Origin of the sequence: Vibrio sp. qd031 (assembly GCF_002100145.1) — a bacterium.
Taxonomy (GTDB): Bacteria; Pseudomonadota; Gammaproteobacteria; order Enterobacterales; family Vibrionaceae; genus Vibrio.
In genome coordinates this window covers 1-57,671 of the sequence record NZ_JXQD01000008.1, presented here as the reverse complement: position 1 = coordinate 57,671, position 57,671 = coordinate 1, and the positions used below count along the sequence as shown (strand labels likewise).

The 57,671-nt window shown below is 47.1% G+C and carries 46 protein-coding genes (1 of these 46 running past the window's edge); 27 read left to right on the top strand and 19 right to left on the bottom strand.

Going from position 1 to position 57,671, the window contains the following annotated elements:
• Positions 1-2,434 carry the 3' portion of a DNA polymerase I gene (polA, locus tag ST37_RS04915; RefSeq protein ID WP_084884286.1) on the top strand. Its footprint begins 368 nt before the window's first position, so the window shows 2,434 of its 2,802 coding nt (coding positions 369-2,802); its start codon lies beyond the left edge, outside the window; the stop codon is at positions 2,432-2,434.
• A gap of 628 nt (positions 2,435-3,062) precedes the next feature.
• Here the strand turns inward: polA and yihA are convergent.
• Positions 3,063-3,755 carry a ribosome biogenesis GTP-binding protein YihA/YsxC gene (gene yihA / locus ST37_RS04910; RefSeq protein ID WP_084884284.1) on the bottom strand — a complete coding sequence of 231 codons (693 nt, stop codon included), beginning with the start codon at positions 3,753-3,755 and terminating at the stop codon, positions 3,063-3,065.
• A gap of 128 nt (positions 3,756-3,883) precedes the next feature.
• On the opposite strand from yihA, the gene ST37_RS04905 reads away from it, so the two are divergent.
• The 5 genes from ST37_RS04905 (at position 3,884) to hemN (ending at position 8,454) form a co-directional block, all read left to right on the top strand.
• A complete protein-coding gene (locus ST37_RS04905) occupies positions 3,884-4,516 on the top strand; it encodes a c-type cytochrome (protein ID WP_084884282.1) in 633 nt (210 codons plus the stop codon).
• Positions 4,517-5,222: 706 nt separating this feature from the next.
• Positions 5,223-5,870: a class I SAM-dependent methyltransferase gene (locus ST37_RS04900; protein WP_084884281.1), complete on the top strand. Its 648-nt coding sequence runs from the start codon at positions 5,223-5,225 to the stop codon at positions 5,868-5,870.
• The gene (yihI, locus tag ST37_RS04895) at positions 5,860-6,432 is read left to right on the top strand and encodes a Der GTPase-activating protein YihI (RefSeq protein ID WP_084884279.1); all 573 of its coding nucleotides are present in this window, start codon (positions 5,860-5,862) and stop codon (positions 6,430-6,432) included. Before ST37_RS04900 ends, yihI begins: the two co-directional genes overlap by 11 nt.
• Before the next feature lie 4 nt (positions 6,433-6,436).
• A complete protein-coding gene (locus ST37_RS04890) occupies positions 6,437-6,928 on the top strand; it encodes a DUF2489 domain-containing protein (protein ID WP_084884277.1) in 492 nt (163 codons plus the stop codon).
• Between the two features lie 152 nt (positions 6,929-7,080).
• Positions 7,081-8,454 (top strand): oxygen-independent coproporphyrinogen III oxidase, encoded by a 1,374-nt coding sequence (gene hemN / locus ST37_RS04885; RefSeq protein ID WP_084884429.1) that lies wholly within the window; start codon positions 7,081-7,083, stop codon positions 8,452-8,454.
• A gap of 61 nt (positions 8,455-8,515) precedes the next feature.
• Here the strand turns inward: hemN and add are convergent, their stop codons facing one another.
• The 4 genes from add to glnA all read right to left on the bottom strand — a co-directional run bounded on the left by add (position 8,516) and on the right by glnA (position 13,924).
• A complete protein-coding gene (gene add, locus ST37_RS04880) occupies positions 8,516-9,514 on the bottom strand; it encodes an adenosine deaminase (protein WP_084884276.1) in 999 nt (332 codons plus the stop codon).
• A gap of 212 nt (positions 9,515-9,726) precedes the next feature.
• The gene (glnG, locus tag ST37_RS04875; protein ID WP_084884274.1) at positions 9,727-11,136 is read right to left on the bottom strand and encodes a nitrogen regulation protein NR(I); all 1,410 of its coding nucleotides are present in this window, start codon (positions 11,134-11,136) and stop codon (positions 9,727-9,729) included.
• Between the two features lie 37 nt (positions 11,137-11,173).
• Positions 11,174-12,229, bottom strand: coding sequence for a nitrogen regulation protein NR(II) (gene glnL, locus ST37_RS04870; RefSeq protein ID WP_084884273.1), 1,056 nt, complete (start codon positions 12,227-12,229; stop codon positions 11,174-11,176).
• A gap of 285 nt (positions 12,230-12,514) precedes the next feature.
• Positions 12,515-13,924, bottom strand: a complete 1,410-nt coding sequence (gene glnA, locus ST37_RS04865) for a glutamate--ammonia ligase (protein ID WP_084884271.1) — start codon at positions 13,922-13,924, stop codon at positions 12,515-12,517.
• A 494-nt stretch (positions 13,925-14,418) separates the two neighbouring features.
• Between glnA and typA the strand changes: the two genes are divergently transcribed.
• From typA to ST37_RS04845, 4 genes are all read left to right on the top strand, one after another.
• On the top strand, positions 14,419-16,245 hold the full coding sequence (typA, locus tag ST37_RS04860; RefSeq protein ID WP_084884427.1) for a translational GTPase TypA: 1,827 nt from the start codon (positions 14,419-14,421) through the stop codon (positions 16,243-16,245).
• Positions 16,246-16,418: 173 nt separating this feature from the next.
• Entirely contained in the window at positions 16,419-17,345 is a 927-nt protein-coding gene (locus tag ST37_RS04855; protein WP_084884269.1) for a virulence factor BrkB family protein, read from the top strand.
• Positions 17,317-17,751: a D-aminoacyl-tRNA deacylase gene (gene dtd, locus ST37_RS04850; protein ID WP_084884268.1), complete on the top strand. Its 435-nt coding sequence runs from the start codon at positions 17,317-17,319 to the stop codon at positions 17,749-17,751. Before ST37_RS04855 ends, dtd begins: the two co-directional genes overlap by 29 nt.
• Positions 17,752-17,807: 56 nt before the next feature.
• Positions 17,808-18,704, top strand: a complete 897-nt coding sequence (locus ST37_RS04845) for a bifunctional GNAT family N-acetyltransferase/hotdog fold thioesterase (protein WP_084884266.1) — start codon at positions 17,808-17,810, stop codon at positions 18,702-18,704.
• Positions 18,705-19,173: 469 nt separating this feature from the next.
• On the opposite strand, the gene ST37_RS04840 is transcribed toward ST37_RS04845, so the two are convergent.
• The 8 genes from ST37_RS04840 to hslR form a co-directional block, all read right to left on the bottom strand.
• Positions 19,174-19,806, bottom strand: coding sequence for a transposase (locus tag ST37_RS04840; RefSeq protein WP_084884264.1), 633 nt, complete (start codon positions 19,804-19,806; stop codon positions 19,174-19,176).
• A gap of 156 nt (positions 19,807-19,962) precedes the next feature.
• Positions 19,963-22,410, bottom strand: coding sequence for a S8 family serine peptidase (locus ST37_RS04835; protein ID WP_172400931.1), 2,448 nt, complete (start codon positions 22,408-22,410; stop codon positions 19,963-19,965).
• 61 nt (positions 22,411-22,471) lie between these two features.
• Positions 22,472-24,406 (bottom strand): hypothetical protein, encoded by a 1,935-nt coding sequence (locus ST37_RS04830; RefSeq protein WP_143698128.1) that lies wholly within the window; start codon positions 24,404-24,406, stop codon positions 22,472-22,474.
• Positions 24,407-24,430: 24 nt separating this feature from the next.
• The gene (locus ST37_RS04825) at positions 24,431-27,616 is read right to left on the bottom strand and encodes a hypothetical protein (protein WP_084884258.1); all 3,186 of its coding nucleotides are present in this window, start codon (positions 27,614-27,616) and stop codon (positions 24,431-24,433) included.
• Positions 27,617-27,953: 337 nt separating this feature from the next.
• Complete coding sequence (locus ST37_RS04820; RefSeq protein WP_172400930.1) at positions 27,954-29,843, bottom strand: AsmA family protein; 1,890 nt, start codon at positions 29,841-29,843, stop codon at positions 27,954-27,956.
• 123 nt (positions 29,844-29,966) lie between these two features.
• Positions 29,967-31,595 (bottom strand): phosphoenolpyruvate carboxykinase (ATP), encoded by a 1,629-nt coding sequence (gene pckA / locus ST37_RS04815; protein ID WP_084884255.1) that lies wholly within the window; start codon positions 31,593-31,595, stop codon positions 29,967-29,969.
• A gap of 595 nt (positions 31,596-32,190) precedes the next feature.
• On the bottom strand, positions 32,191-33,063 hold the full coding sequence (gene hslO, locus ST37_RS04810) for an Hsp33 family molecular chaperone HslO (RefSeq protein WP_084884253.1): 873 nt from the start codon (positions 33,061-33,063) through the stop codon (positions 32,191-32,193).
• A gap of 13 nt (positions 33,064-33,076) precedes the next feature.
• The gene (gene hslR, locus ST37_RS04805) at positions 33,077-33,466 is read right to left on the bottom strand and encodes a ribosome-associated heat shock protein Hsp15 (protein WP_084884251.1); all 390 of its coding nucleotides are present in this window, start codon (positions 33,464-33,466) and stop codon (positions 33,077-33,079) included.
• A 203-nt stretch (positions 33,467-33,669) separates the two neighbouring features.
• Here hslR and gspC point away from each other — a divergent pair, with 203 nt between their 5' ends.
• The 14 genes from gspC (at position 33,670) to cysQ (ending at position 46,724) form a co-directional block, all read left to right on the top strand.
• The gene (gspC, locus tag ST37_RS04800) at positions 33,670-34,584 is read left to right on the top strand and encodes a type II secretion system protein GspC (protein WP_143698127.1); all 915 of its coding nucleotides are present in this window, start codon (positions 33,670-33,672) and stop codon (positions 34,582-34,584) included.
• A gap of 40 nt (positions 34,585-34,624) precedes the next feature.
• Positions 34,625-36,649 (top strand): type II secretion system secretin GspD, encoded by a 2,025-nt coding sequence (gspD, locus tag ST37_RS04795; protein ID WP_084884250.1) that lies wholly within the window; start codon positions 34,625-34,627, stop codon positions 36,647-36,649.
• Complete coding sequence (gspE, locus tag ST37_RS04790) at positions 36,649-38,163, top strand: type II secretion system ATPase GspE (RefSeq protein ID WP_084884248.1); 1,515 nt, start codon at positions 36,649-36,651, stop codon at positions 38,161-38,163. Before gspD ends, gspE begins: the two co-directional genes overlap by 1 nt.
• Before the next feature lie 2 nt (positions 38,164-38,165).
• Positions 38,166-39,386, top strand: coding sequence for a type II secretion system inner membrane protein GspF (gene gspF / locus ST37_RS04785; RefSeq protein WP_084884246.1), 1,221 nt, complete (start codon positions 38,166-38,168; stop codon positions 39,384-39,386).
• Between the two features lie 30 nt (positions 39,387-39,416).
• Positions 39,417-39,854 carry a type II secretion system major pseudopilin GspG gene (gene gspG, locus ST37_RS04780; protein WP_084884244.1) on the top strand — a complete coding sequence of 146 codons (438 nt, stop codon included), beginning with the start codon at positions 39,417-39,419 and terminating at the stop codon, positions 39,852-39,854.
• A 35-nt stretch (positions 39,855-39,889) separates the two neighbouring features.
• Positions 39,890-40,549 (top strand): GspH/FimT family pseudopilin, encoded by a 660-nt coding sequence (locus tag ST37_RS04775; RefSeq protein WP_084884242.1) that lies wholly within the window; start codon positions 39,890-39,892, stop codon positions 40,547-40,549.
• Between the two features lie 32 nt (positions 40,550-40,581).
• Positions 40,582-40,920, top strand: coding sequence for a type II secretion system minor pseudopilin GspI (gene gspI, locus ST37_RS04770; protein ID WP_084884240.1), 339 nt, complete (start codon positions 40,582-40,584; stop codon positions 40,918-40,920).
• Positions 40,907-41,572: a type II secretion system minor pseudopilin GspJ gene (gene gspJ, locus ST37_RS04765; RefSeq protein ID WP_084884239.1), complete on the top strand. Its 666-nt coding sequence runs from the start codon at positions 40,907-40,909 to the stop codon at positions 41,570-41,572. The genes gspI and gspJ overlap by 14 nt, the downstream gene beginning before the upstream one ends.
• Positions 41,572-42,600 (top strand): type II secretion system minor pseudopilin GspK, encoded by a 1,029-nt coding sequence (gspK, locus tag ST37_RS04760; protein WP_084884237.1) that lies wholly within the window; start codon positions 41,572-41,574, stop codon positions 42,598-42,600. The genes gspJ and gspK overlap by 1 nt, the downstream gene beginning before the upstream one ends.
• Entirely contained in the window at positions 42,569-43,822 is a 1,254-nt protein-coding gene (gspL, locus tag ST37_RS04755) for a type II secretion system protein GspL (protein ID WP_172400929.1), read from the top strand. The genes gspK and gspL overlap by 32 nt, the downstream gene beginning before the upstream one ends.
• Entirely contained in the window at positions 43,819-44,322 is a 504-nt protein-coding gene (locus ST37_RS04750) for a type II secretion system protein M (RefSeq protein ID WP_084884234.1), read from the top strand. The genes gspL and ST37_RS04750 overlap by 4 nt, the downstream gene beginning before the upstream one ends.
• Positions 44,323-44,365: 43 nt before the next feature.
• Positions 44,366-45,124 (top strand): type II secretion system protein N, encoded by a 759-nt coding sequence (locus ST37_RS04745; RefSeq protein ID WP_084884233.1) that lies wholly within the window; start codon positions 44,366-44,368, stop codon positions 45,122-45,124.
• Positions 45,125-45,299: 175 nt separating this feature from the next.
• Positions 45,300-45,848 (top strand): ADP compounds hydrolase NudE, encoded by a 549-nt coding sequence (gene nudE / locus ST37_RS04740; protein WP_084884232.1) that lies wholly within the window; start codon positions 45,300-45,302, stop codon positions 45,846-45,848.
• Positions 45,849-45,902: 54 nt separating this feature from the next.
• A complete protein-coding gene (gene cysQ, locus ST37_RS04735; protein WP_084884230.1) occupies positions 45,903-46,724 on the top strand; it encodes a 3'(2'),5'-bisphosphate nucleotidase CysQ in 822 nt (273 codons plus the stop codon).
• Positions 46,725-46,890: 166 nt separating this feature from the next.
• Here cysQ and envZ read toward each other — a convergent pair whose 3' ends face one another.
• The 4 genes from envZ to ST37_RS04715 form a co-directional block, all read right to left on the bottom strand.
• The gene (gene envZ / locus ST37_RS04730; protein ID WP_084884425.1) at positions 46,891-48,294 is read right to left on the bottom strand and encodes a two-component system sensor histidine kinase EnvZ; all 1,404 of its coding nucleotides are present in this window, start codon (positions 48,292-48,294) and stop codon (positions 46,891-46,893) included.
• A 12-nt stretch (positions 48,295-48,306) separates the two neighbouring features.
• Positions 48,307-49,026, bottom strand: coding sequence for a two-component system response regulator OmpR (ompR, locus tag ST37_RS04725; RefSeq protein ID WP_084884228.1), 720 nt, complete (start codon positions 49,024-49,026; stop codon positions 48,307-48,309).
• Between the two features lie 259 nt (positions 49,027-49,285).
• On the bottom strand, positions 49,286-49,771 hold the full coding sequence (greB, locus tag ST37_RS04720; RefSeq protein ID WP_084884227.1) for a transcription elongation factor GreB: 486 nt from the start codon (positions 49,769-49,771) through the stop codon (positions 49,286-49,288).
• Positions 49,761-51,665, bottom strand: coding sequence for a RimK/LysX family protein (locus ST37_RS04715; RefSeq protein WP_084884225.1), 1,905 nt, complete (start codon positions 51,663-51,665; stop codon positions 49,761-49,763). Before ST37_RS04715 ends, greB begins: the two co-directional genes overlap by 11 nt.
• A 216-nt stretch (positions 51,666-51,881) precedes the next feature.
• On the opposite strand from ST37_RS04715, the gene ST37_RS04710 reads away from it, so the two are divergent.
• Positions 51,882-54,203 carry a Tex family protein gene (locus ST37_RS04710; RefSeq protein WP_084884423.1) on the top strand — a complete coding sequence of 774 codons (2,322 nt, stop codon included), beginning with the start codon at positions 51,882-51,884 and terminating at the stop codon, positions 54,201-54,203.
• 144 nt (positions 54,204-54,347) lie between these two features.
• Here the strand turns inward: ST37_RS04710 and ST37_RS04705 are convergent, their stop codons facing one another.
• Both ST37_RS04705 and bioH read right to left on the bottom strand, forming a co-directional pair.
• On the bottom strand, positions 54,348-54,806 hold the full coding sequence (locus ST37_RS04705) for an ATP-dependent Lon protease (protein WP_084884224.1): 459 nt from the start codon (positions 54,804-54,806) through the stop codon (positions 54,348-54,350).
• Positions 54,807-54,913: 107 nt separating this feature from the next.
• Positions 54,914-55,708 carry a pimeloyl-ACP methyl ester esterase BioH gene (gene bioH, locus ST37_RS04700; protein ID WP_084884222.1) on the bottom strand — a complete coding sequence of 265 codons (795 nt, stop codon included), beginning with the start codon at positions 55,706-55,708 and terminating at the stop codon, positions 54,914-54,916.
• A gap of 313 nt (positions 55,709-56,021) precedes the next feature.
• Here bioH and ST37_RS04695 point away from each other — a divergent pair, with 313 nt between their 5' ends.
• Positions 56,022-56,813, top strand: a complete 792-nt coding sequence (locus ST37_RS04695) for a ComF family protein (protein WP_206780098.1) — start codon at positions 56,022-56,024, stop codon at positions 56,811-56,813.
• Positions 56,814-56,918: 105 nt separating this feature from the next.
• A complete protein-coding gene (nfuA, locus tag ST37_RS04690; RefSeq protein ID WP_084884421.1) occupies positions 56,919-57,509 on the top strand; it encodes a Fe-S biogenesis protein NfuA in 591 nt (196 codons plus the stop codon).
• Positions 57,510-57,671 lie beyond the last annotated feature (162 nt).

Sequence of the window (57,671 nt, the reverse complement as noted above, 5' to 3'; positions counted from 1 at the left end):
TCAAGCCTCTCAACAAGGCATGCCTGTCTTAATAAGTACTGGCGATAAAGATATGGCGCAGTTGGTTGATGAAAACGTCACTTTGATTAATACCATGACAAATGTGGTCATGGACCCTCAAGGCGTTGTGGATAAGTTTGGTATTGGGCCAGAGCTTATCATCGACTTTTTGGCCTTAATGGGCGACAAGGTCGATAACATTCCGGGAGTTCCGGGCGTAGGCGAAAAAACCGCGCTAGCACTGCTCCAAGGCATTGGTAGCATTGACGACATTTATACTCGTCTCGATGATATTGCCCCATTGGGGTTCCGTGGTTCGAAAACCATGGCCAAAAAGCTGATTGAACATGAAGGCAACGCTAGGCTGTCGTATGAACTGGCGACCATTAAACTGGATGTTGAGTTAGAGAATGCGCCTGATTCGCTGGTAAAACAAACCCCAAATAAAGATGAGTTGATTGCCCTTTACGGAAAGTACACCTTTAAGTCGTGGCTCAATGAGCTCCTTGAAGGAGGAACGGGTGAAGTTATTGCTGATGAGAAATCGGGCCGCACCAGTGTCGCTTCGGGTTCATCGGACGCCTCGTCTGGCCAGCCAGCTGGAGACGCAATCACAATTGATCGCAGCCAATACCAAACAATTCTGACTGAGGAAGTGTTTGCTCAGTGGTTATCTAAACTTGATGCTGCAGATTTGATTGCATTTGATACCGAAACAGACAGCCTGGATTATATGGAAGCGAACCTAGTGGGTTTGTCGTTTGCGGTTGCAGAAGGCGAAGCGGCTTATGTGCCAGTGGCACACGATTACCTAGATGCTCCCGCTCAACTCGACAGAAACTGGGTGCTTGAACAGCTAAAACCCTTATTAGAAGACGCCCACAAAGCGAAAGTTGGGCAGAACCTGAAATACGATGCCAGCGTACTAGCGCGTTATGACATAGAGATGCGAGGCATCGCTCACGATACCATGCTAGCGTCCTACGTGTTTAATAGCGTTGGTGGCAAGCACGATATGGATAGCTTGGCACTGCGCTTTTTGCAACACTCATGCATCTCGTTTGAGCAAATTGCAGGCAAAGGTAAAAAGCAACTCACGTTTAATCAGATTGATTTAGAGCAAGCGTCTCCGTATGCCGCTGAAGATGCTGACGTTACACTCCGACTGCATAACAGTATTCAAAAAGGTATCGCAGGAAACGAAGGTTTAGAACGAATCTATACTGATATCGAAGTGCCTTTAGTCCCTGTCTTATCCAAAATTGAGCGCACTGGTGTCTTGATCGATGCCATGAAGCTTAATACTCAATCGCAAGAAATTGCCCAGCGCTTAGATGAGTTGGAAAAGAAAGCGTATGAGTTGGCTGAGCAGGAATTTAATCTTAACTCCCCTAAGCAGTTACAAGCGATTTTGTTTGAGAAAATGGGCTTACCGGTTGTTAAGAAAACCGCGTCTGGCGCTCCATCGACCAATGAAGAAGTGCTGCAAGAACTGGCGCTGGACTACCCACTTCCTAAGTTAATTTTAGAATATCGAGGATTGGCAAAGTTAAAGTCGACCTATACTGATAAGCTGCCAAAAATGATTAAGCCTCAGACAGGACGAGTCCATACATCTTATCATCAAGCTGTTGCGGCGACAGGGCGTCTGTCATCTACCGATCCAAACTTGCAAAATATCCCTATCCGAAATGAAGAAGGGCGTCGTATTCGCCAAGCATTCATTGCGCCAACGGGCTACAAAATTCTAGCGGTGGATTATTCTCAAATTGAATTGCGAATTATGGCGCATCTCTCTGGCGATCCGGCGCTACTTGAAGCGTTCCGTGACGGCAAAGATATTCACGCTGCTACGGCGGCCGAGATCATGGGGACCACACTAGAATCAGTCACCAGTGAGCAGCGTCGACGTGCAAAAGCGGTTAACTTTGGACTCATTTACGGCATGAGTGCGTTTGGCTTAGCGAAGCAGCTTGGGATCGCGCGCGGTGAAGCACAGCATTACATGGACACCTACTTTGAGCGATACCCTGGTGTGTTGCAATACATGGAAGAGACTCGCAGTGCAGCAGCCGAGCAAGGGTATGTCGAAACTATTTATGGACGACGCCTATACCTTCCAGAGATAAAGTCTCCTAATGGTATGCGTCGTAAAGGCGCAGAGCGAGCTGCGATCAACGCACCAATGCAAGGTACCGCGGCCGACGTGATTAAGAAGGCGATGTTATTGGTGGATGCGTGGCTAGTAGAACGAGACTCTGATGATGTTCGAATGCTTATGCAAGTGCACGATGAACTGGTGTTTGAGGTGAAAGAAGAGTGCCTCAAAGAGGTTGAAGCTAAAATCTGTGAGCTAATGGAATCTGCAGCAGACTTATCGGTACCGCTAATCGCAGAAGCTGGATACGGCATCAACTGGGACGAAGCCCACTAACGAAACAAAAAGAAAGGATCTTTGGTTACTCGAAGATCCTTTTTTCTCCGCGCGAATGGCATTTAATCACCATTGGCACTCTCTGGCTTCAATTTTATCCCCACAACCCTAGCGTCTTTTACCAAGCCCATTACATTTTTTGAGCTTGCTCACTTTTTAAAATCCTCAATTGTTAAATCTTTCCTAATCAAAGCCTTACGCTGTACGGTAATTGTTTTTGAAAATAAACAACAAAAATGGTTTCTTTTTTAGTCGGAATTGGGTATATTTGAAGACGTAGGGTACAGAGGTAAGATGTTCTATCTTTCAGACCTTTTGTTTCACGTTATTGGAATTAGAATAATTCAGCAGCCTCAATCGATATGATTGGGGCTTTTTTTATGCCTAAAATTGAGAGGCTGAGCTATTATTCTGTTCTCATCCCCCTATCTACGCCCCCTAATTGTGATGGGGGTCGCAGTTGTTGATCTGTACTACTTAGGTATGACAATATAAAAACAGATCGAAAAAAAAGCCAAGATATTGAGTATTTTACTCATCTTGGCTCGATAATTTTATTTTGGGCCTTTTGTAATATAATTACATTTTAGACTGAAAATAAGAGGTCAACGTAAGAGAGGTAACTATCTTAAGTTGACTGTGGTGGTAATTGATTAACATCTTCGTTGCTAGTTTCTAAAGAGTCTGTTTCATCCATTTCGATGAGAGCTGGTGCAAACCAAGTGTCTAGCTTGGCGCGCAGTTGATCAACACCTATCCCCTTGAGCGACGAGAACATATCCACAGTAACATCACCACCAAACGCTAAAGAGGCGTCACGGATCTTTAGCAATTGTGCTTTTCGAGCTCCGCTTTTTAATTTATCGGCTTTGGTAAGCAAAACTTGAACGGGTATACCGCTATCCACAGCCCAGTAGATCATTTGTTGATCGAGGTCTTTCATTGGATGGCGAATGTCCATTAGTACGACTAATCCTTTTAAACATTCGCGTTTTTGCAAGTACTCGCCCAAAGACTTCTGCCACTTTTTCTTTAGCTCTAGCGGAACTTGTGCAAACCCATAGCCAGGTAAATCGACAATATGGCAATGCTCTCGTACTTTAAATAAGTTGATCAATTGGGTACGGCCAGGCGTTTTACTGGTTTTGGCCAAACTTCTTTGATTGGTCAAACGATTGAGTGCACTCGATTTACCCGCGTTAGAGCGACCCGCAAAAGCAACTTCGATGCCTTGGTCTTCAGGAAGGTGGCGAATATCGGGGGCACTAGTAATAAAGTGCGTGTTTTGGTAGAAAATTTTTTCGCTCACTGTTAACTCCATCGCGACTTTGTGTAGTCGATTGATTACTTTTTTGTGAATTTGTGTAAAATAGCCGTGCTCGGCATAGGGTCGTTGATTGTATCACGACTCTTACCCACTGGAAGCTCAATAATTATAAACGGATTGTCATGAAGAAATTAGCGCTACTATTCTCTCTATTGGCTGGCTGCTCAACTTGGGCGCTTGCAAACGACGCTCAAGGAAACATTGAGGCGGGTCTAGCCAAATCACAAACCTGTGTTGCCTGTCATGGTGCAGACGGTAATAGCCAGTTAACGAACTACCCGAAGATCGCTGGGCAGCATGCAAGGTACATCGAAAAACAGTTAAAAGAATTTAAGCTCGGTATGACCACCAATGGTAAACAAGGTCGTTACGATGCAGTGATGGGTGGGATGGCATTGCCATTATCCGATCAAGATATGTTAGACCTGGCGGCTTATTACTCTTCTTTGCCTATGTCGGAAAACAACACACCAGAAGACGTTGTCGACGTAGGTAAAGTGTTATACAACGCGGGCGATGCAGAGCGTGGTCTAGTCGCATGTATTGCCTGTCATGGTCCACGTGGTAATGGTACCGAGTTGTCAGGATTCCCGAAAATTTCTGGTCAGCATGCCGATTACAACAATCTACAACTCACCAAATTTAAAGCTGCTGAGCGCAACAATGATCTCAACGGCATGATGCAAGATATCGCGAGCAAATTGACCGACGCCGAAATTGACGCGCTGTCAAAATACGTAGGCGGCTTGCACTAGTTTATCGCTGATTGTATCAAGCGATAACAATAAGGCAGCTTTGCACAAAGCTGCCTTATTTGTATCCATTCCTGCAATATCAAAATAATCTCTCCTAGTTCGTTGCACACTATTGTTGATGTACAGCCATTATCCCTACTATGTGTAAGACATTGGCCATTCTTACCTAGCTATTTATGATGTATCAATACTGTTAATTACAATAAAAACAATGTATTGAGTGATTGCTTTCGTTTTTGAATTTCACTGTGTGAACCTCATCAGCACTAATGCTAAATAACACTGCTAAATTAGTTCCATCTTCTAGAGAGCAATCTCTAAAGGGCAAAATAGATAGAGCAGTGGAGGGCACTATTTATTTTCAATAGGAAAGCGCTGCAATGGATCGCAGCTAACAAGGATGGTTGAGTCGCAACTTCGCGCAAATGGAACATCACCGAGGACGGTGACCGTCTAGGATGGATTAGGGAAGCAAAAATCATCAGGACGATGAACTACAACGAATTTGGTACGGAAGCCGCAACAATAGATGGACTTTGAAGGCGACAGGTTTTTCCTGTCGCTTTTTTCTTTTTAGTCGCGGGTAATTCAACCCCAAGTCACGCCATTTCACTCACAGATTTTGTCGAATTTTCCTCCACTCTTGCCTCATAATCTGCTATGTTTCGCCTCCTCCTAGTCAAACCCTAGTTAATGGAGCATAGAAATGAATGCGTGTCCGCTCTGTCATCAGCCCGATAGCGAGTTTTATCACCAAGATAAACGCCGTATTTATCGCCAATGCCAGCGCTGCCAATTGGTGTTTGTAGAACCCCACTTTCGTTTAGATGCTGACGCTGAAAAAGCCTGTTATGACCATCATGAAAATGACCCTTATAATGATGGGTATCGACAATTCTTATCAAGAATGTCGACCCCACTCTGTGAGCGTATTAATACTGATGCTAAAGGGCTAGATTTTGGGTGTGGTCCCGGTCCTGCTCTGGCATATATGTTGAGAGAGCAAGGGTACAGCGTCAATCTGTACGATATTTACTATCATCCAGATCCGAAACCGCTATCACAGACGTATGACTTTGTGACGGCGACGGAAGTGATTGAGCATTTGTACCAGCCCGATATAATTTGGTCTCAATGGCTAAATTTGCTTAACCCAGGTGGTTGGCTTGGAGTGATGACCAAAATGGTCATTGATGTTGAGGCATTTGCCTCGTGGCACTACAAAAATGATGTTACGCACGTCTGTTTTTACAGTAGAGCTACCTTTGAATACTTGGCCAATAGAGACGGGCTGCAGCTAGACTTTATTGGCAACGATGTGATCCTGTTGAGGAAACCCGAACATGAGTCGTAATAAAAAATCGAGAAAACCAGGCGCCGGCGGCGAAGTGGATGTGATTGTCGTACGTAATCGTACAGAATCTGATGTAGAAGGGCGTCTACGTAAAAAAGCGAAAAAGCGCAAAGGATTAAAAACCGGCAGCCGACATTCAGACGGTAGCGATCACGCTACTCATGGAAACGGTATCGCGCGCGACCCTCGCCTTGGCAGTAAGAAGAAAATTCCTCTTGTGGTAGAAGCCAAGAAAAAGCCATCAAAAACTGAGAAAAAACGCTCAGCAAAACAAGAGTTAGAGCTACTCGAAAATGATGCTCAACTTTTGGTACTGCTTGACCGCTTAGACAATGGTGAATCGTTGGGGGCAGGCCTACAGCAGTACGTTGATCAGAAGCTTTCTCGTATTGAAGTGCTTATGAATCAGCTTGGCTTACTGGACGACAATGATTTTGAGGAAGACATCGAGCAACCAGAAGCGCCACAACCTCAAAAAACCAAAACTAAAGCAAAAAGCAAAACGGACGATGCACTGCTCAACGAGTTTGAAAACTTAGATTGGGACGAATTTAAGGAATAAAGGAATGAATTGGACGCTGCTTATCATTGTGGGTATCGGCATTGTGGTGGCGCTGGCCACCTATGCGGGTTACTTACTGCTGCAACTTAAGAAGCAAAAAGCTTTGATTGCTCAACAGCACAAATTGGCGGTTGAGCAGCGCAACGCCAAAATATTCGAAAGTGCCCACACGTTGTGTCTTGCCGGAATTCAAGGTCAGTGCGATCTGTCAGAAATCAGCATTCGCTTATGCAACGTATTGGATTATGTTCAAGGTGAACAGCGAGTGGATGTTAAACAGAGTCTTCCTGCAACCTATGAACTGTTTGATATTGTCAATGACATGGCACGTGGAGAGTCGCGACAAGAGCTTCCTAAAAAGCAGCGCATGCAGCAGACATTAGCAAGGCACAAAGCAGAGGCTCGACTCAACGACGCAATTATTGAAGAGTTGAAAGTGTTGATCAAACAGTTGCAGCCGTTGAATAACCATATTTCTATTCAAACTGTGCATTAGTTGCGTAACAGACTGCTAACAACTGTAGTGATCTGACCCGCAATAATGGGGTTTGATCTAGAGCAACTGATAACGTTTTAAGCGTATTCATGGCGTCTATGGCAAAATAGACGCCATCGTCGTATATGGGCCTTTTAAAGACAGACATTACCATGCAAAGCCAGCAAATAATTTGGGACCAAGAGATGCTAGAGAAGTATAACTACTCTGGCCCTCGTTACACCTCATACCCAACGGCCGTCGAATTTCACGAAGCCTACACCGTGGCAGAGTTTGATATGGCGTGTCTTGATTACCCTGAAAGACCTCTATCACTGTATATCCACATTCCATTTTGCCACAAGCTTTGTTACTACTGTGGCTGCAACAAGGTGATCACTCGTCACAACCACAAAGCCGATGAATACCTCGATGTGCTTGAGTGTGAGATCAGAACGCGTGCAGCACTTTTGCATGGCCGCACCGTAACCCAATTGCATTTTGGTGGCGGTACACCAACATTCCTAACAGAATCCCAAATCAGTCGCGTTATGGACATTGTCCGCGACGAGTTTTCATTCTCCGATGACGCCGAGATCAGCATTGAAGTTGACCCGCGTGAAATCCAATTGACGATGTTGGATCACTTGCGTGGTGAAGGCTTTAACCGTCTTAGCATTGGTGTACAGGACTTCAATAAAGACGTTCAAAAACTGGTTAACCGAGAGCAGGACGAGCAATTTATCTTCGATATGGTTGCACGAGCGAAAAAGCTCGGATTTCGTTCGACTAACCTCGATTTGATCTACGGCTTGCCTAAGCAAACGGCAGAGAGTTTTGCCGAAACGGTAAAACAGGTTCTAGAGATGCGCCCTGGCCGTTTATCGGTGTTTAATTACGCCCACATGCCTCAACTGTTTGCGGCGCAGCGTAAAATTAAAGATGAAGACTTGCCACAAGCGCAAGAAAAAATGGCGATTCTGCAGCAAACCATCTCAACTCTTACTGCAGAAGGCTATCAGTTTATTGGTATGGACCACTTTGCCTTACCCGATGATGAGTTAGCGATCGCTCAGCGTGAGGGCATTTTGCACCGCAACTTCCAAGGTTACACTACACAAGGTGATTGTGACTTGGTTGGCTTCGGGGTGTCGGCGATTTCGATGATCGGTGACAGCTACGCACAGAACCAAAAAGAGCTAAAAAAATACTACGCTCAGGTTGATGACCAAAGACATGCCTTATGGAAAGGGGTTTCATTAGATAGTGATGACTTACTTCGTCGAGAAGTGATCAAAGCGCTAATCTGTAACTTCAGCTTAGACAAGTCTGCTATTGAAAAACAGTTCTCTATCACCTTCAATGACTACTTTGCAGAAGACTTAGCGCTACTACAGACGTTTGTCGACGATAAACTGGTCGAAGTGACTGATACGGAGATTACCGTGAGTTTGCGTGGTCGATTGCTGATCCGCAATATCTGCATGTGTTTTGATAAGTATCTGCGTGACCGTGCTCGTCAACAGCAGTTCTCAAGAGTAATATAGCAATTCAATACGCAACCGGCCCAAACTCATGGGCCGGTTGCGAACTCATAACGCGGCGAATTTAGCGTTGTGCAGCCATCTGCTGAAGTGCTTTTTTGTCCCCGTCAGAAAGAAACGCGATCGCCAAACCATTGTGCTGAGCTTGCTCAATTTGCTGTTGAGTCAAAATTTGCGGCGCGGCCACTTGATACTCATACGGCAAATCAATCCCTTCTACCGCAGGATCGTCGGTGTTTAACGTTGCGAGAACGTCGCGTTCCAGAAAACGCTTAATTGGGTGAGACGCTAAAGATTCAACCGTACTGGTTTGAATGTTGGAGGTTAAGCACGACTCAATACCAATGCGGTGCTGCGCTAAGTAATCGACGAGGCTGTCATCTTCAAACGCTTTGACGCCATGGCCAATTCGAGTTGCACCTAACTCTTGGATGGCTTGCCACATGCTCGCCGCTCCTGCTGCTTCCCCTGCATGTACGGTCACATTGAGATACGCGTCGCGAACACGTTTAAAGTGTTCAACAAATTGCTCACCTGGCTGCCCAATTTCATCACCCGCTAGGTCAATTGCGATTAGGCGCTCTTTGCAGGCGAGCAGTGCATCTAGCTCTTGAGTACAGGCCTCGACACCGAATGTTCGGCTCATGATCCCAATGAGGTTAGTTTTAACCCCAAAATCACGGCTACCAGCGGCCACACCATCGATGACGGCTTCAACTACACCCTGAACAGGCAAATTGTGTTTCATCGCCATATAGTACGGAGAGAAGCGCAGTTCGGCGTAATCAATTTTCGCTTGCAGTGCATCTTCAACGTTTTCATAGGCAACGCGGTAAACCGCATCCAAATCACCCAGCACCGCAACGCCCCAGTCGAGCTTTTGTAGAAACGCGACTAATGACGGTTCATTTTCGACAATTTGAACGTGCGGGCGTAAGCCTTCAAGATCGTTAGCCGGAAGCTTGATGCCAAACTTTGATGCTAGGTCCAAGATGGTTTGTGGACGAATGTTGCCATCAAGGTGGCGATGTAAGTCTGTGACAGGCAATGTGAAATTTAGCATGCAATGGGCTCCATATTCTTTTTTGCCTAAGTATAACCAGTCGTAAGCAAAAAGTGAGGGGGATCAAAAATTTCTGCTAAGGGTAGCGATTACGTGATGTTTTGTTGTGCAGTATAAAGCGCGTTTGAAGAGGCAAAACGTTGCTTCGGCTGCGATTGACAGCAGAAGCAAACGTTACATTGGGTTGCTAGGCTGCAACCTATGTTGTTGGGTTAGCCGATATCCAGCTCTTTCAGTTTTCGTGTAAGCGTGTTTCGGCCCCAGCCCAACGCTTTTGCTGCATCTTGTTTGTGGCCATTGGTATGCTTAAGCGCAGTTTGTAGCAAAATTCGCTCAAACTCCGGTAAGGCATCCGCCAAGATATCGATCTTGCCTTGCGCAAATTGTTGGTCTGCCCAGTTTTTTAGCAGCATCTGCCAATTATGCGCTTCTGTACTGCCTGTAGCCGGTGATTCATCAAAAAGCTCTGGTGGTAAATCATCTGGCAAGACTTCATTGCCACTGGCCATCACCGTAAGCCAACGACAGATGTTTTCCAACTGACGCACGTTTCCGGGCCAAGATAACGACTCCAACGTTGAAATCGTATCTGAATGCAGCAATTTTACCTCAACACCCAACTCTTCGGCTGCAAGGGATAAGAAATGCTTAGTCAGTTTTTCGATGTCTTGTTTACGCTCTCGCAGTGCCGGGATCTGCACTCGAATCACATTAAGACGGTGGAATAAATCTTCCCTAAAGTCGCCCGCCTGAACCAATTTTTCTAAGTTTTGGTGGGTGGCTGCAATAATACGGACATCGACTTTGATCGCCTCTCGTCCACCAACTCGGTAAAACTGACCATCGGCCAGCACGCGAAGCAGTCGCGTTTGAATGTCGAGTGGCATATCGCCAATCTCATCCAAAAACAGGGTTCCGCCATTGGCTTGTTCAAAGCGTCCTTGACGCACATTCGCAGCGCCCGTAAACGCTCCTTTTTCGTGACCAAACAGCTCGGATTCGATTAAGTCTTTGGGAATAGCAGCCATGTTTAGAGCGATAAAAGGGTTTTTTGCACGAGGGGAGTGTTTATGCAGCGCATGCGCGACCAGCTCTTTACCTGTGCCTGATTCACCATTAATTAATACGGAGATTGAGGAGCGAGACAAGCGACCAATTGCTCTAAATACTTCCTGCATAGCAGGGGCCTCACCAATGATTTCTGGCGTGCTCTCGGGCTGCTCAGCTAAAGAGAGGCTTTCTTTTTTCTGCTCTTGGCTATGAGTAATAGCACGTTCGACCAAAGTCACGGTTTCATCGACGTCAAAAGGCTTTGGAAGGTATTCAAAAGCCCCTGTTTTGTAGGCTTTGACGGCCGCGTCTAAGTCGGAGTGCGCAGTCATAATAATGACCGGCAACTCAGGCAACTTTTGATGGACCTGCTTGAGCAAATCCAAGCCATCGATACCCGGCATGCGAATATCCGAAACCAGAACATCGGGTGTTTCACGCTCCAGTGATTGCAACACGCTTTCACCATCAGCAAATGTTTCACACTGAATGTTGGCGCTGGATAAAGTTTTCTCCATCACCCAGCGGATAGAACTGTCGTCATCAACAACCCAAACGTATCCTTTACTCATAACTGGTATCCTTGAACTTACGTGTGGTAGGGAAGCCCTAAGCCACTAAAATCGGTATAAAAATGGTAAATATGGTGCGCCCTGGCCAGCTTTCGACTTCAATTTTTCCTTGATGTTGATCCACCAGAGTTTGAGCTATCGATAGCCCTAGTCCTGTACCGCCTTCACGCCCACTGACCATGGGGTAAAACAAGGTATCCTGTAGCTCTTTTGGGATGCCGGGACCGTTGTCGGTAATTTCAATCATCGCAGCCAGTTTGTGGTGCTTGCCATGAATATTGGTCTGATGCACAGTGCGAGTTTTTAGAACAATTTTCCCATCATCACGCCCGCGTAAAATTTGTGCGGCATTGCTAATAATATTGAGCAGTGCTTGTTCAATCTGGTCGGTATCCATCAAAATGTCTGGTAGGCTCGGGTCATAGTCTCGCTGAAAGACTAAGCATCGCTCGCTTTCCAGCTCAACCAATTGCCGGACTTTCTCGAGCAACAAATGCAGATTTTCCTGCTTCTTGGTGCCAGGACGCTGCGGCCCAAGCAGTCGGTCAACGAGGCTTCGTAATCTGTCCGCCTGTTCAATAATGATTTGCGTGTATTCGTGCAAGGATGGGTCAGGAAGCATACGTTCGAGTAGCTGCGCTGCACCGCGTAATCCACCTAATGGATTTTTAATTTCATGAGCCAACGAACGAACTAATAACTTCGCCGCTTGTTGCTGTGCGTGCTGGTTTAATTCTTGGCTCAGTCGTCGCTGCTGATCGACTTTTTTGAGCTCTACCAGCAACATCAATGATTTGTTGAACGTTAACGGGCTAACGGTCATTTCAACCAACAGCGGCTTACCATCAACCACCAAGGTGACATCACTGTCGGTCATGCTTTGGCCGCTTTGCAATGGTTGAGTCAATAACGCTAAATCCAGTGAAGCATGTTGAACCACTTTGGATAATCCATTGTCGATGATGCGTTTTCGACTGTACGAGAAAAGTTGTTCCACTGCCGGGTTGGCGTAACGAATCACCAGTGCTTCATCTAAGAGCAGTGTTGCGGTGACCATATTATCGATAATGGTTGTCGTAACTGAGTTGTCCATGATCCGACGCCTACCTTATTTGAGCCTATTGCACCATTGTAAGTCCTTGCACAGATTTGGTGCAATAGCGTAAACCGCGATCTGACAAAGGGTTTTACGTTTTGCTTGAGCAAGCTGTGCGCTTTTTTGGTGCGAAAAGACGGATTTTCTAGCCTATTCACATAACAATGCAATTACCTTGCCGTAAATTGGTGCGAGAGGGTAAGTTATCTATTTGAAAAATAAGTTATTTAAAGCAAAAACGGCCTGCATAAGCAGGCCGTTGAATTTTGCGTAAAGTATCTATTACACAGAGTAGTAAAGTTCAAACTCAAGTGGGTGAGTTGTCATGTTTACTTTTTCTACGTCTTGAGACTTAAGATCGATGTAAGAATCGATGAAGTCGTCAGAGAATACGCCGCCAGCGGTTAGGAACTCACGGTCCGCGTCTAGACATTCTAGAGCTTCTTTTAGTGAGTAAGCCACTGTTGGGATTTCAGCTGCTTCTTCTGCTGGTAGGTCGTACAAATCTTTGTCCATTGCTTCACCTGGGTGGATCTTGTTCTTAATTCCGTCAAGACCAGCCATTAGCATTGCTGCAAAGCATAGGTATGGGTTAGCAGATGGGTCACCAAAACGTAGCTCGATACGACGTGCTTTAGGGCTTGGTACTACTGGGATACGGATAGATGCAGAACGGTTACGTGCAGAGTATGCAAGCATAACAGGTGCTTCGAACCCAGGTACAAGACGCTTGTATGAGTTAGTTGACGCGTTAGCAAATGCGTTGATTGCTTTAGCGTGCTTGATGATACCGCCGATGTAGTAGATAGCGAGGTCAGATAGACCGCCGTACTTGTCACCCGCAAACAAGTTCACACCGTCTTTTGCAAGAGATTGGTGAACGTGCATACCAGAACCGTTATCGCCTACTAGTGGCTTAGGCATAAAGGTAGCTGTTTTACCAAATGCGTGTGCAACGTTGTGTACTACGTACTTGTATACCTGAATCTCGTCCGCTTTCGCCGTTAGAGTGTTAAAGCGAGTTGCGATTTCGTTTTGACCCGCAGTTGCCACTTCGTGGTGATGCGCTTCAACAACTTGGCCCATTTCTTCAAGAACCAAACACATTGCAGAGCGGATATCTTGAGAAGAGTCAACTGGTGCAACTGGGAAGTAACCACCTTTAACGCCAGGACGGTGACCTTTGTTACCGCCTTCGAAGTCAGTACCTGTGTTCCATGCTGCTTCTACATCATCAATTTTGAAGAAAGAACCAGACATGTCAGTAGAGAACTTAACATCGTCAAATAGGAAGAACTCTGGCTCAGGACCGATTAGAACGTCATCAGCGATGCCTGTAGAGCGCATGAAGTCTTCAGCGCGCTTAGCGATAGAGCGTGGGTCACGGTCGTAGCCTTGCATAGTTGCAGGCTCTAGGATGTCACAGCGAAGGTTAAGTGTAGAGTCTTCTGTGAATGGGTCCAGTACCGCAGAGCTTGCGTCTGGCATCATTACCATGTCAGATTCGTTAATGCCTTTCCAGCCAGCAACTGAAGAGCCATCGAACATTTTGCCTTCTTCGAAAAAGTCAGCGTCAACTTGGTGAGCAGGAATCGAAACGTGCTGCTCTTTACCTTTTGTGTCTGTGAAGCGCAGGTCGACAAACTTCACTTCATTTTCTTGGATCAGTGATAGAACATTTTCTACTGACATTTCGGATAACCTCCAGTGTTTATAAATCGTTGTGTCTAGTGGCGTGTACTTCAAATGGTGCAGGCTCACTAAATATGTATTCGAAACTATTTCCATCTAAGCTAAAACTGTGCCAAATATTTTATTCTTTATAAAACAGCGCCTTAATGATTGCCGCATCCTAATGGTGCATTCTATTGCACCATAATGATTCAACCGCGCACCATATTGGTGCGCCATTTTGGTGCGAGAGCTACGGCTTGACTGTTTTCTGCACAGTGAATGTATTGAGCAGCTTTTTAATTTCGGTGTCAATTGTCGACGCATTGAAACTCCACGGTCGAGATCTCAGTCATGTTTTTCATGCAATGAATGCAACAGCGTGCTACAGATTTAATTCGCTCAAGATCACAATTCTCTGGGAATTTGAGCAAAATCTGGTACATTATGCGCCAATTAACACGCTTGACAGCAAGCCTAATCCGGCGTATCACGCCGCAACAAGAGTGAAACAGATGTCTACATCAATCGACAAACTCAGAAACATCGCCATTATTGCGCACGTTGACCACGGTAAAACAACGTTGGTAGATAAGCTGCTGCAGCAATCCGGCACTTTAGAGACCCGCGGCGAAGTGGAAGAGCGCGTGATGGACTCAAACGATATCGAAAAAGAACGTGGTATCACCATTTTGGCAAAAAACACCGCCATTAACTGGAATGATTACCGCATCAACATCGTAGATACTCCAGGACACGCCGATTTCGGTGGTGAAGTAGAGCGTATCATGTCGATGGTTGATTGTGTTCTACTGATCGTAGACGCGGTTGATGGCCCAATGCCTCAAACTCGCTTTGTAACGCAAAAAGCGTTTGCTCACGGCCTCAAGCCAATCGTTGTTATCAACAAAATTGACCGCCCAGGCGCACGCCCTGACTGGGTTATGGATCAAGTCTTTGACTTGTTTGATAACCTCGGCGCAAGCGACGAGCAGCTAGACTTCCAAACGGTATACGCATCAGCGCTTAACGGTTGGGCAACTATCGAAGAAGAGACTGAAGGCACCGATATGGAGCCTCTATTCCAAGCGATCGTAGATAACGTAGCAGCACCAGAGGTTGACCGTGAAGGTTCTCTTCAAATGCAGATCTCTCAGCTAGATTACAGCTCTTACGTCGGTGTAATTGGTGTGGGCCGTCTAACGCGCGGCACGATTAAAGCAAACCAAATGGTGACGGTTATCGGTGCCGATGGTAAAACACGTAACGGCAAGGTTGGTACAGTACTTGGCTACCTAGGTCTAGAGCGTCACGAGGTGGCAGATGCTGCTGCAGGCGACATCATCGCGGTGACTGGTCTTGGAGAGCTAAAAATCTCTGACACCATTTGTGCGCAAGGCGAAGTGGAAGCAATGACGCCACTTTCTGTTGATGAGCCAACGGTAACCATGACGTTCCAAGTAAACACCTCTCCGTTCGCGGGTAAAGAAGGTAAGTTTGTTACCTCACGTAACATCCTAGAGCGTCTTGAAAAAGAATTGGTTCATAACGTTGCATTACGTGTTGAGCAAACGGATGATCCAGACAAGTTCCGTGTTTCTGGTCGTGGTGAACTGCACCTTTCTATCCTTATCGAAAACATGCGTCGTGAAGGGTTTGAGCTAGCGGTATCTCGTCCTGAAGTTATCATCAAAGAAGAAAACGGCCAGTTGATGGAACCGTTTGAAACAGTGACCATCGATGTGCTTGAAGAGCACCAAGGTGGCATCATGGAGAACATTGGTCTTCGTAAAGGTGAACTAACAGACATGGCACCAGACGGCAAAGGCCGTGTGCGCATGGACTTCAACATGCCTTCTCGTGGCTTGATTGGTTTCCAAACTGAGTTTATGACTCTGACTTCGGGTTCTGGTCTTCTTTACCATACGTTTGATCACTACGGTCCACACAAAGGCGGCGACATCGGCCAACGTATTAACGGCGTGCTAATCTCTAACGCGACGGGTAAAGCACTGACTTACGCACTGTTTAACCTTCAAGAGCGTGGCCGCCTATTTAGCGAGCACGCAGATGAAGTTTACGAAGGTCAGGTTATCGGTATTCATAACCGTTCAAACGACTTAACAGTAAACTGCCTGAAAGGTAAGCAGCTGACTAACGTTCGTGCATCAGGTACCGATGAAGCGCAGGTTCTGACTCCAGCGATTAAGTACACGCTTGAGCAAGCTCTTGAGTTTATCGATGATGACGAACTGGTTGAAGTCACACCAGAAAGCATCCGTATTCGTAAGAAGTTCCTAACGGAGTCTGATCGTAAACGTGCAAGTCGCGGCGCGATCTAATAAAGACATCGTCTTTTGAGAAGGGTTCCAAGTAGTTGGAGCCCTTTTTTATTGCCCGCTGTTTTTTGCTAGACTAAGCACACTCATAATTTCTCATTGTATTAACGTTGGTTCTGTAGGCCACTGCATTTAAACGAAAAACGTTGATTCACATTTTACGCAGGAAGCGATACATGGATTGGTTCCCTCATCGGGTGCATCTGTTTTTGCACTATATTCATTACCTCGTAAAACGGGTAAATCACGATCGATTGACCGTCAATGCCGGGTATATGGCGTACATAACGTTACTGTCACTGGTTCCTTTGACCACCGTATTATTAACGGCACTGTCTCGCATACCTACCTTTGCTGATGCTGGCGATCAGATTCAAGATTTTATCTTTAGAAATTTTGTGCCCGCAGCGGGGGAAACGGTACAGTCGATGTTTACCGTGTTCATCGCTAACACTGCTAAGATGACTACGATAGGTCTTGCGTTTTTGTTCGTAGCTGCTCTGCTTCTCATTTCCAGTATCGATAGCAACTTAAATTATATTTGGCGGTCTAAAAAGAAAAGAGCGCGAGTGTATTCGTTTTCGTTGTACTGGACAGTACTGACTTTAGGTCCCATTTTTGTGGGAGCGAGCATTGTGGTGAGTTCTTATATCACTGGGTTGCGGATCATTAGTGATGACGCGATTAATTTTTTCTATCAAGCGTTGCCAATACTGTTTTCCTTTAGTGCGTTTTTTGGATTGTATATGTTCGTGCCCAATCTCAAAGTTCGTGTGACCCACGCACTGACAGGTGCATTGATCGCAGGTATCTTATTTGAGGTGTCCAAAAAAGGCTTTGCTATTTACATCACACAGTTTCCAACTTACGAACTGATTTACGGTGCACTTTCAGCAGTACCAATATTGTTTGTGTGGGTCTACTTGTGTTGGTTTATTGTGTTGGTGGGCGCAGAGATCACCGCCAGCCTTGGTGAAAAAGAGTTGTGGCACGAAGAGACCCCTTATCAAGCGAAGTGGTTTGTTAAAACGACAGATAAATTAAAAAAGACATCACCCAATAGAGGAGACAGCAGTGATAGCCCTGATACAAAGAGTGAGTGAAGCCAGCGTTAAAGTCGACGGAGAGATCGTCGGCAGTATTGATAAAGGGTTACTGGTGCTGTTAGGCGTTGAAAAAACCGATGATGAAGCAAAGACCAAGCGGATGTTAGAGCGGGTCACTCAATATCGAGTTTTTGAAGACGACGTCGGAAAAATGAATTTAAATGTGCAGGATGTCGACGGTAGCTTACTCGTTGTCTCTCAATTTACTCTACCCGCCGATACGAAAAAAGGGACTCGTGCAGGATTCTCGCGAGGTGCGCCTCCCGCGCAAGCAAAAGAGCTTTATGAGCGTTTTATCGAGATGAGCGCACAACAACTGCCAACGCAAAGCGGTATCTTTGCGGCAGACATGAAAGTCTCGCTGATCAATGATGGTCCAGTCACTTTTTGGCTAGAAGCATGATGAACATGCAGTCCAAAATCGTATAACTCCCAATTCCAGCCAATAGAAGACGCGCAATGTATAAATTGATTGTTCCCAAGACGGAAAACCAACTTAATAAATATTACCATTTTCGCTGGCAAATGCTGCGAGAACCATGGCAGCGCCCTCTTGGCTCGGAGCGAGATGAGTTTGATGAATTAAGCCATCACCGCATGATTGTAGACAGTCGCGGACGCCCAATAGCGATTGGCCGATTATACATTACCCCCCAGGATGAGGGCCAGATACGCTATATGGCGGTAAAGAACAATCGGCAGGGCAAAGGTTTGGGTTCGTTGATTCTGGTCGCTCTGGAGTCGTTAGCGCGCCAGGAGGGGGCGAAGCGAATTGTGTGTAACGCTCGTGAAGATGCCATTGCCTTTTATCGTGGTAACGGCTTTGAAGACCAAGGTGGCTTGCAAGATGAGCGCGGGTTTATCCGTCATCAACAGATGGTTAAAGCGCTCGACCCTATGGCCAACGTGATCCGAAAGCCAGAGTGGTGCCAAGAGTTACAAACTCGATGGGAACAGCAGATCCCCATCAGTGACAAAATGGGCATTAAAATCAGCCAATACACCGGCAACAAGTTTGAATGTGTAGCTCAGTTAAACCCCAATCTAAACCCTCACAACACAATGTTTGCAGGATCAGCCTTTACCCTCGCCACCTTAACTGGGTGGGGCATGACATGGCTGCTGATGAAAGAGCGAAACCTGCAAGCTGACATCGTACTGGCTGACAGTAAAATCCGCTATCGGCACCCTGTAGAGCAAAGCCCTGTGGCTGTGACTTCTCTCGATGGTATCAGTGGCGATCTCGATCGCCTAGCCGGCGGCCGTAGAGCCCGTGTTGTTATTGAGGTCACCATTTACAGTGGCAACACCCCAGCTGTAGAGTTCGTTGGCACATATATGTTACTTCCCAACTAACCCCTACCGTGAGGTACGCGTTTCGCGCCAACCGCCCGGTATTACCAAACAGCTACCGGGCCATTTGCGCGTCAGCGCTAATGTCCCGGTAGTGACCCGCACATTAAAAAACGAATATCCCACAGTCACTACCGTGAGGTAGACGCTTCGCGCCAACCGCACGGTATTACCAAACAACTACCGGGCCATTTGCGCGTCAGCGCTAATGTCCCGGTAGTGACCCGCACATTAAAAAACGAATATCCCTCAGTCACTACCGTGAGGTAGACGCTTCGCGCCAACCGCACGGTATTACCAAACAGCTACCGGGCCATTTGCGCGTCAGCGCTAATGTCCCGGTAGTAACCCGCGCATTAAAAACGAATATCCCAAAGTCACTATCGTAAGGTAGACGCTTCGCGCCAACCGCACGGTATTACCAAACAGCTACCGGGCCATTTGCGCGTCAGCGCTAATGTCCCGGTAGTGACTAGGTTATCTCTGTTATAAAGTCTGTTCCACCTATCGGTCTGCAAGCCTGCGTTTGTGCACGAATAAAATCCAGCGCCGGTTTATCCAATACGTCTTCAAACAATGAACGATACGCGACTAACCTCGATTCTTGATCGCTGCCTAATTCGTGATACACCGAATGTTCGGTTAGCAAGGTTGAGGGTTTGCCTAATGCATTGCCGCGATAACTGCTCCACACATACTTATCTGGTGAATCGACTATTTCTGCCCGCACTGGATTCATCTCGATATACCTAGACACCTCCAAAAAATAACGCTCACTCTCCACAGGAGCAGAAAAGTACCGCCCCTGCCAAAACTTACCCGTACGCTGGTATTTGTGATTAAAAAACGGCACATAAGATTGCGACAGCGAGCGCATCATGTCAGAAATGCCATTTTCTTTTAGAGGCGTGCAAAGCAAATGGAAGTGATTACTCATTAATACCCAGCTGTGGATCTGAGCATGGTATAGCTGCGAGTACTTTTGTAACCGAGAAAGAAAACCAATGCGATCTTCTCGGTCAAAAAAGCATGGCTCTTTATTGTTGCGCCGCTGAACAACATGTTGTGCGACGCCAACAGGAGAGTAACGAAGTCGACTGGTCATCGTTTTTCCAATGAAAAAGTAAAAACGACAGTGTTGGTGACATTGATTGTGTATGGAATGACTATGTTGAATTTTAGAAGGTATAACTCATTTTAAAAGCCAGGTTACATAGTTTGCATTTTTAATCGCAATATGTGCAGTCTTAGGCTAATCAAGTTACTGCCAGAGCTGATAAAAACCATCGAGCATACGAACGACAAAGCGTTTTAGGTTAGGATGTGAATCGATAAATGAGACCCAGACTGGCGAGTGTTTGTAATACTGTTTTACCATCAACTCCCCAAAAGGAAGACCCAGTATGACTTCATCTCTAAAATCTCGATAGAAATTTAATTTACTCGGTTGATCCACATATACAGAGGATGCCAAAAAGCAGCGAGAGTCTTGACTAGCGGAAGAAGCATGACTTTGAGTGGCATAGTTCAGTGTTATCGTGAAGTGGGCTGGGTCAGTGGATTCAACGGTAATTCGGGGAGCTACACCTGATGACAATACCGACACAGAAACATCAATAGGAGCGTCTAATAGATTTAGTATCAACCTTTGATTTAGCTCACTTACAGGTGAGAATTGAATGATGCCAAAATTGGATTGCAACTCCCCGGTGAGCATAAGACGGCTACCGTCGAGCTGCTGAACGGAAGTCAATTGAATATCACTTTCGATGAGTTCAAAGGCGTCGTTATCATTTAACCATTGCCAATAAGGTTGATCCTGTATGGCAATATCAAACCAATGCGAACTCATTGTTACGGGATCTTGCAACTGGATACTTGCGCTACTCGCTATTTGAGTATTGATTTCTAATGTTGTCCCTGTAATGGCGTTGACGAGATTGTTTTCATCGTTAAGCAGCTCTAACCTTTCAGCGTCAACCTGAATGGGAAAGCGCGCGGTTCGCCCTAAGGGAACACGAGCTAACGATTGTGTTGTCCACATATCGTCTTGATCGACACTAGCGCTGCTTTTGTCTGATTGATAGGTCAGAACCTCGTCACCTATATAGCTAAGATAACTTTGTCTAACTTGGTATATGGCATCCGATTCACCTTGTGTGTCTAGGTATTGATTAGTTGGAGCATCAATATTGGCTATCAGAGCATTGGATGTATATTGGTCTTGGCGGTAAAGCTGAAATTCTGTCGAGTAAGTTACCCCGCGCCAAGTGACAAGATTCCCTTGCTCGGTCCGGATCACCGATACGTCGGTCGGTGCTGAAAGTGTCGGCAAATAAGGGAGGCGGGTTTGTGACCCATAAGTATCGTGCACAACCCACCATCCGGCAGGCGTGCCCCAAGCATCGAAACCAAGTTCATTCTCACCGACAATGGCGTAATGAATATCAGTTCGATGATCGGCACTTACCTTGGTTGAAGATTCAAAATCTAATTGGGTGACTTGATCGATATCGGTCGTGAACAAAAACATTTCATTGTCGATGGTTGTGATATTTAATGGATGTGGTTTGGGAATGTGATTTGAGAGGCTTGAAACGTCAAGGCGCTGTCCTTGGTTTACTCCACCCACCAATGAATCTGATTTAATGCTGGTTTGCAGTAGTGCTGCTAATGCTTGCCCAGCATTGGCTTGTGAGTTGGCTTGTAAGTAACTTGCAACAGCAGCGGAAACCCAAGGTGCAGCCATGGATGAGCCACTATCTATACGAAACTGCCCATCTGGTGCAAGGCTTAAAATGTCTGTTCCAGGTGCGGCGATATCAACAAATGACCACTGGTAGTTGCTACTCGTGGCCAGTTTATCCGAAATAGCATCCCAATTTGCAACTGCGATTAAATAGCGAAGACTTGGCGCAAATTTAGCGGGATAGGCGTTAAAGTCGTCTAGATCTTTTCCTGAATTGCCAGCCGCGGTAATTTGTATTATCCCTGCTTGATCGGCTTCATACATGACGTCAAAAAGCGGGGTACTGAAGCGCGAGACCGTCCAAGAGTGGTTAATAATACGGGCATCGTTATCTATTGCCCATTGAATACCAGCAATCGCATCCGACAAACTTCCGCCACCACTTCGGTTTAAAAAACGAATCGGCATAATGGTGCTTGAACTGCATCCGCCCTCACCTTGGCCCAGTGAGCCATCAAATGCACTACTGGCAATGATTCCGGTAACGTGAGTGCCATGTCCAAATTGATCATTCGGATAATGGGTGTCATCAATAGCATTGTAAGGTGCTGATACTTGAACGGAACTTAAGCTTGGGTGCTCGGTATCGACACCGGAGTCCAAAACTGCGATGGGGACTAAGTCACACTCGCGCTCAAAAGAGGTAAGGCTCTCAAAGCCTGAAAGGGAAAAGCCGTTCTGATAGGACTCACTATTTGTTATGGAGTATGGGGATAAAGGGTCTTCATCCAACGTTAAATTGGGTTTAGCGTAGCGAACTTGGTCTGAAAGTAAAGCTTGCTTGACCGCCTGAGAGTCCAGCAAGAACAACTTATCTTGGTTGTTAAACTCAAACACCACAGATAGACCGGCGTGGTGGTCTTGGAAATAGTCATTACTGCTTCTTACTAGCCACTGATGTGCGAAAGCGCTGCAGGAACACAGTAGCAGTAGCAAAAAGAATTTTGGTCTTATTCTCATAGAATCCATAGTAAAAAAGGAGGGGCAGTTTTACCCCTCTTAACTATATCAAACGACGCGATTAATCGATGATGATTTCACCACCACTACCGTATTCGATGTTTAGGTTTGACGCCTTTAGAGTGAAAGGCTGTGCACACATGGTGACTTCGCTGCTCCACTGATAGCTTGGAACGTCGGTTTTCACGTCAAGACCAGTACACTCAACGTTGAACTCTTCAATGTTGCCATTATAACTGACGTTTAAAGAACAACTAACCTGCCACTGTTCGTCGATGAATGCGCCATCTTCAAATAAGTCGCTGCTGCCGTCACCATTTAAATCAGCCAATGCGTAAAACTCGCTCTCTGCATCTAGAAGATTCTCTAAACTTACAGGGTAGTCGACATTATCGGGCTCATTATTTATCAGGTAGTTTAGGTCTTCTTTACGCCATGAAATATCTAAAAGAATATTGCTGCCGTTATAGTTTCCGGTGATCAATGGGTTAATCATGCCTGCAACCCACTGTTGGTTATCTTCATCCCAGCGGTACTGGTTGCTAAACCAGAACTCAGCATTGTCAGAGGTTGTTGAGCAGTTGTTTGCATTGCTAGAGGTTGCTATTAAGCCAGCATTAGCGGCCATTTGTTCAAGGCTCTCACTCAGCAGGGCTGCAGGGATAGCGCGATCTTGCGTTTCTGCTCCTTCTTCAACGATCTCTATCAGATGACCCGTAATTGTACTGCCATCAATAAATGCATTGCTTTCACCACCCAGTGTGACAAAGAAAAGTTCCGCCATACTATCGGTTTCAACATCAGTGTATATGTCGGCAATGGTTAAATCGGTATAAACCATCGTGCCATTGACTGAGTCGTAGTATGAGTAGTTTTCTTGGAGATAGTACAAATCCCGATAAACATCTTCATCACCGTTGTATTCACCGCGAGGGGTACCGAGCAATAACTCGGCGTATTTACTGTTACCTGTCTCACCATCCCACTCGTTAAAATAGACAGAACGGCTGCCTAAAGAAATAAGACTATTGTTAGTATTATCGACATACTCTTGGAAATGACCGGCAAAACTCGTGCTAATCTCAAATTCAGACCAGAGGTTTTCGGTATCTTCCCATTCTAATTCAGAAACAGGGTAGCTATCACTTTTAGTTCCATTGTTGTCTAGGCGAAGTACAGGAACGAGAACAGATGCCATATTGGCATAATCTAGACCTGTGAGTACTTGAGATGAATACTCATCATGCCTCCAATTCCCATCATCACCGGAGAAATTACTAAAGCTAGGTAAGTGGACACCTTCAATCGCACCCGTAATGTTCATTGCTTCAGCTGGTGTTTGAATCCCCTCTTCGAGAGGGTTCCAGTCAGTATCAAGCTGGGCTTGATTGAGCAGTTGTAACTCAAGGGGTGAACCTTCGACAGTCCAAGTGGCTGATGCCCCACGCAGTGAGACGGTATGATTACCCGAATCTAAGGTCGCATAACTCACACTGGTTTCCAGTAAGTTACCACTATGATCGATGAAATGTGCTTCAATACGGTACTTGCCAGGCGCTAAGTCAACGCTGGTTCGCACCGTGCCGTCTTGAGCTTTTTCATCGGCATTGAGAGAAACTTGAGAACCAACAAGCTCTTTCTCACGAACGGAGCCGCCCCATATTTCATAGCAGTCGACCTCTTGGTCACCAATAAATGCAGTCTCACAACTGTAGTCTTCATCTTTGTCGTTGTAGATATCTACAGTATCTTCTGCTTCATCCAAACTCCCCACAAACTTGTTACGGAAGAACTTCACTTCCACGGTAGCAATATCACTGCCTATCCAAGCAGCCGACACATCGGGCTCCGGGAATTTAACACCCACATTAAGCGTTGCAGGCAGCAAATCGACTTCGCTATCCACAACTAATTTAGCGGTAGAATCATCGTTACATGCAGCGAGCGTAAGTGCTGCGACTATCGCAAGCGCAATAGGTTTTATTTTACTGTTCATAGTCATTACTTATCCTTGTAGACATTAATCAATAATGATGCCGGTGTTGCCATCTTTTTCAGTAACGGAGAAAGTTACGTCGGCGACATCGGTTTGATTGTTCAAATCGACCACAGTTAAAGTGGCGGTATAGGTTCCAATTTCTAATGAATTAGCGGCGATAGTTGCGCTTGCACCACTCTCAATAGCAGTAACGCCACTACTGAACGTCCACTGGTAATCCAAGTCATCCATCGCTTCATCGGTAACCGATGCAGATAACGTGATTGCAGTTTGGTTGCGCTCACCCTCTTTAACTAACTGGTCGCTAGGACTGGCGGATAGCACGTTGATTTGTGGCGCCTTATCTTCCTCAATCGTGACGGTGGCAATAGCTTCATTGCTTAAACCAAAGGCATCAGTGACTAACAGCTCGATACTGTAATTACCTTCACCCAATGTGCTGGCTGGAATCGTGGCAACCGTTCTGTCTTGATTTACAACCAACCCGCTTATAGCGGTTCCAGACTGGGTTAATTGCCAATCAATAGTCAAATCGCTTAATGCTGAATCATCTTCGATTGTGGCAGTTAGGGTGATGGGTAAACTAAACGTCTCTCCTTCAAGAACAACACCTATACCTTGGTGAGAGTTTTCTATGCTCACCATTGGTGCTTGGTTAGCAACAATTTCGAAAGTGGCAGAGTTAGCCTGCGAATAGTGAGTCCCATCAAAAGCGATGACCGACACGCTGTATTCGCCAACACTTAATGCGCCTTGTTCAATTTCTGCAATGGATAACGCACCAAGCTCTAGGCCGGTGATTTCCTCATCATCTAGCATCACTGACCATTGATAGGTCAACTCAGTTGTAAAGTCGTCACTGGCCTGAGCGAATAAAGTAATGGCTTGATCGTTGCTGCCGTTGTAGCCCGGAACCGTGGTTGGATTTATGCTGAGTGACGTAATTTCTGGAGCCATATCCTCAAGCAGCACGACGCCGATTTCGGCCGTAGCTTGTCCGCTTCGATCATCGGCAACGGTAACTACAACCGTACCAGATTCGCTCAAAGTACAGCGGTCATTAGTTGAGCTACAACCCTGCCAAACGTAACTTAATGGGTCGCCATTACGGTCTATTGCTTGAACTGCAATCGTAACGGCTTGTCCATCATCCACTTTAGATACAGAGCTGCCGGGATTGTAGAGCTGTCCATCAACCACAAACCCTATGATTTCTGGTGCGATATTGTCGTTTTCTTCAACCGATAGACTAAAGGATTTAGTCGACGATTTATCTCCGTCACTGGCGGTAATAACGATTTGATACTTTCCAACATCGCTAAAGCTTATCGCTGCGGTGTTGCTACCACTATTAATGGTGCATGGATAGCTTTCACCGGCATCATTCAAGCACTCTATAGATACAGCAATGGCATCGCCTTCGGGATCGGAAGTGCTCCAACGATAGCGAGATTGCTGGGCTAGTTTAATGCTGTTGCTCCCATCTTGAACCGCAGCAAGAACTGGCGCTTGATTCTCCTTCACAAAATTTAGTGTTGAAGAGTCAGTAACCGTCACAACATGGGTTTTACCTATAGATGAGACTGCTAACGGAGCATCACAAAGCACTTGGCGAGTGTAATAACCATTTTGGTCCGTGTAGGCAAACTCGATATTTGCCTCACTTGCAATTTTTACACGCTGATAAGCGATCGTGGTAGTGCCATCCGTTTTATAGGTGTAACCGTTCAAGGTACAGGCGTAAGGGTTAAGTAACTCTATTTGCTGCGCGTCAGGACACTGAGTGCTTTCTACAGTATTCAGCGTATGGGGTTCATAACGATTCGTTTTGTAATTGTAGACTTGCAGCTCCCAAGTATCTTGGCTGGCACTGCTTCCCACCACAACGGTGTTAAAATTCAGTTTTCCATTGTCTATATAAACCCAGTCTGTACCACCATCACCGAGCGTAATGCTCGCATAACCGAAGTAGGCTTCCGCATTTCGATAGTTAAGCTCAGCGGCGGCGCACATCGCAGTCGACTCACCGGTCTTAATCGGCCAATCAAGGTTTATCCATTCAATCCATTGATTTGCTTCGGTTACTTCAACCCTAACAAACAAATCGTCAGTGTAACCGGTTAGATCAATACTGCCGTCATCAGCAATGTAACCCTCTAAATCGACAGGGGTTGCACCGATATAGTCAGAAACTAAAAGACCATTACCAGCAAATTGCCAGCCTCCGCCACTTTTATAGATATAAATAGGAATTTGGATGTTGGCTTCGGTTAAATCAAAGTCTTTCTGAATCGTTGGGTAAGAACCCTTTGGCACTGCCATAACGATGGACGGGGCTACGCCATCAGCGCTCGCTTGAGCATCGTTTAAAGGCAAAGGTTGCTGATTTTCATCAGTTAATTTGATTTGACTAAAAGTACTGGAAATTAATCGGTACTCTTCATCGTCGTCACTGCGATCAAAAGAAACGCCTTGACCTTGTTCTTCAGTGTCACCTTGTCCTACAAAGTTTCCGGGGAAGTTTTGTATATCACTAGGGTTACTCGAATCAAAATAGGCGACTTCACTGCTGATGGCTTCAACGCTTTCGGGAATATTGGCAACTGGAAGATCGAGAGTGAGCTCGACGTCTTCATCAGCTGCGGCCATCACATCACCAACCAATATTCTCTGGTCTCCCTGAGAATTTTTTACCAGAGAAAAGCGAAGACTAGGAACGCCATTAGCCGAAACCGCAATACTTTCAAGCTCATCTCGTCTAACCGTATTGATTGCTACAGGAGCTAATATGCCGTCGACTTGAACCATCTTAGATTGCTCATTTAGTTCGACAACGCGCTCACTGGAGGTGTAACCGCTTTTACTGAAGCTTACTAGTAATGAATCAGACAGGACCTCTTCAGCCTCAATTGCGGGTACAGTTGCTTCGAAGAAGCCTTGATCATCCGATTGAACAGACAATGACAGCAATGACTGCTGTTGACGATCTAATACGTTGATGGTGACGAGTGCTTGACCGATAGCTGTTCGTTCGGAGGTGACAATTCGGCCGCTGACTGTGTCAGTGGCAATGCCGTTGATGACTTGCGGAGAAGGATCAGGGGAGGGGGTTGTACCACCACCACCGCCTCCGCCACCACCGCCGCCACAGGCGGAAAGCGAAGCTACAATCATAGCTCCAAGTAGTCCTTTACTAAACTTATCCATGAAAAAACCGTCCTAATGGTAATGTATCATTACACATTTTAGGGGTATTAAACACTTTAACAAGATTGCATACGCTTTTAAGGTATTGGTTTATTGAATATTAGATCTTGCTCACTATATGTTCGTCAAGATGCATAAAGACCGTCAAGCAGAAAGCTATACCAAAAACCAAAAAGAAAACTAAGTATAAAGTTTACTTAAGGTAGCTTAATATTTGGCCTAATTGGATAGGTCATGAGCTTTATTTTCGTGTAATAAAAAGTTCAAAAGGCTAATCCACAAGAGTATAACCCGTGTGACTAATCACAGAGTCCAGTACAAAGGCTGGCATAAGCGATTACTGGCAACCAAGCTGCATTTGCGAACGTTGGTTTACAATGTCACGAGTTATTTGCAAGCATTGCGCTTCGTGTTGGTGTGTGAGTTCAAACATCAGTTGGCTATGCTCTGGTGACAAAAGGTCACCTTCACCATAGATAACACCAGCAACGCCTTCCCCCGACAAAGTCGACTTCGGCAAACTGAACCTGCCGCGCTCAAAGCGCAGCTCAATCAAGTTGGTATCAATGGCAAATTCTCCAGCGGGGCTAACGAGAAAGAGTTCGCGTAGATCCAAGTTGCTGTAGCCAGTGAGGCTGTGACTGAACATCGCCGCATCCCCCCCTAATCCAGATAAATCCATTGTTAAATCGCCGAACCCTAGCCAGTTAAGTTGCGGGATAATTGGCTCAATCAACGTTTGGCTAGGAATGCCAAACCCATCGACATGAAGATCCCAAGGCCTGCTTGGCACGCTCATGTCCATATTGGCCTTGGTGTCGATAACGCCATTTTCTAGGGGAATATATAAATCATCAATAACCCACATACCTTCCTGGTTATGGGTGGCGAGCCAAGGTTGCGCGGAATACAACCCAAACGCGTTTAAGGTGTTGGCAGAGGCGGTAAGTCGCCCGTTCCATAACGCAAATTCATTGTCGCTGCGTAAGGTCAGCGAATCCCCTTCAACATCTAAGCCTGAAACCTGCCACAAATTTGGGGTGGCCAGATAGATGACTTGAACATTGCTCAATTTCGCCTTCTCAATGGAAATATCTCGGTACTGCGTAGACAGTTGGTGCAATAGTTGAAGCTGTGACGCTTGTTCGATGTGCCACTTTAAGCCACGAACCGAAAAATTGGACAAATTAATAGCGCTAGGGGTGACTTGGCCACTAAGGTTAATTTGCCCTTGATGCAACTGCGTTGAAAGCTGTTCAATGTTCACATTGTCCTGTGTAAGGGATGCAATCACTATTGGAGATAGCCACAGCTCTCCTTGCCAAACTATATTATCGGCATCTAGAGAGAGTTCGGTATTTTGTTGCCATAGGTCAAATGGCGCGGTTAGCTGAGCCACATTGAGTTGCAAGTCTTCAATTCGATCCTGCTCTAAGTAAAAATGACTGTTTGTGATCGCCAAATTGTCGATACTGGTCACTTTATCTTGCAACCAGTTAACGCTACTGGAGGCAACAGAAGAAAGCGTAGACTGATCATAGGTAAGTTTATCAATTTGCGTATTTAGCAGGCGCCATGTGTCACCTTGCTGCTCTGCCTGAGTTGAAAAAGAGGCTTTATTCCATGCAAAACTGAGTGCGTAGATTTTCGATTCTGAGGGGAAAATATCCATATCAAGGTAGATGTTGTCCAGCGCTTCATTTTGCCAATAAAGCTGTTCAAGTTGAACTTTCAGTTGGCCTTTGGCTACACCGTAGGTCGAATCGCTAGAGAACACTGGCTGAGACAGTTGCAAACTCAAGTTACGAGCAATGACCCCATCAATCGCGAGATCGACGTTGCGCAGTGCGATGTGGTCGATATCAATTTGAGCCGAATGAAGCAGCGACAGTTCATTGATCACCGCTTTATGTTGAATATTCAAGCCAGCAATCAAAAGAGAAGGAATGCTGAGTTGAGAAGGGGAAGACCACTGCCAGTTTACGTGGGCTTCTAGCAGTTCAATATAAGTTTGGTGAGTATCATTGAGCTGCACACCTTGAAGAGTCATGGTGCTGGGAAACTGAAAAGTCGCTTTTTCTGCACTGCGAACACCTTCTATTTGTGGCAGCAGGTAGCGATTAACAATGTTGGTGGCGTAAGGTGAAGTCAGCGTTGCAATTAGCAGTGCGACACTTAATGTCACAATGACCACTATAACCAGTAACAGTTGCCATACTCGCTTCAATATTTCATCCTCAATCCCTTAAACAGCTACAAAGATGAACGATTCTTGCCTTAGACGCAAACAAAAAGGGCGTATCTATGGATACGCCCTTTCGAAGTTAGAGGTAATTCTAATTATTGAGTCTTAATCGAGCTGAGGACCCGCTTTAATCAATGCCTTACCTTCTGCGTTGTCGGTGTATTTGGCAAAGTTCTTAATGAAACGACCGGCCAAATCTTCCGCTTTGCTTTCCCATTGTAGTGGGTCCACATAGGTATCACGCGGGTCCAAAATGTCTGGGTCTACATTGGGCAATGATGTCGGAACTTCCAGATTAAAGATTGGCACTTGAGTGGTTTCTGCATCTTCAATCGAACCATCCAAAATCGCATCAATAATTGCGCGAGTATCTTGAATCGAAATACGCTTGCCACTGCCGTTCCAACCCGTATTCACCAAGTACGCTTCTGCGCCTGCTGCTTCCATACGCTTAACCAATACTTCCGCATATTTGGTTGGGTGAAGTGTTAGGAATGCCGCACCAAAACAGGCAGAGAAAGTGGGTGTTGGCTCAGTAATACCACGTTCAGTACCAGCCAGTTTTGCAGTAAAGCCTGACAGGAAGTGGTATTTGGTTTGCTCTGGTGTCAACTTAGACACAGGAGGTAGTACACCAAACGCATCAGCCGATAGGAAAATCACTTTATTCGCGTGACCGCCTTTCGATACTGGCTTCACAATGTTGTCGATGTGATGCAATGGGTAAGACACGCGAGTATTTTCAGTTTTTGACCCATCGTCAAAGTCGATTGACCCATCGTTGCGAACCGTTACGTTCTCTAGCAAGGCGTCACGACGAATTGCGTTGTAGATGTCTGGTTCAGCTTCTTTAGACAACTTGATGGTTTTTGCGTAACAACCCCCTTCGTAGTTGAAAATACCGTCATCATCCCAGCCGTGTTCATCATCGCCGATCAGAGCGCGTTTAGGATCGGTGGATAGGGTTGTTTTACCCGTGCCAGACAGCCCAAAGAATACCGCTACTTCACCGTCTTCGGCCATATTGGCACTACAGTGCATAGAGGCGATGCCCTTCAGCGGTAAGAAGTAGTTCATCATCGCGAACATGCCTTTCTTCATTTCGCCGCCGTACCAAGTACCGCCAATGAGCTGCATTTTTTCGGTTAAGTTAAAGACTGTGAAGTTTTCTGAGTTCAGACCATGCTCTTTCCATTTCTGGTTAGTGCATTTAGCACCGTTCATCACCACAAAGTCGGGTTCGAACGTTTCTAGCTCAGCCTCGGTTGGTCGAATAAACATGTTTTTCACAAAGTGCGCTTGCCACGCAACTTCGGTAATGATGCGGATGCTTAAACGAGTGTCTGGGTTGGCACCACAGTAACCATCGATCACAAACAAACGCTTGCCCGATAGCTGGCCTGTTACTAATTCTTTCAAATCGTCCCAAATTTCAGGCGTGATTTGTTTGTTATCATTTTTCACCGCATCAGAGGTCCACCACATGTTTTCACGAGTGGTATCGTCCATAACGATGTACTTATCTTTTGGAGAACGACCGGTAAATTCGCCAGTGTCTACTGCGACTGCACCCAACTCAGTTACAATGCCTTTTTCATAGCCTTGTAAATCCTCGCGTGTTTCTTCAGCAAATAGCACTTCATAACTTGGGTTACGCAGTACTTCAGTGACACCAGTTAGACCATGTTTGGTCAGGTCGAGACTTGCAGCTTTAGTATGTTCCATAACAGTCATACGCGCTCCTTTTAGGATAAATTGTAGAGTAATTGTAAGAATTTATAATTTTTGTCAGGCTTCTTGGTGTTTATTTTCCACTCAAACAGTCGATGTCTAACTTCATACTATCCCTGTTTATTGTGTGGTTTTATTTGTTGTGTCACACTTTTGCCTGCTCATTTTATCGTTACAATGATCTCTTGCGCTAGATCAAGTCGGTTAATTTCCCAACAAAAATAAGCTGTAACTTAGTGACTTAAGTGTTTGTTTTATTGTGATGAAATGAACTGTTTTTGTGGTTTAGGGGCTTTTCTGAAAGAAAGTTAGCGACAGAATAATCTAAGGCAAACTAAACTTTGAGTAGAATTAACCCGTAGTACATAATTTAAGCTAATGAAAAACAAGGCCTTATTATGACGATAACGTTACTGTTGCGCAGTTGTTAAATATTATGTTGTTTACAGGTGTAATTTTGTTTTTGTTTCAGCTGTCAAAAATGAGAAAAAAGTCAGTAATTTGATCTTGGATCGATCAAAACAAAAAAAGGAGCCCCACTGGGACTCCTAGAAAATCACTATTAATTGCTAATTTGTTACTTACTGTGCCGCAGATTCTAATGAACGGTAGGCTGATTTCCATCGTTATTGAACAAATCCGCGATTTGCCCAGCATCGAATTCGTAGCTTGAACCACAATAATCACAGTGTAATGCAACAACGCCTTCGGTCTGCAGGATGTCTTCTACCTCAGCACGCTCAATAGTCAGAATCGCACCGGCACTGCGCTCGCGTGAGCAACCGCAGTGAAACTCGACTTCTTGAGATGGAAACAGCTGCACTTTCTCTTGGTTGTACAAACGATACAACAGATCTTGAGCAGGCAAGCTAAACAATTCTTCATCTTTAATAGTATTGGTTAGCTGCTCTAAGTGCTCAAAGTCTTGAGCGCTTCCCGTACCGTCTGGCATAACTTGCAGTAACATGCCGCCAGCATGGGCTTCGCCGTTATGCTCTCCAGTACGGATCCAGATGCGTGTTTTAAGCTGCTCCGAGCGTTCAAAGTACCCTTCGATCACGTCACTTATGGTGTCACCTTCTAAACCAACGACACCTTGGTATTGCTCACCGTTGTTTGGCTTAATAGTGATCACGAGGTGACCTTTACCCATCATCTGATGCAAGGTGGCGTCATCGGCAATATCGCCCTCAAAACGCGCAACACCACGCATCTTTTGCTCGTGGTCACCGTTGATCACGGCCAAAGATACCGGGCCGTCACCTTGCAGTTGCATGGTGATAGAGCCCTCAAACTTAAGGGTCGCGGTTAATAGCGACGTGGCGACGAGCAACTCACCAAGCAACGTTTGCACTGGAGCTGGGTACGTTTTGCTGGCAATAATCTGTTGGAAAGGCTGCGCCAATTGCACAAGCTCACCACGCACAGACAATTCTTCAAACAGGTAACGATTTAGTTGGTTGTTTTCCATTCGGAAGCTCCAATTATTGATGTTTAAACTTAATCAGGTCACGACGCTGTTTTTTATCTGGGCGTCGCTCGGGGCTCGGGTTGTGAGCCAGTATTCTTCGTTGCTCTGCATTACGGTCACGCTTGGCAGAGCTTTCTTGAGTCTCTCGGTAAAGTGTTTGTGCAATCGGAGCGCCTTTACGCTGATCAGACAAAATTAACACTTCAACCGTTTTTTCTTCGTGGCCCTGACGCAGGGTAATGGTTGCGCCCAGCTCGACCAGTTTACTGGGTTTGCTTCGCTGACCATTATAGTGAACCTTACCGCCATCAATCATGTTTCGTGCCAGAGAGCGCGTTTTGTAAAAGCGCGCAGCCCATAACCATTTGTCGAGGCGTATTGAACCGTTATCTGCATTGCCCATGATTTTTTCTTACTCACAGAATTAATTTACCTATTTATGGTGATCCAGCTTACATTTTTCAAGCATAAGAAGAGGAAAATTTCTTGATTAGGCTCAGAGCCGTTATTGGTCTGTGATAGGATGACTGGCTAAGTCAGAAACAACTTCTGGTGTTGATAGATTTAACGCCAGACAAGCGCCATTAAGTGCAGTTAGGATAACTCATGCAAACCACGCTAGGAGCTCATTCGATGCAACGCCTGCTCACTGCCGTTAGCAGTCGGCAAGTCACCCTCAGTCGATGGGTGTTTGCGCTATTGCTGGTAGTGATTGCGTGGCAACTAGGTAAAACCGTGACAACGCTTGTTGAACCGGCACAACCCATTCCTGCATGGACCCCTGCTGTAACCCAGACTACAAATAACGTAACGGATAACCAGAGCAGCATAGCAAACATTGTTGATGCTAATTTGTTTGGTCAGTATCAGCGCGAAGTGGTTGCCGAAAAGCAAGAAGTGAAAGACGCCCCAAAAACTCGACTCAATCTTATACTGGTGGGCGCGGTATCTAGCAGTGATCCAACAAAAAGTTTAGCCGTAGTCTCCAACCGCGGCGCGCAGGAAACCGTGGGCGTTGATGAGATGATCACCGGCACCCGAGCAAAAGTGGTGTCTGTATTACCTGACCGAATTATCATTGAGAATGCAGGCCGTGACGAGACACTGATGCTCGAAGGTATCGATTATCGACAAGCCTCAGCGGCGTCGACGCCAGCACAGCCTTCTCGAGCCCAGTCTAATGTCATTAGCAACAATGCTGATGTGGCGGACTTAGGGGATCTTGATGCGATTAAACAAGCCATCCTCGAGAATCCGCAACAGTTTTTAAAATACATTCGCCTGTCTCAAGTAAACAGAGATGGCGAGTTGTTTGGATACCGCGTACGTCCAGGTCGTGAGCGAGCGCTTTTCGACTCTGTCGGCTTGCAAGACGGCGATTTAGCGGTCGAGCTTAACGGCATCGATTTGACCGACAAATCGGCGATGGGCAGTATTATGCAAAGTTTTAACGAAATGACTGAAGTGAATCTCACGGTAGAGCGAGACAGTCAGCGATACGATATTTATATCCAGTTTTAAGACTAAACTTGGATAGTGAACTAAACGTAGGGAGCAACATGTGAAAGGTGGCTTTAGCAAAAGTGCGTGGCTGTTGATAGGGAGCTTATTGTGGCTTCCAAGCACTCAGGCTAACGAATTCAGTGCCAGCTTCAAGGGAACCGATATTAGTGAGTTCATTAATATTGTGGGTCGAAATCTTGAAAAGACCATTATTGTGGATCCGACTGTGCGTGGCAAAATCGACGTGCGCAGCTACGATGTGCTCAATGAAGAGCAGTACTATCAGTTCTTTTTAAGTGTTCTTGAAGTCTATGGCTTTGCTGTTGTCGAAATGGAAAGTGGCATCTTAAAAGTCATAAAGGCAAAGGATGCAAAAACATCTTCCGTGCCTGTAGTCGGAGATAGCGGCTCCATCAAAGGGGATGCTGTCATCACGCGCGTGGTAGCGGTACGTAATGTATCGGTCCGTGAACTCTCTCCACTACTGCGCCAACTTAACGACAATGCTGGCGCGGGTAACGTCGTGCATTATGATCCCGCGAACATCATTTTGATTACTGGCCGTGCAGCCGTGGTGAACCGGTTAGCCGAGATCATCGAACGTGTTGACCAAGCCGGTGACAAAGAAATTGAAGTGGTAGAGCTCAAAAATGCCTCTGCTGCAGAAATGGTTCGAATTGTCGAAGCGTTAAATAAAAATACCGACGCAAAAAATACTCCAGCGTTTTTGCAACCTCAGCTGGTGGCCGACGATAGAACCAACTCTGTATTAATCTCTGGTGATCCTCAAGTACGCAAACGCCTGCGCAATCTGGTGATGCAACTTGACGTTGAAATGGCCACCAAAGGCAATAATCAGGTAGTGTACTTAAAGTACGCCAAAGCTGAAGAGCTGCTCGACGTACTTCAAGGTGTATCCGACAACTTACAAGCCGATAAACAAGCCAGTAAGGGCACCACCACCACCGCTGGCGGTGACGTGAAAATCTCCGCTCACGTAGGCACTAACTCGCTTATTTTAACTGCGCCGCCCGATATTATGGTGGCGCTGCAAGATGTGATCGCCCAGCTTGATATTCGCCGTGCCCAAGTACTGATTGAGGCACTGATTGTCGAACTAGCGGAAGGCGACGGCGTAAATTTAGGGGTGCAATGGGCCAACTTACAGACAGGTTCAGTGGTGCAATATGGTAACTCTGGAGCCAGTATCGGTCAGGTAGCGATTGGTCTTCAGGATGCTCAAGACACCACAACGACAACCGCAGTTTACGATGATAACGGTGATTTCTTGCGAAATGAAACCACCACAGAGTCGGGTGACTTTACCGCACTAGCCTCTGCTTTGGCCGGCGTAAACGGCGCCGCAATTAGCGTGCTTGCCGGTGATTGGGCGGCGCTTATTTCCGCAGTCGCGACCGATTCCAACTCAAACATTCTGTCGTCACCGAGTATAACCGTCATGGATAATGGTGAGGCCTCATTCATCGTAGGTGAAGAAGTGCCGGTGTTAACTGGCTCGACAGCCGGCTCCACCAATGACAACCCATTCCAAACCGTTGAACGTAAAGAAGTGGGTATCAAACTTAAAGTGATCCCTCAGATTAACGAGGGTGACTCTGTTCAGCTTGATATAGAGCAAGAAGTGTCCAACGTGCTAGGCGCTAATGGCGCGGTAGATGTTCGATTTGCTAAGCGCCAACTCAATACCACGGTAATGGTTGAGGACAGTCAGATGATCGTACTTGGTGGTTTGATTGACGAGCGGGCGTTAGAAAGTGAGTCCAAAGTGCCTATTTTGGGCGACATTCCTATTCTTGGGCATCTGTTTAAATCGACCAGTACTCAAGTAGAAAAGAAAAATCTGATGGTATTTATTAAGCCAACCATCATTCGTGATGGCGTCAGTGCCGACGGCATCACTCAGCGTAAGTACAACTACATTCGCGCCGAGCAGCTGTACAAAGCCGAAGAGGGTTTAAAACTGATGTCAGATGATCTAGTGCCAATAATGCCTAAATTTGGTGACGATATTAGGCACCCAGCCGAGATACAGGCCTTTATTGAACAGTTGGAAGACAAGTAATGGCTGGCGATAACCCTCGCCCAGCCATCGCCACTCGTCAAACTCAAGGACGATTGCCGTTTAGCTTTTCTAAGCGCTTTAATGTCGTGCTAGAGCCTCAAACGGCAGGCCAAATGACCTTGTGGTACATCGAGCCTTTGTCGCTTGACACCTTGTCTGAAGTGCAGCGTGTGGTGACGGAGCCTTTAGAGCTGCGTTCAACCAGCAAAAGTGAGTTCGAAACCAAGCTTGCTAGGGCGTATCAACGAGACTCGTCGGAAGCGCGGCAACTGATGGAAGACATTGGCGCCGACAATGACGACTTTTTCTCTCTTGCCGAAGAGCTGCCTCAAAACGAAGATTTACTGGAAGCCGAAGATGACGCGCCAATCATTAAATTGATCAATGCGATGTTGGGCGAAGCCATCAAAGAAGGCGCTTCCGATATCCACATCGAAACCTTCGAAAAAGCCTTGTCGATACGTTTTCGTGTCGATGGTGTACTTCGGGATGTACTGGCGCCCAGTCGCAAGCTCGCTCCGTTATTAGTGTCGCGTGTCAAAGTGATGGCAAAGCTCGATATCGCAGAAAAGCGCATTCCACAAGATGGGCGGATTTCTCTGCTCATTGGTGGGCGAGCGGTAGACGTTCGTGTATCGACCATGCCTTCATCGCACGGCGAGCGAGTAGTAATGCGACTTCTGGATAAAAATGCGACCCGTCTCGACTTGCATTCATTGGGTATGACACCGCGCAATCAAGAGATTTTTCAAACGCTCATCAAAAGGCCACATGGCATTATTTTGGTGACCGGACCTACCGGGTCGGGTAAATCGACCACCTTGTATGCAGGTCTAACCGAGTTAAACAGCGCCGAGCGCAATATCCTCACCGTAGAAGATCCGATTGAATTCGATATTGATGGCATTGGTCAGACGCAAGTGAACACCAAGGTCGACATGACGTTTGCGCGCGGGTTACGCGCGATACTGCGTCAAGACCCTGATGTGGTCATGGTCGGTGAGATCCGCGATCTCGAAACCGCTCAAATTGCGGTTCAAGCGTCATTAACTGGCCACTTAGTGATGTCGACGCTGCACACCAACAGTGCCATTGGTTCCATCACACGTCTTCGCGATATGGGCATCGAGCCCTTCTTAGTCTCTTCATCGCTGTTAGGCATATTAGCGCAACGACTGGTTAGAACCTTGTGTGAACACTGTAAAGTGCCGTTTGAGGCCGATGCGAGTCAACGCGCATGGTTTGATGTGGCAGAGAGTGAGTCATTAACCTTGTACAAACCTCATGGCTGTGAAAAGTGCAACCAAAAGGGCTATCGTGGCCGTACCGGTATTCACGAGTTGCTGGTTGTTGATGACCATGTGCAAGAGCTTATCCACAGTGAACAAGGTGAAATGGTTATAGAAAAAGCCATTCGTCAGTATACGCCGAGTATCCGTGACGATGGGCTGCTCAAGGTGCGCCAAGGGCAAACCACACTTGAAGAAATCCTTCGCGTGACCAAAGAGGGATAGTCGTGGCAGCGTTTGAATACAAAGCCCTTGATGGCAAAGGAAAACAAAAGAAAGGGTTATTAGAGGCCGACACACCCAGGCAGGTAAGGCAGCGTTTAAAAGAGCAGGGTCTTTTTCCAGTCGAAGTCATCGAGACTAAGGCCAAGCAAAACAAACAAGCGAAGTCGGCGTTTTCTTACCAGCGTAAAATCAGCACCGCCGAATTGTCACTGCTCACTCGGCAGTTGGCCACGTTAGTTCAAGCCGCCATGCCGTTAGAAGAGTGTTTACGTGCTGTCGCAGAACAATCGGAAAGCGCCCGTATTGGCAACATGCTAATGGGGGTCAGAGCCAAAGTGGTTGAAGGCTATACCTTAGCGGACTCGCTGCGTGAATACCCTCAAGTCTTTGATGATCTGTTTTGTTCAATGGTGGCAGCGGGTGAAAAGTCGGGCCATTTAGATGCGGTGCTGGAGCGCCTTGCGGATTACGCTGAGAAAAGACAGCAATTAAAATCCAAATTGCAGCAAGCGATGATTTATCCGGTGATGCTGATTGTGATCGCCGTAAGCGTTGTGGCCTTTTTGCTGGCCACTGTGGTGCCTAAAATCGTGGCGCAATTTGTGCAGATGGGGCAAGAGCTGCCAACACCGACCCAAGTGTTACTGATATTAAGTGACTTTGTTTTAGACTACGGTGTGGCGATTTGCGTGGCTTTAGTGCTGCTGGTGATCGTAAGCAAACTGTTGTTGAAGCGCCCAGCGATACGGCTAAAGTGGGACCAAAAAGTGCTGAATCTGCCCGTCATTGGCAAAGTCGCTAGAGGACTTAACACCTCACGTTTTGCTCGAACACTGTCGATTTGTACCTCCAGCGCCATTCCCCTATTAGAAGGTATGATGGTTGCAGCGGACGTAATGGGGAACCAATTCTTTAAACAACAGGTCTTAGAAGCGGCAGACAAAGTACGTGAAGGCGGGAGTTTACGACGTTCATTAGAGCAAACTAAGCTGTTTCCACCGATGATGCTGCACATGATCGCCAGTGGAGAACAAAGTGGCGAACTTGAGCAAATGCTCACGCGCTCTGCCGACAACCAAGATCGTGACTTTGAATCTCAGGTCAATATCGCACTTGGCGTCTTTCAGCCGCTGTTAGTTGTGGCGATGGCAGGGGTGGTGCTTTTCATTGTCGTTGCCACTATATTGCCATTAATGGAAATGAATAATTTAGTATCAGGGTAGATGAATAACTGCCCATTTTGGAGAAGTAAGATGAACAACAAACAACGCGGTTTCACACTGTTAGAAGTAATGGTCGTGATCGTCATTTTGGGTATTTTGGCCAGCATTGTGGCGCCAAATATACTCGGAAACAAAGAGCAAGCGGACCAGAAAAAGGCCGTGACCGACATTGTTGCATTGGAAAATGCCCTAGACATGTACAAGCTCGACAACAGCGTCTATCCCACCACCGATCAAGGGTTAGAAGCGTTAGTGTCTGAGCCAAGCATTTCTCCTGAGCCTCGTAATTACAAAAACGGTGGTTACATTCGTCGTTTACCTACTGACCCATGGGGCAATGCGTACCAATACATTAGCCCAGGGGATAAAGGCAGCATCGATATCTTTACGCTTGGCGCTGATGGCCAAGAGGGTGGCGAAGATGCCGCAGCAGATATCGGTAACTGGAACCTTCAAGACTTTCAATAAGCCCACGTCCTAGTTCATCGCCGAAGACTCTTCCTATGTCTGCTCGAGCGTTCACCCGTTTACACCCAAGCCGTGCTGACAATCAGCGCGGCTTTACCCTTATTGAGCTAATGTTGGTGTTGGTCATATTGTCGGTAGGCGCTGGCGCTGTGGTGATGGCACTTCCTCAAAGTGAAGACGATAAGCTCGAACAAGCGACGCGCTCGTTGCAGCTGCGATTGCAGCTACTGTCCGACGAGGCTCTGTTGTCGGGGATCACGTACGGCTTGCATGTCGACAATGACGCGGCTATTTATCAGTGGGGGCAGTTAACCAGTGACGGCTGGCAGGCAATAGAGCATCGCCAAATACCAGCTAAGCAAGAGCTCGATGGCGTTGAACTATCTTTGGTGTTGGGTGCTGAAGACGCTGACCAGCGGTGGTTTAACGACACATTGTTTGATGGCGACGGCAGCTTGTTTGAGCAAGGCAGCTTTGATGATGACAGCAAACCAGCCTTCCCTGAGCCGCAAGTATGGATCACCGCCAACGGTGAGATCACCGAAGCTCGGGTCATACTGTACCCCACACGACAAAGCAACGATGAGCAGCAAAACTGGCGGGTCGTGATCCTCGAAAATGGCAGCATCATTTTACTGCGCCCAAATCAGAGTATGGAGCAGTGGCTTGATGCTCAGGAGGAGAGCGATGCCTAGAGCCTCAACCACCTCCAAAAAAACAGCGAGGCATGACGCTGATTGAAGTCATGGTGGCTTTGGCGATATTTGCTACCGCTTCTTTGGCCGTTATTCAAGCCGTTTCGTCACACATTAATAGCCTTGGGTATCTAGAAGAAAAAACCTTAGCCGCGATGGTTGTCGACAATCAGATGGCGGCCCTCTATCTGCAAGCGACGCCCAATTTAAGTCAAAAAGGCAAAGTGAGCATGGCCAACCGAGAATGGTATTGGCAGGTGACTCCTATTGAAACCAGTAATGACATGCTCAAAGCCATGGACGTTAGCGTGTCACTGCAACCCGACTACTCTAGTCCTTTAGTTACGGTGAGAAGTTATGTCACGCCGTAAACTAACTCACCAGATACGCCTAACACATGGCTTCACTCTCATTGAGGTGTTGGTGGCCATCGCCGTTTTTGCAAGCCTGAGTGTTGCGGCGTACACCGTGCTTAATCAGGTGCAGCGAAGCAATGCGCAATCCATGTCGACAGTGAGCGATCTTCAAGCATTTCAAAAAGCCTGGTCAATGATTGACAGTGATTTTCGCCAAATGGCGCTTCGCCAGTGGCGTCATGAAGGAGAAAGCCCTTCCGAATACCTGTTGGCCTGGGGACCGGGTATTCTCGAGTCCGAACTCAATGGCGTCATGTTTACTCGCTTAGGCTACAGCAACCCGATGTCACAACTGCCGCGTGGTGAAGTCACCAAGGTAGGATACCGAGTTAAAGATCAGGCACTGCAACGAGTATGGTGGCGCTACCCAGATACATCGGTGAGCGAGCCGGCGATAGAGCGAACGCTACTAAAAAACGTCGAAAGCTTTGAACTGCAGTTTTATAACGGCAGCGAATGGTTGAATGAGTGGGCGGTTAAATATGAGCTGCCCTACGCGGTAAAGATGACTCTTGAGCTAGAGAAATGGGGCACAATCGAACGCCTTTACTTGGTGACTCAAGGACGCGTAGATACAGCCGCCTCCGCCGAAGAGGACAACCAATAATGTGGGGTCAGAGTCGCTTAGGCCGTCATCAGTCAGGCGTCGCACTTATCGTGGTGCTGATGTTGCTTGCGATTATGGCCGCGATTGCCGCGACCATGTCAGAAAGACTGACGCTTGGGATCAGCCGCTCGGCGCAAAAGAATGACCATCAGCAAGCCTATTGGTATGCTGTAGGTGTGGAGCAGCTTGCAAAATATGGCATTGAAGAAAGCTTCTCTGACAGTGATACGGTAAATTTATCTCAGCCGTGGGCGCTTGATGACCAGGTATTCCCACTGGACTATGGTGAAGCGCGCGGCCGAATGGTCGATAAGCAGGCGTGTTTTAACCTTAATGGGCTAGCGCAGCTCAGTTTGGATGGCTCGGAAAACGAACGGCCATATTTAATGTTAGCGCTAATTCAATTACTGAAATCGAAACAGATTGATGAGTATCAGGCGGAAGTGATTGTCGACTCTCTATATGAATTTGTCGACAGCGACTCGTCAGTGGTAACACTATCCGGTGTGGAGGAGAGCAGCTATGAAGCGCTCAAACCCGCTTATTTATCACCCAATGGCCTGCTCAGTGACAGCAGCGAGCTGCGCAGTATCTATCAAGTCGATAGAAATGTGATGCATCAATTGCGAGGGTTGGTGTGCGCTTTACCCACCGATCAGTATTTATTGAATGTAAATACGGTCCGAGAGTGGCAAGCGCCACTGTTAGAAGCGATGTTCAATGGAGAGCTATCGCTCGATGATGCGACGCAAATTATTGAGAACAGACCGTTTGACGGTTGGGGCAGCGTCGATGAGTTTATGCAAGAAGGCGCGATTAACGCGCTAAACTCGGACATCAAAAATAACGCGAAGGCCCACTTTAGTGTTGATAGCCGTTATTTTGAGCTAGATGGAGAAGTACTGGTCGGAGACTCACGGATCCGTGTACGCAGTCTATTTTTTAGTAATGACAAACAATCGGTGCAGGTCGTAAGGCGCCGCTTTGGAGGGATCGTTGAGCGAATACCTAACCCTGAGGCTGAGTGATCGCCCGGGATGTACGCTACCTTGGGTTGTCTGGTCAACTGCCGAACAGCAGGTGATTGCTAGTGGTGAGCTAGAATCCATAAAAGAGCTTGAACAGTTACGTGACGTCGCGGGAAATCGTGCCGTGATTGGTGTACTGGACGCATCGGATGTATCGCTAAAGTCGGTTGAGATCCCTAAAGTGAGCGCCCGTCAATTGACCGGGATGTTACCTTTTTTGCTCGAAGATGAATTGGCGCAAGATCCCGAGCAAGTCAATGTCACCCTTTTACATCGAGACAACGATGCAGAAGGCGGCCCGCGAGCTCACGTGGCCGTTGTCGATAAATCGCTCATCGACTTTTGGTATCAAAGCCTAAAAGATGTGGGTATTGAGCTGAAAAAGCTGTTGCCAGACGTTATCGCTCTTGGGGCGACAGAGCCCAAATCTCAGGCGCCGATATTACTTAGTGTTGGCTCGCAATGGCTATTGCACCACTCCAAAACTTTAGGTGTGGTGTTTGACAACGCTCAGCTTCCTATGGCGTTAGACAGTGAGCTTTTCGACAATTATCGTGAGCCCAACGATTCTGCAGGCGTCTTGGTGCACCTTCAACACGATCAAACCTTCCCACACAGTGAGATACAGTGGCACGCCGCCGAGCCTGAGCTTGGCATTGTGGTGCTGGCCAAAGGCGCCATAGCCAGCTCAGTGAACCTATTGAGTGGTCTATATAAAAAGCCATCGCTGTGGCGTAAGCATTTAAGAGTGTGGACAAGCGTGTTGGTGGCATGTGTGGTGTTGCTTGGAGTCTTCTTGGGGCAATCGTATTGGCACGTTAACCAACTCCAACAACAAGCCGATGCGTACCAGCAGGCGCGCGAAGCCATTGTGCGTAAAGTCTTACCCGACAGACGCAACTTTCCCACCGTTAGCTACTTAAAACGATTGCTCGATGATGAAGTGACTTTACTCAATGGCGGCACCATTGAACAAGGGTTACTCGAGTGGCTAAGCGTTGTTCCTCAAGGGTTGGAAAATAACCCTAATGTGGACATTACTGCGCTTAAGTTTGATCGAGGAAGAGAAGAGCTAAGGCTGGATGTGCTTGGTCCTGATTTTCAAACCTTTGAGTCTTTGCGTGAAAACTTTGCCACGGTGAGTCAGGTCGAGCTCGGTTCGCTCAGTCGCAGTAGTGACGGCAAGGTCAGTGGCCAGTTTGTGTTGAAGGTAACCCAATGAATGAACGTTTAACTTCGGTCATCGAACCGATAAACCAATGGTGGAAAGGCATTTCTCCCCGCGAGAAACTGTTAGTCATCGTTTTATCGGTACTCTTGGTCATTGCATCGATTTACTGGGGCGTTATTGCGCCACTGCAAGCGCAAAAAGCCTCGGCCGAGCAGCGCCTTATTAGCGAAAGACAGCTCTACAGTTGGGTAGAAGACAAAGCCAATCAGATCACTTCGCTGCGCGCTGAGCGCGGACAAGTAAGGGTAAACAATCAAGCCTTAAACCAAGTGGTTTCAAGCAGTGTTAAACGCTACAAGATAGATCTTCAGCGCGTTCAACCACGAGACGAAGCACTGCAAGTCGTCATTGGACCGCTTGCGTTTAATACTCTGGTGCAGTGGCTGGAGTTTTTGCAGAAACAGTACGGGGTCAAAGTCGAGTTTATGGACATAAACCAAACCGATACTGAAGGTGTAGTGGAAGTGAAAAGACTGCAGTTAACCCGTTAATAAAGCGGAATGTTGCCGTTAATTGCGTAATCGGAGTGATTTTTTGAAACGTATTATTTTGTTAGCCATGCTGTTTATACTGACCTTTTCAGTAAGCATAGTGACTCACTTACCCGTGGCGTTGGTACTCGACAAGTTGCCGTTGCCAAAAGAGCTGACTTACCAAAGTGCCTCTGGAAGCATTTGGAACGCTCAGTTAAATGATGTCTATTGGCAAAACCTCAGCTTAGGAAGCATTTACTCACAGATGCAATGGTCTTCGTTGTTTAAAGGCCGAGTTGAAGTGCTTGTCCGTGCTGGGAGAAACAGCGAACTCGGTTACTCGCTCAAAGGGTATGCCGGTGGTTCAATTAAAGGTTGGTACGCACGAGAGGTTTTCGCGTCTCTTCCAGCTAAATCTGTCACCGATCAATTGCAATTGCCTATTCCAATCGATGGGCAAGGAACTTTGGACCTCACGCTTCGTGATTATCAATATCAAGCACCTTATTGTGCCTATGCGACGGGGACTCTAGCGTGGACGTCAGCGCAAGTGACCTCGCCCTTTCTCTCATTAGATCTAGAGCAAGCCATTGCCGATTTTAGCTGTGAAGACAACACTATTACGGCAAGTGGCGATCAATCCAGTGAGCAAGTAAGCGCAGAGTTTGAAGCCACGTTGGCCAGTAATGGGCAGTATCAGACCGCCGCTAAGTTTAAGCCAGAAGCACAATTTCCAGCAAATGCTCGAGGGCAGCTGTCATGGTTGGGAGCTCCTGACGCGCAAGGCTACTATGCATTTGATTATGCGGGACGTTTATAGTGCAGTAAAAGTCGCGGCTAACTCACGATCAACGGATGCAGGCTAAGACCAGTTTGGCTATAGTAGTAGATTATAGCGAGATCACGTAGATAAGTGTTTGCATTTCAAAATCAAAAGCCTGTTAGTTAATTGAAGAGTTTTAGCCCTTATAGGGCGGTAGATAAGGAGATCGGTTGTGTCCAAACAGAAACCAAAGATCCACGATATAACAGAGGTGGCAAAATCGCGATTGTTTACTATCGAGTCACTGGATCTGTCGTTTTCTAATGGCGAGAAACGAGTCTACGAGCGTATGAAGCCAAGTGGACGTCACGCCGTATTGGTGGTGCCGATCACCAACGATGGTGACTTATTGCTAGTTCGAGAATACGCAGTAGGCACCGAGCGTTACGAGTTGGGCTTTCCTAAAGGGCTGATTGACCCGGGCGAGAGTGCGAGTGAAGCCGCAAATAGAGAGCTAAAAGAAGAAATTGGATTTGGTTGTAAGCAATTGACACCACTAAAAGAAGTGGTGCTGGCACCGTCTTATTTCTCTAGTAAAATGACGTTGTTTGTTGGGCAAGACTTATACCCAGAAAAGCTACAAGGCGATGAGCCTGAAGAGCTTGAAATCGTGCGCTGGCCTCTTTCTCAAGCTGAGGAGCTGATCACCCATTGTGACTTTAGCGAGGCTCGCAGTATTACCGCGTTAATGCTTGCGCTGAAAGTATTGGGCAAGCACTAGCTAAACCAATAACGTTTTAACCAAGATCAATACAGTCGATAGCAAGGACAAGCCATGACTCACACTGACTACTCGCAGCATATTCCCGCTGTTATTGAAATTGCTCGTGCAGCTGGGCAGATGATCCTTGATATCTACGAAAAGCAGGATTACCAAGAGTTCACTAAAGACGATGATACTCCGGTGACCAGTGCAGATATTGCCGCGCATAAGCTCATCATGAAGCGCTTGTCTCAGCTCACGCCTGACATTCCTGTGCTTTCGGAAGAGGATGCCGACATTAGCCTCGTTCAGCGTTCGCAGTGGGGATGTTATTGGCTAGTCGATCCCCTGGATGGGACGCAAGAGTTCATCGCTCGCAGCGGCGACTTTGCTACGATTATCGCTTTGGTGGATAACAATCGCCCTGTTATGGGGGTTGTGTATGGCCCAGTATCTGGGGTGACCTACTACGCTTACGAAGGAAAAGGCGCGTGGAAGATACCGGATATGGCCGAAAGCGTGCGTATATCGACTCACAGCCACCCTCAAGATAATTCAGCTATCGTAATGGCCATCAGCCGTCGTCAAAACATTAATCACACTACTGCTTGCATGTCGACGGCGTGGAACTACGAAATGATGCCTTTGGGCTCGGCAGCACTTAAAGCCTGCTTAGTGGCCGAGGGTGCGTCAGACTGTTACTTAAGATTGGGGCCAACGGGAGAGTGGGATACGGCTGCGACGCAATGCATCGTCACAGAAGCGGGCGGAACCATTCTCAGCACTTCCCTTGAGCCGCTTTCGTATAATTTGCGTGAGACGTTAGAGAACCCAAACTTTATTGTGATTGGGGATCGGGATTTACCTTGGGCAGAGATATTGCTGCAAAAGTAAAGGGGCGAGAGGCGAAGAGCAGGGGCGAGGAGCGAGGACGCTGCGCTTCGAGGGGCGAGAGGCTAAGAGCTAGGGGCGAGAGGCGAGGACGCTGCGCTTCGAGGGGCGAGAGGCGAGGACGCTGCGCTTCGAGGGGCGAGAGGCGAGGACGCTGTGCTTCGAGGAGCTAAGAGCTATGCTTGTTGTTGGTGTTTTCGGATTGGAAGATTAGGGTGGTTTTTAGGCCGCCTTCGCGTCGATTGACGACGTTTACTGCGCCGCCATGCTGCTGCATGATGCGTTTAACAATGGCTAAGCCTAACCCAGTGCCTTCACTGCCTCGGGCCGTGTCGCCTCGAGTGAAGGGTTGGAACAGTTTTTCGAGTTCACTTTCTTTAATACCAGGTCCATTATCCTCAATACAGACCCATACCTGGCTACGTGCTGCGTTCATGCCGGTCGAGAGTCGTACCCAGTGATTTCCATAGCGTAAGCTATTGACCAATATATTGCTCACTGCTCGTCGCACCGTGACGGGCTCGCCATACGCACTTAAAATGTTCTGCTCGGGTACGCATTCAATCGTTAGCTTTGCGGTATCAACATCTCGGCTAAATGACTCTTCGTTGGGTTCATCACAGGCCAACAAAGCTTTTTCATGCAGTTCGGTGATTAATACATTTAAATCTATGCTCTCAAAACTGTCGGCGGTGACAGGGTTGAGGTATTGCATAAACTGGGCAATGATTTCGTTGCACTCTTCGGTATCTTCAATGATCCCCTCGGCCAATAATTTGTCTTGATCAGACATCATTTCAGTGGCTAGGCGAATTCGGGTCAATGGGGTGCGAATATCGTGAGATATACCCGCCATCAGCAAGGTGCGGTCGTCTTCGAGCTCTTTAATGCCTTTTGCCATCGAATTAAACGCGCGGGTAACGGCGCGTAACTCAGTCGCACCTCGCTCCGGCAATGGAGGAGGAAAATCACCCTGGCCAATGCGAATTGCGGAATCTTCAAGTGACTTGAGCGGCTTATTTTGTCGCCTCAGTAGCACCCAACTGCCAACCACAATAAACAACGAGATAAACAAACTGGCGGCAAAAAACGGATAATACACATTGCCTTTAAGTTCGGCCAGTGGGATTCGGAGGAGGTGTTTAGGTAAAGCGTCTAATTGCACCCAAAGTATATAGCTTTCGGGGCCAAAAATGAGTCGAACTTCGGCGTTTGTCCCCAATTCCTCAGTAAATTCTTCACTCATGAAATCGATACTTCTCGCACGCTCAAAAGGCAGCGCATCTTCGGTATCTATTCGTACCACACTGACGCCCATTTTAATCAACATCGCCTGTCGTAGCTCAGCAAGGCGATGCTCTTCGAGTGTCACCTTATTTGGCGTGGTATCTATTTTTGGGTGTAGCGACTCTTCGAGCACCAAACTGAGTTCGTACGAGAGTATGCGGTTGAACTGTTTAAGACTTGGCATCAGCGCGTAGTTAAACACTGCGTAGTAAGACATCACTTGGGTGGCGATAACCAACCCAATAAAGATGAAGAACGACTGAGCGAATGAACTGCGCGCCTTGATCATAACAACGTTCTACGCAGAGGTGCCATCAGGAACAAACACGTAACCTAATCCCCATACGGTTTGAATATAGCGTGGTTTACTTGGGTCTTCTTCGAGCATACGGCGAAGTCGAGAAATCTGCACATCGATTGAACGCTCTGTTGCCGAGTATTCACGGCCACGAGCTAGGTTCATAAGCTTGTCACGAGACATTGGATCGCGAGGGTTGCTCACCAATATCTTCAGCACAGCAAATTCACCGGAAGTGAGCGAAATACTCTCTTCACCTTTAAACATTTCTCGAGTCGCAAGGTTTAGGCGGAACTCACCAAACGTCACTTCTCTCTCTTCACTCGCGGGTGCGCCAGGAGCCTCTAGTGGGTTTCTTCGTAATACGGCACGTACGCGCGCAAGCAGTTCGCGAGGGTTAAATGGCTTAGGAAGGTAATCGTCAGCACCCACTTCCAAACCGACTATACGGTCAATTTCATCGCCTTTAGCCGTTAGCATAACGATAGGTAGAGGGTTGTTGGCACTGCGCAAGCGGCGGCAGATGGATAATCCGTCTTCCCCAGGAAGCATAAGGTCCAGGACCATCAAATGGAAGGTTTCACGCTGTAGAAGACGATCCATCTGCTCAGCATTAGAGACACTACGTACTGAAAATCCTTGCTCGGCTAAGTAGCGTTCAAGCAGAGAACGTAAGCGTGAGTCGTCATCGACCACCAATATTTTATAGCTTTCTTGCATCTCAATGTTTCCCGTGCTGGCGTCACTTCCTGGGAGCAGGTGTACTAGCCAACATTTACAGTTATTATTTTAAGAGCAATCCGTTTGCAGTTGGGGGGTCTACCATGACAGGTCGAAAATGCAGGTTACGACAATTTGCTGCCGTGCAAATTCACCCCCAAAATGTAACAAAAATTGCCTGTGCGTTTTTCAGTCAATTGTTAGCAAATGTTTCTGCGAACTTTGACCAGTAACGCCATATCAGACCAGTATTACACAATTATGACAGTGCGCTTTGATAGCTTATCTTATTAATAAACCACATTTTTTCACCTTCAGGTGTACGAACGGTGAATTCTTCATCAATTTGTTTCTTTAGCGCTGCTCTCGCCATCGGAGAGTCGATCGAGATATAACCTTTCGAGTCTCCATAGATTTCATCGGGGCCAACTATGCGAAATCGTAAGAATTTTCCCTCTTCGTTTTCTATCTCGACCCAGGCGCCAAAAAAGACTTTTCCATCTTGTTCTGGGGAGTGATCGACGACGGTCAAATCGGGCATTCGCTTTCGCAAATAGCGTATTCTGCGATCGATTTGCCTCAGCAGTCGTTTGTTGTATTGATAGTCCGCATTCTCAGAACGGTCACCTAAACTGGCGGCCCACTGAACCACTTTGGTGATTTCTGGTCGCCGTTCATGCCATAAAAAATCGTGCTCTTGTTGCAGCTTTTCGAATCCCTCGCGGGTGATCAGGTTAGTCTTCATTGGTTGTCTTGATAAATTGCTGGTCACTGCTGACGATCACGCCATGCTCAAGGAAGTTTTTACCTAGGATCATGCTGTACTTAAAGCGCGAACGATCTTGAAGGTTAACTCTAATGGTTTCTGATATATCTCCAAGAGAGACGTTCATTTCGACGACTGGCCGCTCTTCTGGCTCTTCGCCCGCTTTGGCTCTAATGCGCATTACGTCAACGACGGCGCGCTCAAAAGTTTGCTGTTGTCCCTGTCGATTACTGTAGTCAAAACGAACCATATCCAGCCCAGCTTCTTTAAATCGCTCAATGTTGCTGGCATTTATTGCACTGACATCGGCGCCCGTATCCAACTTGACCGGGAAGGTGAGGTTCTCGATAGTCGCGTTTTCGATATAGCCAGCGACGTAGAGCGGCTCGGGAGAGAGCAGGTTACGGCTGCGTGCATTGACCAGTACGCCATCACGCGATGCACTGGCGCCAAAGGCGAGGTAACTCTCTTCACCTGCATCTGCTTTATCAAGTGCAAATTGAACCGGTCTTTCTTCACCATTTGCGCTGACAACCCCTTTAACGACGGGACGGGTGCGACTGCCAACCTTAATTTCTTTCACAATAGGTTTGGTCACTTGCTGTGGCGAACGAGTTCCATTTGGCATCTTAAAGGTGATTTCATCCCCGTCTCTACCTTTCTTGATGGAATAGTCGTCGACAAATAGCACGGGCGTTATCACAGCCGTTGACGGATAAGCGACAACGGAATACCCGTCCAATTTTATGTGCTCTTCAGTGGACACAACAATGGGTTCGTCGCGCTTAATCCATTGCTCAAAGGTTTTCGGGTCGCTCTTGAGCAGGTCCTCTTTGCGTGTATGAACGACAAAGTGGCGGCTCTGTGATTCGGTGCCTAGGCGCAGTTGTGTGCTCAGCGAGGAGCGGTCACGCAAGTACACCAGAATGTGGGTATCGAAATCCCCCTTAGACACGGGCACATAGACCAATGGGCGTTTCACACCGCTAACCGAAAGCATGCGAATAAGTGGTAAGGTCAGGCGCGTATTTTTGTCATTAACACCAACGGTATCAAAACTGACAGTGCCGGCTTGCTCATCCACGTCGATATTGGTTGCATGCATATTGCTGTATCGGTTTACGAAAGAGTAGCTTACGGCTAATTCAGATTCGCCAATGTTAAGGGTCTCTTTTCTACCCATCACAATGGCTGTTGGTTGTTCTTGCAGGTAGTCATAACCTGCGGCGACCCAAGCATGTTGCTTGAGGAAAGTTTTACCAATTAATACTGGCGCCGAGAAGTGGCTGCGGTCTGTGAGGTTAACATCGGTGGTCACTGTGGTGTCGGCAATACGCAGCGCAATGGAAATAACAGGCCGGTAAATGGGCGTGCTGCTGGTGCGGCTTCGGATCACACTGGTTCGAGCTAAAGGGCGTTCTAGTTCCAGTGTTTCACCCGTCGTTGGGTGGGTTAGATGAAACTTAACCACCCCTTGAATGTCGCGCTCTGGCGTATCGAAACTATCCAGCCACCAGTTGCTGGCGGGTCCACCAAATTCATCAATGATGGTTTGCATCAGCTCAACGTTTTTCAGGCCCTTGTATTTAGGGTTAGTACTGTAGACTTCAATATTGTCAGCGTGCATGGATGTGGTGTCAGCACCTGTGTCGATTTTGCCAATCAGTGGGAAATCGCTCATCGCTTCAATGCCACTTAAATAGACGTTTTCAAGGCGCCCTAAGACAACTTTATCGTCGATATGATACGCAGGGTTTGAAGTAGAATAACCACTCAAATCGCTTGAGTCCGCGGCGTGGACTGCGCTTGAAGTCATCCATTGCGCAGTCAGTAATGCAGCACACAGCAGCAAAGAGCGTGAAAAAGTCGTCATATAACAACCCCTATTGAGAAGACAAACAGTAACAGTGCATTGAACAGCAAAGGTTAAATTTATGCTAATTCGTTGATTTAACCACTGCTTACACAGTCAGTCTAGCTAAAAAGCGAGCAAACGATGCCACAAATCTAGGGATTCGCCCTAGAAAAAAGCGTTTTCGCCCCAATTGTTGAAGCTCAGGAACCCTACACGACAGCAGAGATTGCGATGATGACATCCCCTTCCACGACTATAGCTCAAACCATTGCGAGCGAATTGAGTGTTCAACTTCAACAAGTGAGCGCGGCCATTCAACTATTAGACGATGGCAACACCGTACCGTTTGTGGCCCGTTATCGTAAAGAAGTCACCGGAGGGTTGGATGATACTCAGCTGCGTAATTTGGATAGCCGTCTTACTTATTTGCGTGAACTTGAAGACCGTCGTCAGACCATTCTCAAATCAATCAACGATCAAGGCAAATTGACGCCAGAGCTAGAAAAGCAGATCACCGAAACGGACAGTAAAAACCGATTAGAAGATTTGTATCTGCCCTACAAGCCAAAGCGCCGAACCAAAGGGCAGATTGCGATCGAAGCAGGGCTAGAGCCACTCGCTGAGCTACTGTGGGAACGTCCAGAGCATCAACCCGAGGTTGAAGCCGTGCGATTCGTCAATGCCGATAATGGGATTGCAGATACCAAAGCGGCGCTAGAGGGTGCACGTGCCATCATTATGGAGCGCATTGCTGAGGATGCGTCGCTCATTGAAAAAGTTAGAGTCTATTTGACCAAGCACGCTCAATTGCAAGCACGGGTCATTGATGGAAAGCAGCAACAAGGCGAAAAGTTTAAAGACTACTTTGAACACAATGAGGTGATGAGCAAAGTGCCGTCTCATCGTGCTCTTGCGATGTTGCGTGGGCGCAACGAAGGTATATTGTCATTAACAATGAATGCCGATCCAGAACAAGTCGACTCGATTCGATCTTCGTATTGCGAAACCATTATATCAGAGCACTACAATCTGCACCTTAGCCAAGCGCCAGCCGACACTTGGCGTAAGCAAGTGATCAGTTGGGCGTGGCGCATAAAAGTGTCGATGCACATGGAAACAGAGCTAATGGCAGGCATGAAAGAGCGCGCAGAGGAAGCCGCTATCGAAGTGTTTGCTACTAACCTCAAAGACTTATTAATGGCGGCTCCTGCGGGCCCGAGAACAACACTGGCATTGGACCCTGGGCTGCGTACCGGATGTAAAGTTGCGGTGGTAGACGCAACGGGCAAGGTATTGGCGACCGATACCATTTACCCACATCAACCGCAAAAACAGTATCACCCTGCAATGCAAACGGTGGCCAGTTTGATCAAAACGCACAATGTAGACTTGGTGGCCATAGGTAATGGCACCGCATCTCGAGAAAGTGATGCCTTTGTGGCGGATTTGATTAAGCAAACAGGCTTAAAAGTGCAAAAAATCATAGTTAGCGAAGCTGGAGCGTCCGTCTACTCTGCGTCTGAGTTAGCAGCCAAAGAGTTTCCAAATATGGATGTGTCATTGCGTGGCGCCGTTTCTATTGCTCGTCGCTTGCAAGACCCTCTTGCCGAGCTGGTTAAAATTGATCCTAAATCCATAGGTGTAGGCCAGTATCAGCATGATGTAAGCCAGTCACAACTGGCGAAACGCCTTGAGGCGGTGGTCGAAGATTGTGTTAATGCTGTAGGCGTTGACGTGAATACAGCGTCAGCGGCTTTGTTGAGCCACGTTGCGGGGCTTTCTGGCACCATTGCGCAAAATATTGTGGATTACCGCGACAACAATGGCCGATTTGAATCGCGCACCACACTTAAAAAGGTGGCTCGACTTGGGCCAAAAGCCTTTGAGCAGTGCGCCGGTTTTTTGCGTATTATGAATGGTAAAAACCCGTTAGATGCTTCGTCGGTCCACCCAGAGGCCTACCCGGTAGTGAAGCAAATTGCCGAAAAGCAGCAGCGAAAACTGGAAAAACTGATAGGTGATACAGCGTTTTTGCACCAATTACACGCTGCAGATTACATCAGTGACGAGTTTGGTTTGCCAACAGTAACAGACATCATTAAAGAATTGGATAAGCCCGGTCGCGATCCTCGTCCAGAATTCAAAACGGCAGAATTTGCCGATGGCGTCGATAAGATCAGCGACCTAGAGCCTGGTATGGTGCTAGAAGGCGTGGTGTCTAACGTCGCTAACTTTGGCGCCTTTGTTGATATTGGTGTTCACCAAGATGGCTTAGTACACATATCGGCACTGAGCGATCGCTATGTTGCCGATCCTCGTGATGTCGTCAAAGCCGGTGACATTGTCAAAGTGAAGGTGATGGAAGTGGATGTTCAGCGTAAAAGAATTGGTTTGTCTATGCGACTGAATGATGAGCCCGGTCAAGCGGCTAAATCCAATGCGACCAATGAGCGACCAACTCACCAAAAAAACAAACGCCCATCTCAAAGAGGCAATAATTCGTCATCGTCGTCAAACAGTGCGTTTGCCGACGCGTTCGCCAGAGCGAAAAAATAGTAAAGCCTATTCACCCGTTACACGACGTTTGCCGAGCCAAAGAGTTGCTGAGCCAAAGACAATAAGTAAAGTGTCTCGGCAGCTCGTGAACGGCTCTATAGCTATCTATCGAGTGGGTTGCCAGTGCCTATTTAGTCGGCCACATCAAGTAACAGCAATGGTATATGAAGGGCTGTTCGGTAGCGCAGAGTGTCCATAGTGATAACGTATCACCGTGCGTCGTCGCGCCATCATCCCTTCTTGCAAAGCCGCGTCTAACACTTTTTTGGGCAAACGAAATCGAATGGTGTACTCGGTATTTTTATTTTTTGTGTAGCTATCAACAGATAGCAATGCAAAAAGCCGTTCCAATTCATTTTGAGGAGGCTCTTCTCTCTCATCTGACTCGGCTTCTTCATAACTAGGGTGCTCTGCCGGATCCCAAGCGCTTTGCTTGCGCCGTTTTTCATCCGCATCAATCGCTTTCTCGGCTTCTGACTTGGCCAACCGATGCGTTTCTTCCACTGCGGGGCGGGATTTATTGTCTTTCGCCGCTTGTTCAGTTTGCACATTCACGCTAGGAGCAATAAGCGGCACACTGATGTTGTTTGCCGAGACAATCATTGTTTGCACACCTCCTATTTTGCTGTATACGAAATGACACTCTTCTAAGTAAGGCGTCGATGACTCACAAGCTGTTATCGACCATGATGCTTAAACATTGAGCAGCTTTATTGATTTTTTCCTGTTGAGAACTGTTCAATGAGCATCTCGCAGAACAATTCTGCTTCAGTGATAAAAGGGGCGTGTGACGATTGCTGAAACACATGGCTGGTGGATGCGTGATGCTCTTGAGTGGTGACATCTAAGTCACTGGCCACCTTAACAGGCACTAATCCATCAAGTCGGCCGTACCATCTCGCAACAGGCATAGTCAGTGTAGGAATAACATCTCGATAATCAATATCGGCCAAAAGATCTAACCCTAATTGTAAAGCCTTTGGGGAAGGCGCCGGACGAGATAATACCGCTTGTTTTAACTGCTTTGTGTCTTTACGGGCTGAAGGGCTTCCCATTGCTTGCAGTGCCATAAAGCGATCGACGGTTGTCGGGAGATCATCCAACAGTTGCTCAGTAAATGCGCTTAGTACCTCAGGTTTGATCCCCCGCCACGGCCGAGCTTGGGCAAACTTTGGGGAACTCGCGACTGTCACTAGGTGTGTGACTCGCTGAGGACAATAGTGAGCGACATGCGTTGCGATAAGCCCGCCTAACGACCAACCTAACCAGATAGCGTGTTCAGGGGCATCAATAAGGACCGCGTCAGCGATAGAGTCAATCGTGTCACACGCTATATGGTTGCTGTGCCCATAGCCAGGTAAGTCAGCAATGAACAGTGTGAAATGCGGGCTCAAAGCGTCTAGAAGTTGTTCCCATACAGCACCATTCATTCCCCATCCGTGCAGTAGCACTAAATTGGGGCCCTGGCCTTGTATCTGCCAATGCAATGACTGCTCAGTCGTCACAGAGTGCCTCCTTTCATACGATTTCCATACTTTTTAGTTTCTTTTGGGGAGTAGTCTATGGGGAAAAGTGGGGTTTGCATAGGGGAAGAGCTAGGGGCGAGGGGCGAGGACGCTTCGCTTCGAGGGGCGAGGACGCTGCGCTTCGAGGGGCGAGAGGCGAGTAGCTAGGAGCTAGGAGCGGGGGCGCTGCGCTTCGAGAGGCGAGAGGCGAGTAGCTAGGAGCGGGGGCGCTTCGCTGCGAGAGGCGAGTAGCTAGGAGCTAGGAGCTAGTAGTGAGGGTGCTTCGCTGCGAGGGGCGAGAAACGAGAGGATTGTGGGGTGGGGTGCTGTCTTGGGTAGGTTGGTGGGGGGGATAAAAGCGATACTTGGTGTTTTGGGGAATCAATGTCGTTGTTGTGAGCGGATGATTGCTGTTGAGGGGGAGTGTTTGTTGTGGTGCAGTGAGTGTTTTTCGTTTTTTGAGGACGCTAAGACTCGGTGCGCTTGTTGTGGATTGACGTTAGAAGAGCATACGCTGTCTGAGCGCTCTGTGTTGTGTGGGGAATGCCTCAAGAAACCACCAAATTGGGATAGGCTGTATTGTGTTGGGGATTATGGCGGAGCATTAAAGAGTGATTTGTACAAACTGAAGTATAAACATGACTATCATATTGCTAGAGAGTATGGCCAGTTGATGGTTCGCAGAATAGGGGATCTCAAATCTTCTGGATTACCTACAGCATTAGTGGTGGTGCCTGTGCCATGGTTGCGTTATTGGCGGCGCGGTTATAACCAAAGTCAGCTATTGGCTCGGTCGGTTCGCGAGCACTTTGCTGTAAAAGGCGTTAATGTATCGATTGTGTGCCCATTTGGACGTCAGTATCGTTGGCGGGGTCATACTCGGTTAAATCGTAAGCAGCGTCTGCGTCATTCTCAGTCTGAATTTTACATAAAATCGACTCAAATTGAGTTACTTAGGCAGCATTCTCACGTCGCAATCGTCGACGATGTTGTGACAACGGGCGCAACAATTCAGCAACTTTCGAGCTTACTCCTTGAAAATGGCGTATCGCGCATCGATATCTATTGTGTGGGCCGCACCGCTAAGCCAGCAAAATCGCGTTAACAAAAAACACGCCATTCCCCAACGTTAGTGCTAAAAAAAAGAGTGGCAAGCTTGAGCGAGTGCAGTAAAATAGCAAAAACCGACAAAATTACTCAGGTATTCATCGTGTCTCATCCTATTACTATTTCAGACGCCGCACAGGCGCACTTTTCGAAGCTTTTAGAGCAGCAGCCTGAAGGCACAAACATCCGTGTGTTCGTCGTGAACCCTGGTACTCAAAATGCGGAGTGTGGTGTCTCTTATTGCCCACCAGAAGCAGTAGAGTCTACGGATACTGAATTTAAGTACGAGCAACTTGCGGCATTTGTTGACGAAGTGAGTCTTCCATTTTTGGAAGAGGCCGAGATTGACTATGTAACAGACAAAATGGGTTCTCAGCTTACTCTGAAAGCCCCTAACGCCAAAATGCGTAAGGTAGCCGATGACGCTCCGCTTCTTCAGCGCGTTGAGTACGTCATTCAAACTCAGGTTAACCCACAACTTGCCGGTCACGGTGGTCACCTAAGCCTTATCGAAATTACCGATGAAGGTGTGGCACTGGTTCAATTTGGTGGTGGGTGTAACGGCTGTTCTATGGTCGACGTAACGCTAAAAGATGGTATTGAAAAGCAGCTTATGGAAGAGTTCTCCGGTGAACTTATCGCTGTACGTGATGCGACAGAACACCAAGCCGGCGAGCACTCTTACTACCAATAAGCGTTCCAAATCGCTAACCCCTTGGTACGTCCACACTCATAGTGTCGGCGTACCAACGTTGACATAAAAAAATGTATCCGCCCCCCGCCCCTCGCAGCGCAACCCCCTAATCTTTATTCTCCCCGTTCCCCGCTCCCCGCTCCCCGCTCCCCGCTCCCCGCT

Bases quoted from the DNA above. Each gene is read 5' to 3' on its own strand.
- yihA (WP_084884284.1), bottom strand. From the start codon at position 3,755: ATGGAGTTAACAGTGAGCGAAAAAATTTTCTACCAAAACACGCACTTT.
- ST37_RS04905 (WP_084884282.1), top strand. From the start codon at position 3,884: ATGAAGAAATTAGCGCTACTATTCTCTCTATTGGCTGGCTGCTCAACT.
- ST37_RS04900 (WP_084884281.1), top strand. From the start codon at position 5,223: ATGAATGCGTGTCCGCTCTGTCATCAGCCCGATAGCGAGTTTTATCAC.
- yihI (WP_084884279.1), top strand. From the start codon at position 5,860: ATGAGTCGTAATAAAAAATCGAGAAAACCAGGCGCCGGCGGCGAAGTG.
- ST37_RS04890 (WP_084884277.1), top strand. From the start codon at position 6,437: ATGAATTGGACGCTGCTTATCATTGTGGGTATCGGCATTGTGGTGGCG.
- hemN (WP_084884429.1), top strand. From the start codon at position 7,081: ATGCAAAGCCAGCAAATAATTTGGGACCAAGAGATGCTAGAGAAGTAT.
- add (WP_084884276.1), bottom strand. From the start codon at position 9,514: ATGCTAAATTTCACATTGCCTGTCACAGACTTACATCGCCACCTTGAT.
- glnG (WP_084884274.1), bottom strand. From the start codon at position 11,136: ATGAGTAAAGGATACGTTTGGGTTGTTGATGACGACAGTTCTATCCGC.
- glnL (WP_084884273.1), bottom strand. From the start codon at position 12,229: ATGGACAACTCAGTTACGACAACCATTATCGATAATATGGTCACCGCA.
- glnA (WP_084884271.1), bottom strand. From the start codon at position 13,924: ATGTCAGTAGAAAATGTTCTATCACTGATCCAAGAAAATGAAGTGAAG.
- typA (WP_084884427.1), top strand. From the start codon at position 14,419: ATGTCTACATCAATCGACAAACTCAGAAACATCGCCATTATTGCGCAC.
- ST37_RS04855 (WP_084884269.1), top strand. From the start codon at position 16,419: ATGGATTGGTTCCCTCATCGGGTGCATCTGTTTTTGCACTATATTCAT.
- ST37_RS04845 (WP_084884266.1), top strand. From the start codon at position 17,808: ATGTATAAATTGATTGTTCCCAAGACGGAAAACCAACTTAATAAATAT.
- ST37_RS04840 (WP_084884264.1), bottom strand. From the start codon at position 19,806: ATGACCAGTCGACTTCGTTACTCTCCTGTTGGCGTCGCACAACATGTT.
- ST37_RS04835 (WP_172400931.1), bottom strand. From the start codon at position 22,410: ATGAGAATAAGACCAAAATTCTTTTTGCTACTGCTACTGTGTTCCTGC.
- ST37_RS04830 (WP_143698128.1), bottom strand. From the start codon at position 24,406: ATGAACAGTAAAATAAAACCTATTGCGCTTGCGATAGTCGCAGCACTT.
- ST37_RS04825 (WP_084884258.1), bottom strand. From the start codon at position 27,616: ATGGATAAGTTTAGTAAAGGACTACTTGGAGCTATGATTGTAGCTTCG.
- pckA (WP_084884255.1), bottom strand. From the start codon at position 31,595: ATGACTGTTATGGAACATACTAAAGCTGCAAGTCTCGACCTGACCAAA.
- hslO (WP_084884253.1), bottom strand. From the start codon at position 33,063: ATGGAAAACAACCAACTAAATCGTTACCTGTTTGAAGAATTGTCTGTG.
- hslR (WP_084884251.1), bottom strand. From the start codon at position 33,466: ATGGGCAATGCAGATAACGGTTCAATACGCCTCGACAAATGGTTATGG.
- gspC (WP_143698127.1), top strand. From the start codon at position 33,670: ATGCAAACCACGCTAGGAGCTCATTCGATGCAACGCCTGCTCACTGCC.
- gspE (WP_084884248.1), top strand. From the start codon at position 36,649: ATGGCTGGCGATAACCCTCGCCCAGCCATCGCCACTCGTCAAACTCAA.
- gspG (WP_084884244.1), top strand. From the start codon at position 39,417: ATGAACAACAAACAACGCGGTTTCACACTGTTAGAAGTAATGGTCGTG.
- ST37_RS04775 (WP_084884242.1), top strand. From the start codon at position 39,890: ATGTCTGCTCGAGCGTTCACCCGTTTACACCCAAGCCGTGCTGACAAT.
- gspI (WP_084884240.1), top strand. From the start codon at position 40,582: ATGACGCTGATTGAAGTCATGGTGGCTTTGGCGATATTTGCTACCGCT.
- gspJ (WP_084884239.1), top strand. From the start codon at position 40,907: ATGTCACGCCGTAAACTAACTCACCAGATACGCCTAACACATGGCTTC.
- gspK (WP_084884237.1), top strand. From the start codon at position 41,572: ATGTGGGGTCAGAGTCGCTTAGGCCGTCATCAGTCAGGCGTCGCACTT.
- ST37_RS04750 (WP_084884234.1), top strand. From the start codon at position 43,819: ATGAATGAACGTTTAACTTCGGTCATCGAACCGATAAACCAATGGTGG.
- cysQ (WP_084884230.1), top strand. From the start codon at position 45,903: ATGACTCACACTGACTACTCGCAGCATATTCCCGCTGTTATTGAAATT.
- ompR (WP_084884228.1), bottom strand. From the start codon at position 49,026: ATGCAAGAAAGCTATAAAATATTGGTGGTCGATGACGACTCACGCTTA.
- greB (WP_084884227.1), bottom strand. From the start codon at position 49,771: ATGAAGACTAACCTGATCACCCGCGAGGGATTCGAAAAGCTGCAACAA.
- ST37_RS04715 (WP_084884225.1), bottom strand. From the start codon at position 51,665: ATGACGACTTTTTCACGCTCTTTGCTGCTGTGTGCTGCATTACTGACT.
- ST37_RS04710 (WP_084884423.1), top strand. From the start codon at position 51,882: ATGACATCCCCTTCCACGACTATAGCTCAAACCATTGCGAGCGAATTG.
- ST37_RS04705 (WP_084884224.1), bottom strand. From the start codon at position 54,806: ATGATTGTCTCGGCAAACAACATCAGTGTGCCGCTTATTGCTCCTAGC.